At 70.4% G+C, this 57,671-nt stretch carries 50 protein-coding genes and 1 pseudogene (1 of these 51 running past the window's edge); 13 read left to right on the top strand and 38 right to left on the bottom strand.

Annotation, left to right across the window (positions count from 1 at the left end):
• Positions 1 to 222 carry the 3' portion of a PucR family transcriptional regulator gene (locus QH470_RS28620; RefSeq protein WP_425302804.1) on the top strand. Its footprint begins 1,422 nt before the window's first position, so 222 of the gene's 1,644 nt are visible here — the last part of the coding sequence; its start codon lies beyond the left edge, outside the window; its stop codon occupies positions 220 to 222.
• Between the two features lie 163 nt (positions 223 to 385).
• On the opposite strand, the gene ileS is transcribed toward QH470_RS28620, so the two are convergent.
• From ileS to QH470_RS28510, 22 genes are all read right to left on the bottom strand, one after another.
• A complete protein-coding gene (ileS, locus tag QH470_RS28615) occupies positions 386 to 3,559 on the bottom strand; it encodes an isoleucine--tRNA ligase (RefSeq protein WP_280275460.1) in 3,174 nt (1,057 codons plus the stop codon).
• 339 nt (positions 3,560 to 3,898) lie between these two features.
• Positions 3,899 to 4,102, bottom strand: a complete 204-nt coding sequence (locus QH470_RS28610) for a hypothetical protein (protein WP_280275459.1) — start codon at positions 4,100 to 4,102, stop codon at positions 3,899 to 3,901.
• Positions 4,103 to 4,215: 113 nt separating this feature from the next.
• The gene (gene wag31, locus QH470_RS28605; protein ID WP_280275458.1) at positions 4,216 to 5,046 is read right to left on the bottom strand and encodes a DivIVA-like cell division protein Wag31; all 831 of its coding nucleotides are present in this window, start codon (positions 5,044 to 5,046) and stop codon (positions 4,216 to 4,218) included.
• 79 nt (positions 5,047 to 5,125) lie between these two features.
• On the bottom strand, positions 5,126 to 5,422 hold the full coding sequence (locus tag QH470_RS28600) for a YggT family protein (RefSeq protein WP_280275457.1): 297 nt from the start codon (positions 5,420 to 5,422) through the stop codon (positions 5,126 to 5,128).
• Between the two features lie 125 nt (positions 5,423 to 5,547).
• Complete coding sequence (locus QH470_RS28595) at positions 5,548 to 6,339, bottom strand: cell division protein SepF (RefSeq protein WP_280275456.1); 792 nt, start codon at positions 6,337 to 6,339, stop codon at positions 5,548 to 5,550.
• Positions 6,340 to 6,528: 189 nt separating this feature from the next.
• Positions 6,529 to 7,278 carry a YggS family pyridoxal phosphate-dependent enzyme gene (locus QH470_RS28590; RefSeq protein ID WP_280275455.1) on the bottom strand — a complete coding sequence of 250 codons (750 nt, stop codon included), beginning with the start codon at positions 7,276 to 7,278 and terminating at the stop codon, positions 6,529 to 6,531.
• Between the two features lie 184 nt (positions 7,279 to 7,462).
• Positions 7,463 to 8,197 (bottom strand): peptidoglycan editing factor PgeF, encoded by a 735-nt coding sequence (gene pgeF / locus QH470_RS28585; protein WP_280275454.1) that lies wholly within the window; start codon positions 8,195 to 8,197, stop codon positions 7,463 to 7,465.
• A 181-nt stretch (positions 8,198 to 8,378) separates the two neighbouring features.
• Complete coding sequence (gene ftsZ, locus QH470_RS28580) at positions 8,379 to 9,605, bottom strand: cell division protein FtsZ (protein ID WP_280275453.1); 1,227 nt, start codon at positions 9,603 to 9,605, stop codon at positions 8,379 to 8,381.
• A gap of 358 nt (positions 9,606 to 9,963) precedes the next feature.
• Positions 9,964 to 10,668, bottom strand: coding sequence for a cell division protein FtsQ/DivIB (locus QH470_RS28575; protein ID WP_280275452.1), 705 nt, complete (start codon positions 10,666 to 10,668; stop codon positions 9,964 to 9,966).
• Positions 10,665 to 12,110, bottom strand: a complete 1,446-nt coding sequence (murC, locus tag QH470_RS28570; protein WP_280275480.1) for a UDP-N-acetylmuramate--L-alanine ligase — start codon at positions 12,108 to 12,110, stop codon at positions 10,665 to 10,667. Before murC ends, QH470_RS28575 begins: the two co-directional genes overlap by 4 nt.
• A 38-nt stretch (positions 12,111 to 12,148) precedes the next feature.
• Positions 12,149 to 13,330, bottom strand: coding sequence for an undecaprenyldiphospho-muramoylpentapeptide beta-N-acetylglucosaminyltransferase (gene murG, locus QH470_RS28565; protein WP_280275451.1), 1,182 nt, complete (start codon positions 13,328 to 13,330; stop codon positions 12,149 to 12,151).
• On the bottom strand, positions 13,327 to 14,817 hold the full coding sequence (gene ftsW / locus QH470_RS28560) for a putative lipid II flippase FtsW (RefSeq protein ID WP_280275450.1): 1,491 nt from the start codon (positions 14,815 to 14,817) through the stop codon (positions 13,327 to 13,329). Before ftsW ends, murG begins: the two co-directional genes overlap by 4 nt.
• Positions 14,814 to 16,262 carry a UDP-N-acetylmuramoyl-L-alanine--D-glutamate ligase gene (gene murD, locus QH470_RS28555; protein WP_280275479.1) on the bottom strand — a complete coding sequence of 483 codons (1,449 nt, stop codon included), beginning with the start codon at positions 16,260 to 16,262 and terminating at the stop codon, positions 14,814 to 14,816. The genes ftsW and murD overlap by 4 nt, the downstream gene beginning before the upstream one ends.
• A 49-nt stretch (positions 16,263 to 16,311) precedes the next feature.
• Positions 16,312 to 17,388, bottom strand: a complete 1,077-nt coding sequence (gene mraY, locus QH470_RS28550; RefSeq protein WP_187684008.1) for a phospho-N-acetylmuramoyl-pentapeptide-transferase — start codon at positions 17,386 to 17,388, stop codon at positions 16,312 to 16,314.
• Positions 17,385 to 18,872: a UDP-N-acetylmuramoyl-tripeptide--D-alanyl-D-alanine ligase gene (locus QH470_RS28545; RefSeq protein WP_280275449.1), complete on the bottom strand. Its 1,488-nt coding sequence runs from the start codon at positions 18,870 to 18,872 to the stop codon at positions 17,385 to 17,387. Before QH470_RS28545 ends, mraY begins: the two co-directional genes overlap by 4 nt.
• Positions 18,869 to 20,452 carry a UDP-N-acetylmuramoyl-L-alanyl-D-glutamate--2,6-diaminopimelate ligase gene (locus tag QH470_RS28540; protein WP_425302803.1) on the bottom strand — a complete coding sequence of 528 codons (1,584 nt, stop codon included), beginning with the start codon at positions 20,450 to 20,452 and terminating at the stop codon, positions 18,869 to 18,871. Before QH470_RS28540 ends, QH470_RS28545 begins: the two co-directional genes overlap by 4 nt.
• Positions 20,453 to 20,784: 332 nt before the next feature.
• A complete protein-coding gene (locus tag QH470_RS28535) occupies positions 20,785 to 22,674 on the bottom strand; it encodes a peptidoglycan D,D-transpeptidase FtsI family protein (protein ID WP_280275448.1) in 1,890 nt (629 codons plus the stop codon).
• Positions 22,671 to 23,900 carry a cell division protein FtsL gene (ftsL, locus tag QH470_RS28530; RefSeq protein ID WP_280275447.1) on the bottom strand — a complete coding sequence of 410 codons (1,230 nt, stop codon included), beginning with the start codon at positions 23,898 to 23,900 and terminating at the stop codon, positions 22,671 to 22,673. Before ftsL ends, QH470_RS28535 begins: the two co-directional genes overlap by 4 nt.
• 115 nt (positions 23,901 to 24,015) lie before the next feature.
• Entirely contained in the window at positions 24,016 to 24,987 is a 972-nt protein-coding gene (gene rsmH, locus QH470_RS28525; RefSeq protein WP_280275446.1) for a 16S rRNA (cytosine(1402)-N(4))-methyltransferase RsmH, read from the bottom strand.
• 201 nt (positions 24,988 to 25,188) lie between these two features.
• Positions 25,189 to 25,620, bottom strand: a complete 432-nt coding sequence (gene mraZ / locus QH470_RS28520) for a division/cell wall cluster transcriptional repressor MraZ (protein ID WP_187684014.1) — start codon at positions 25,618 to 25,620, stop codon at positions 25,189 to 25,191.
• Between the two features lie 391 nt (positions 25,621 to 26,011).
• A complete protein-coding gene (locus tag QH470_RS28515; protein ID WP_280275445.1) occupies positions 26,012 to 26,446 on the bottom strand; it encodes a DUF3040 domain-containing protein in 435 nt (144 codons plus the stop codon).
• 124 nt (positions 26,447 to 26,570) lie between these two features.
• Complete coding sequence (locus QH470_RS28510; RefSeq protein ID WP_280275444.1) at positions 26,571 to 27,011, bottom strand: SAV_6107 family HEPN domain-containing protein; 441 nt, start codon at positions 27,009 to 27,011, stop codon at positions 26,571 to 26,573.
• A 154-nt stretch (positions 27,012 to 27,165) separates the two neighbouring features.
• Here QH470_RS28510 and QH470_RS28505 point away from each other — a divergent pair, with 154 nt between their 5' ends.
• The 5 genes from QH470_RS28505 (at position 27,166) to QH470_RS28485 (ending at position 32,324) form a co-directional block, all read left to right on the top strand.
• Positions 27,166 to 27,786, top strand: coding sequence for a GNAT family N-acetyltransferase (locus tag QH470_RS28505; RefSeq protein ID WP_280275443.1), 621 nt, complete (start codon positions 27,166 to 27,168; stop codon positions 27,784 to 27,786).
• Positions 27,787 to 27,791: 5 nt separating this feature from the next.
• Positions 27,792 to 29,357: a phytoene desaturase family protein gene (locus QH470_RS28500; protein ID WP_280275477.1), complete on the top strand. Its 1,566-nt coding sequence runs from the start codon at positions 27,792 to 27,794 to the stop codon at positions 29,355 to 29,357.
• A complete protein-coding gene (locus QH470_RS28495) occupies positions 29,354 to 30,124 on the top strand; it encodes a carotenoid biosynthesis protein (RefSeq protein ID WP_280275442.1) in 771 nt (256 codons plus the stop codon). Before QH470_RS28500 ends, QH470_RS28495 begins: the two co-directional genes overlap by 4 nt.
• A gap of 116 nt (positions 30,125 to 30,240) precedes the next feature.
• Positions 30,241 to 30,966: an LppM family (lipo)protein gene (locus QH470_RS28490; protein WP_425302802.1), complete on the top strand. Its 726-nt coding sequence runs from the start codon at positions 30,241 to 30,243 to the stop codon at positions 30,964 to 30,966.
• Positions 30,967 to 31,091: 125 nt separating this feature from the next.
• Positions 31,092 to 32,324, top strand: a complete 1,233-nt coding sequence (locus QH470_RS28485) for a glycosyltransferase family 2 protein (RefSeq protein ID WP_280275440.1) — start codon at positions 31,092 to 31,094, stop codon at positions 32,322 to 32,324.
• A 2-nt stretch (positions 32,325 to 32,326) separates the two neighbouring features.
• On the opposite strand, the gene QH470_RS28480 is transcribed toward QH470_RS28485, so the two are convergent.
• Complete coding sequence (locus QH470_RS28480; protein WP_280275439.1) at positions 32,327 to 33,037, bottom strand: hypothetical protein; 711 nt, start codon at positions 33,035 to 33,037, stop codon at positions 32,327 to 32,329.
• A gap of 84 nt (positions 33,038 to 33,121) precedes the next feature.
• Positions 33,122 to 34,120, bottom strand: a complete 999-nt coding sequence (locus QH470_RS28475) for a methylenetetrahydrofolate reductase (protein ID WP_280275438.1) — start codon at positions 34,118 to 34,120, stop codon at positions 33,122 to 33,124.
• A 161-nt stretch (positions 34,121 to 34,281) separates the two neighbouring features.
• Between QH470_RS28475 and QH470_RS28470 the strand changes: the two genes are divergently transcribed.
• The 4 genes from QH470_RS28470 (at position 34,282) to QH470_RS28455 (ending at position 39,753) form a co-directional block, all read left to right on the top strand.
• On the top strand, positions 34,282 to 35,394 hold the full coding sequence (locus QH470_RS28470) for a polyprenyl synthetase family protein (protein ID WP_280275437.1): 1,113 nt from the start codon (positions 34,282 to 34,284) through the stop codon (positions 35,392 to 35,394).
• Positions 35,395 to 35,422: 28 nt separating this feature from the next.
• Positions 35,423 to 36,994 (top strand): phytoene desaturase family protein, encoded by a 1,572-nt coding sequence (crtI, locus tag QH470_RS28465; protein WP_280275436.1) that lies wholly within the window; start codon positions 35,423 to 35,425, stop codon positions 36,992 to 36,994.
• Positions 36,995 to 37,228: 234 nt separating this feature from the next.
• Positions 37,229 to 38,803 carry an alpha-(1->6)-mannopyranosyltransferase A gene (locus QH470_RS28460; RefSeq protein WP_280275435.1) on the top strand — a complete coding sequence of 525 codons (1,575 nt, stop codon included), beginning with the start codon at positions 37,229 to 37,231 and terminating at the stop codon, positions 38,801 to 38,803.
• A complete protein-coding gene (locus tag QH470_RS28455; protein WP_280275434.1) occupies positions 38,800 to 39,753 on the top strand; it encodes a phytoene/squalene synthase family protein in 954 nt (317 codons plus the stop codon). Before QH470_RS28460 ends, QH470_RS28455 begins: the two co-directional genes overlap by 4 nt.
• Before the next feature lie 81 nt (positions 39,754 to 39,834).
• On the opposite strand, the gene QH470_RS28450 is transcribed toward QH470_RS28455, so the two are convergent.
• Entirely contained in the window at positions 39,835 to 40,203 is a 369-nt protein-coding gene (locus QH470_RS28450; protein WP_280275433.1) for an Rv2175c family DNA-binding protein, read from the bottom strand.
• Positions 40,204 to 40,333: 130 nt separating this feature from the next.
• Between QH470_RS28450 and pknB the strand changes: the two genes are divergently transcribed.
• Complete coding sequence (pknB, locus tag QH470_RS28445; RefSeq protein WP_425302801.1) at positions 40,334 to 42,322, top strand: Stk1 family PASTA domain-containing Ser/Thr kinase; 1,989 nt, start codon at positions 40,334 to 40,336, stop codon at positions 42,320 to 42,322.
• Here pknB and QH470_RS28440 read toward each other — a convergent pair.
• The 3 genes from QH470_RS28440 to QH470_RS28430 all read right to left on the bottom strand — a co-directional run bounded on the left by QH470_RS28440 (position 42,297) and on the right by QH470_RS28430 (position 44,522).
• A complete protein-coding gene (locus QH470_RS28440; RefSeq protein WP_280275432.1) occupies positions 42,297 to 42,698 on the bottom strand; it encodes a hypothetical protein in 402 nt (133 codons plus the stop codon). The genes pknB and QH470_RS28440 overlap by 26 nt on opposite strands.
• Before the next feature lie 119 nt (positions 42,699 to 42,817).
• A complete protein-coding gene (locus tag QH470_RS28435; RefSeq protein ID WP_280275431.1) occupies positions 42,818 to 43,117 on the bottom strand; it encodes a hypothetical protein in 300 nt (99 codons plus the stop codon).
• Positions 43,118 to 43,136: 19 nt separating this feature from the next.
• The gene (locus QH470_RS28430; protein ID WP_280275430.1) at positions 43,137 to 44,522 is read right to left on the bottom strand and encodes a class II 3-deoxy-7-phosphoheptulonate synthase; all 1,386 of its coding nucleotides are present in this window, start codon (positions 44,520 to 44,522) and stop codon (positions 43,137 to 43,139) included.
• A 165-nt stretch (positions 44,523 to 44,687) separates the two neighbouring features.
• Between QH470_RS28430 and QH470_RS28425 the strand changes: the two genes are divergently transcribed.
• The gene (locus QH470_RS28425; protein WP_280275475.1) at positions 44,688 to 45,185 is read left to right on the top strand and encodes a polyadenylate-specific 3'-exoribonuclease AS; all 498 of its coding nucleotides are present in this window, start codon (positions 44,688 to 44,690) and stop codon (positions 45,183 to 45,185) included.
• On the opposite strand, the gene QH470_RS28420 is transcribed toward QH470_RS28425, so the two are convergent.
• The 10 genes and pseudogenes from QH470_RS28420 to QH470_RS28375 form a co-directional block, all read right to left on the bottom strand.
• On the bottom strand, positions 45,182 to 45,907 hold the full coding sequence (locus tag QH470_RS28420) for a lysophospholipid acyltransferase family protein (RefSeq protein ID WP_280275429.1): 726 nt from the start codon (positions 45,905 to 45,907) through the stop codon (positions 45,182 to 45,184). The genes QH470_RS28425 and QH470_RS28420 overlap by 4 nt on opposite strands.
• 630 nt (positions 45,908 to 46,537) lie before the next feature.
• Positions 46,538 to 47,503: pseudogene (locus tag QH470_RS28415) on the bottom strand (ROK family protein); the annotation flags it as partial.
• Positions 47,500 to 47,865 (bottom strand): hypothetical protein, encoded by a 366-nt coding sequence (locus QH470_RS28410; protein WP_280275428.1) that lies wholly within the window; start codon positions 47,863 to 47,865, stop codon positions 47,500 to 47,502. The gene QH470_RS28410 and the pseudogene QH470_RS28415, both read right to left, overlap by 4 nt.
• A 547-nt stretch (positions 47,866 to 48,412) precedes the next feature.
• A complete protein-coding gene (locus QH470_RS28405) occupies positions 48,413 to 49,723 on the bottom strand; it encodes an ArsA family ATPase (RefSeq protein ID WP_280275427.1) in 1,311 nt (436 codons plus the stop codon).
• Between the two features lie 8 nt (positions 49,724 to 49,731).
• Positions 49,732 to 50,169, bottom strand: a complete 438-nt coding sequence (locus QH470_RS28400) for an SRPBCC family protein (RefSeq protein ID WP_280275426.1) — start codon at positions 50,167 to 50,169, stop codon at positions 49,732 to 49,734.
• A gap of 58 nt (positions 50,170 to 50,227) precedes the next feature.
• Complete coding sequence (locus QH470_RS28395; RefSeq protein WP_280275425.1) at positions 50,228 to 50,620, bottom strand: polyketide cyclase / dehydrase and lipid transport; 393 nt, start codon at positions 50,618 to 50,620, stop codon at positions 50,228 to 50,230.
• Between the two features lie 22 nt (positions 50,621 to 50,642).
• Positions 50,643 to 51,794 carry a glycosyltransferase family 4 protein gene (locus QH470_RS28390; protein WP_280275424.1) on the bottom strand — a complete coding sequence of 384 codons (1,152 nt, stop codon included), beginning with the start codon at positions 51,792 to 51,794 and terminating at the stop codon, positions 50,643 to 50,645.
• A gap of 156 nt (positions 51,795 to 51,950) precedes the next feature.
• A complete protein-coding gene (locus tag QH470_RS28385; RefSeq protein ID WP_280275423.1) occupies positions 51,951 to 52,958 on the bottom strand; it encodes a hypothetical protein in 1,008 nt (335 codons plus the stop codon).
• Between the two features lie 129 nt (positions 52,959 to 53,087).
• Positions 53,088 to 54,098 (bottom strand): NlpC/P60 family protein, encoded by a 1,011-nt coding sequence (locus tag QH470_RS28380; RefSeq protein WP_280364340.1) that lies wholly within the window; start codon positions 54,096 to 54,098, stop codon positions 53,088 to 53,090.
• 219 nt (positions 54,099 to 54,317) lie between these two features.
• Positions 54,318 to 54,902 carry a C40 family peptidase gene (locus tag QH470_RS28375; protein ID WP_280275421.1) on the bottom strand — a complete coding sequence of 195 codons (585 nt, stop codon included), beginning with the start codon at positions 54,900 to 54,902 and terminating at the stop codon, positions 54,318 to 54,320.
• A gap of 551 nt (positions 54,903 to 55,453) precedes the next feature.
• Here QH470_RS28375 and QH470_RS28370 point away from each other — a divergent pair.
• The gene (locus tag QH470_RS28370) at positions 55,454 to 57,469 is read left to right on the top strand and encodes a DEDD exonuclease domain-containing protein (RefSeq protein ID WP_280275474.1); all 2,016 of its coding nucleotides are present in this window, start codon (positions 55,454 to 55,456) and stop codon (positions 57,467 to 57,469) included.
• Positions 57,470 to 57,671 lie beyond the last annotated feature (202 nt).

Here is a 57,671-nt window from a genome sequence, read left to right as displayed (position 1 = left end):
GACACCACCTACTCCGCCGAACTGCGCGCCAGCCTCGACACCTACCTCACCCACCGCGGCGACGTCCGCGCCGCCGCCGCCGAACTACGCATCCACCCCAACACCCTCCGCTACCGCATCCGCCGCGCCACCCAGCTCATGGGCATCGACCTCGGCTCCGCCCCCGACCGTCTCCTGCTGGAAATCCAGCTGGCCGCGCACCGGAATGCGAAGTCAGGCTGATGACATCAGCACGACCGCACTCAGCCCACCCTCGTCATCCCGGCATGGCGGGAGCGCGCTGCCAGTACCAGGGCCACACCGAACCGGCCTGAGCGGACGCAAATCGTTGCCGCGCGACATTTTCCGCCGCGGCGAACTCGGCTGCGTCCGCTCAGGCCGGGTCTCACGCCTTGGTGATCGAAACCCGCACGCCCCCCGCCACTTCGGCGGCGTCCGGACCCGGGTCGCCGAAGGTGAGAGTGGTGGCGAGGACCTCCCCGGCGATCAGGTCGCGGTGGGTTTCGGCCCACTGCTTGTGCGCGGCGGGGACGTCGAGGACCAGGGTGATGCGGTCGGAGACGTCCAGGCCCAGGGACTTGCGGGTCTCCTGGAGGTCGCGGATGAGGTCGCGGGCCCAGCCCTCGGCCTCCAGCTCCTCGGTGACCTCCGAGTTCAGCACCACCAGACCGGCATTGCCGGGCAGCGCGGCGGTGGACTCCGGCTCGGCGGCCACCAGCCGCTGGGTGTACTCCTCGGGCAGCAGTTCCACACCGGCCGCGCTGACCACACCCGCCGGACTCTCCGACCACTCCCCGGCCTTGACCGCCTTGATCACCGTCTGCACGGTCTTACCCAGCCGCGGCCCGGCCGCCCGCGCGTTGACGACCAGCTCGAACCGGCCGTGCGCGGCGACATCGGTGGTCAGATCGACCCGCTTGACGTTCACCTCGTCGGCGACCAGGTCCGTGAACGGCGCGAGCCGGTCCGCGTCCGGCGCGGCGATGGTCAGCTCCGACAACGGCAGCCGCACGCGCAGGTGCTGGGCCTTGCGCAGGCTCAGCGCGGTCGAGCACACCGCACGCACCTCGTCCATCGCCGACACCAGCTCCGGATCCTTCGGCAGCTCGGTGGCGGCGGGCCAGTCGGTCAGGTGCACCGAGCGGCCCCCGGTGAGTCCGCGCCAGACCACCTCGGTGATCAGCGGCAGCAGCGGCGCGGCCAGCCGGGTGGTCACCTCCAGCACCGTGTGCAGGGTGTCGATGGCGTCGCGGTCCTCGTCCCAGAACCGCGAACGCGACCGGCGCACATACCAATTGGTGAGCGCGTCGGCGAAGGTGCGCAGTTCGTCGCAGGCGGCGGCGATGTCGTAGACCTCGAGCGCCTCGGTCATCGCGTCCCGCGCCGCGGCCAGCTTGGCCAGGATGTAGCGATCCAGCACATGCGGTGAATCCGTGCGCCACACACCGGGTTTCGACGCATACAGCTGCAGGAACGTCCACGCGTTCCACAGCGGCCGCAGCGCGTGGCTCACGCCCTCGCGGATGCCGCGCTCGGTGACGATGAGGTTGCCGCCGCGCAGCACCGGGGACGCCATGAGGAACCAGCGCATGGCGTCGGAGCCGTCGCGGTCGAACACCTCGTTGACGTCAGGATAGTTGCCCTTGGACTTGGACATCTTCAGCCCGTCGTCGCCGAGCACGATCCCGTGCGCCACCACGGATTTGAACGCCGGGCGGTCGAACAGGGCCGTGGACAGCACGTGCAGGTTGTAGAACCAGCCGCGAGTCTGCCCGTTGTACTCGACGATGAAATCGCCGGGGCTGTGCGCCTTCTCGTCGTGGGTGCCCTCGAACCACTCCTTGTTCTCGAACGGGTAGTGCACCTGCGCGTAGGGCATCGACCCGGACTCGAACCAGCAGTCCAGCACCTCCGGCACCCGCCGCATCATCGACTTGCCGGTAGGGTCATCGGGATTCGGCCGCACCAGTTCGTCGATCGCGGGGCGGTGCAGATCCTTCGGCCGCACGCCGAAGTCGTGCTCGAGCTGATCCAGCGAGCCGTACACGTCCACGCGCGGATACTCCGGATCGTCGGACACCCACACCGGGATCGGCGCGCCCCAGTAGCGATTACGACTGATGTTCCAGTCCCGCGCGTTCTCCAGCCACTTGCCGAACTGGCCGTCGCGGATGTGCTCGGGCACCCAGGTGATCTCCTGGTTCAACTCCACCATCCGGTCGCGGAACTTGGTCACCGCGACGAACCAGGACGGCACCGCCATGTAGATCAGCGGCCGGCCGGAGCGCCAGCTGTGGGGGTAGGAGTGCTCGATCGTCTCGTGCCGCAACAGTTTTCCGGCGGTCTTGAGGTCCTTGATGATGACCGGGTTGGCGTCGAAGATCATCAGGCCCTCGTACGGCGGCACCATCGAGGTGAACTTGCCGCCCTGGTCCAGCGGCTGCACGAGCTCGATGTCGTTGGCCGCGCAGACCTCCATGTCCTCCTCGCCGAACGCCGGCGCGAGATGCACGACACCGGTACCGGAGTCGGTGGTCACGTAGTCGGCCTCGAGGACGCGGTGCGCGTTCGGGTGTCCTAGGAAGAAGTCGAACGGCGGACGGTAGCGCAGGCCGACCAGCGCGGCGCCCGAATACTCCGCGCGCACCCGCGGCTCGTCGCCCAGTTCGCGGGCGTAGTGCGAAACCCGTTCCGACGCCAGCAGATACCGCTTGCCGTCGCCGCCCTCGACGTGGACATAGGTGATGTCGGGATGGACGGCGACCGCCAGGTTGGACGGCAGCGTCCACGGCGTGGTGGTCCAGATCAGCGCGTGCGCGCCGTCCAGCTCGTGCAGGGGGTGGTCCGCGGGCACGGTCAGCGTCATCTCGACCGTGACGGCCGGATCCTGCCGCATGCGATAGGCGTCGTCCAGGCGCGCCTCCTGGTTCGACAGCGGGGTCTGCTCGTACCAGCTGTAGGGCAGCACCCGGAAGCCCTGATACACCAGCCCCTTGTCGTACAACGACTTGAACGCCCACATCACCGACTCCATGAAGTCGGGATCGAGTGTCTTGTAGTCGTTGTCGAAGTCGACCCAGCGGGCCTGACGGGTCACATACGCGCGCCACTCGTTGGTGTAACGCAACACAGACGATTTGCACGCGGCATTGAATTCCGCGAGTCCCATCTCATCGATCTGTGATTTGTCCGTGATACCGAGCTGCTTCTCCGCTTCGATTTCCGCGGGCAGTCCGTGCGTGTCCCAGCCGAAGCGCCGCTCGACCTTCTTGCCGCGCATGGTCTGAAAGCGCGGGATCAAATCCTTCACGTATCCGGTGAGCAGATGGCCGTAATGCGGCAACCCGTTGGCGAACGGTGGTCCGTCGTAGAAGACGAACTCCGGTGCGCTGGAACGATTCTCGACGCTGGCTCGGAAGGTGTCGTCGGCGGCCCAGTAGTCGAGCACGCGCTGCTCCAGGTCGGGGAACGACACCTGGCCACCGGAACCGAGAGCGGCGCGCGGATAGGCGGGGACGGGCTCGGGGACGGCGTTGCTGGGGGATGTCTGATCCGCCATGTCGGGCAGTGGTCTCCTCGTGCCGACGCGCCGGTGGGGCGCGTAACCGGTGGGCACGGGGACGATTCCGGCGCCGGTGCGCCGAGACCGCGGTACCACCCCGCTTGTCCGGGCGTCGCGCCGTCGTGCGGCCCGCGCCGAGACCTCTCGTCGTGAGCTGTGACGGGCTCACCCGTTCGGTTCTACTGAGCTCCGGGACCGGGCCGTAGGCCGCGGCCGATGCCGTTCTTCCGAAGGCTCCCCGGTGATCGCCGGATCAGTGCCGATGTTCAGGTTTGATTGTAGCCAGCGTGGGCAATGTTATTTCCGGGCCCCATCGGCGTGGCCCGTCCCCCATGCTCATCGCCGGGCGTGGCGACCGGGACGCGAGGACTGATCGTCGTCGTCGGAGTCGCGCATCGACAGCGCGCTCACCAGCAGCAGCACGGCGCCGACGACACACACCACGATGCACCCCCAGGCCCAGATCACCGAGCCGGTGGTCAGCGCCGTCACCAGCAGGGCGAATCCGATGGCGGCCAGGACGAGCGTCAGGACGAGCATGGTCACCCCCTACGCGGGCCAGGTGGCTCGACGAGCTTGCGTACCACACGACAGCACGGCACCCCCGAATCCGGCACAGCCGCGGAGCCGGCGGAAATCCGAACGGAACGAAACTACTTGCCGCCCTGGGCGAACGACGCGGGCGCGTGGTTGTTGGCGCCGTCGAAGGTGTCGCCGCCGTCCACCGGAACCGCCGAACCACGGTTCTCCAGCTCCTCGAGCTGCGACTCCAGGTAAGACTTCAGCCGCACCCGGTATTCCCGCTCGAAGGTCTTCAGCTGCTCGATCCGGCTCTCCAGCACGCTGCGCTGCTGGGTGATCGTCGCCATGATCTCGGTGTGCTTGCGCTCGGCGTCGGCCTGCAGGGCGTCGGCCTTCTCCTTGGCCTGACGCAGCTGGTTGTCCGAGCGGGTCTGCGCGTCGGAGAGCATGGACTCGGCCTTCTGGCGCGCCTCGGCGATCATGCCCTCGGACCGGGTGCGGGCATCGCTGACCAGTCGCTCCGAATTTGCCCGCGCGTTCGACAGCAGGTTCTCGGCCTCGGTCTTGGCGTCGCTGGTGAGCCGGTCGGCCATCTCCTGCGCCAGGCTCAACACCTTCGCGGCCTGTAGGTTCGCGTCCGCGGCGTCCTTCGGCGAGGAGGGCGGGGCGGCCTGCACGACCGGCGCCGGCGGCGGCACGGGGACCGGTTTGGGCGGTTCGGGCTGCGGCGGAGCCGGTTTCACGGCCTGCGGCGCCGGGCGCGGCGCCTTCTTGGCCTCGGCCAGCTCGGAATCCAGCTCGGCAACCCGCTGGCGCAGGTCGGCGTTCTCCTCGATGAGGCGTGAGAGCTCCTGCTCGACCAGGTCGAGGAAGGCGTCGACTTCATCCTCGTTGTAGCCGCGCTTCCCGATCGGCGGTTTGCTGAACGCGACGTTGTGCACATCGGCTGGGGTCAGCGGCATGGAAGGATCCCTTCACGCTTCGTACGGAGATCTAGCGGTAGATCTGGCAAGCTATTGTTCTCGGCCCATTCTGTCACACCTAGGTGACCGGCTGCCCGAGCCTACTGGTCACCGACATCAAGATGAACACGATGAAAAGCAGCACCATAATCGACAGATCGAGGCGAATTCCACCCAGGTTCACCGGCGGTATCAAGCGCCTCAGGAGTTTCACCGGTGGGTCGGTGATCGTGAAGATCACCTCCAGGACGACGGCAACTACGCCACGCGGATGCCAGTCACGCGCGAAGTTGCGGATGAACTCGACGATCACTCGGCTGATCAACAACAGCCAGAAGAGGAACAGGAGTACATACAGCACCTGGAACAAGGCCACGTGACCACTTTGCCTCAGAATCGGTGTCCTGCAAACTCCCCGCGCCGTCGGACCGCGGCGTCACTCCCCCGATCGCGGCGTGTCGACCGGGGGCGCGGCCGCGACGCGACTCCCCGGCGGCAACGCTATTTCTGGTTGTAGAAGCCGGTTTCGGCGATCCGGCGGCGCTCCTCGGCCGATACGTCGACGTCGGCCGGTGAGAGCAGGAACACCTTGGTCGCGACCTTGTCGAAGGAGCCGCGCAGCGCGAACGCCAAGCCGGCGGCGAAGTCGACCAGGCGGCGGGCGTCGGCGTTGCTCATCTCGACCAGGTCCATGATCACCGGCGTGCCGTCGCGGAAACGCTCACCGATGATGGCGGCCTCGGCGTAGGTCCGCGGGCGCAGCGTCGTGATCTTGGACAAGGGGCCTCCGTCCTCGAACACCGGCGCGCGGCGCGGTGCCGGCTCGAAACGGGCCTGTTCCTCCAGTCGCCGCTCCTCCATCCGGCGCTCGACCTCCGGGTCGACCGCCAGCGCGCCGTGCGTGGTGCCGCGCACCATCGGCGTGCCGCCGCCGAGCCGGTCCATCCCCCGCCCACGGCCGGACGGACCGGCGTCGATGCGTGTGGGACGGCGCGGCGGTTCGTACCGGTCGTCGGCGTAGGAGTCCTCGACGTAGTCGTCGCGGCGGGCGACGGTGTAGCCGGGCCGGTAGGGCGCCTTGTACGACGGCTCCGCGTAGCCGGGCTCGTCGTCGTAGCGGTCGTCACCGAACCGGGAACGACCACTGTCGTAACGGGATTCGCCGAAGTCGCGCGGCCGGCGCGCGCTTCGGTCCTCGATCCCCCGAGGGCCGCGGTCGTCGACGTAATCGTCTTCGTATTCCTCGAGCGGAACCATGCCGAAGTACGCCTTGAACCTGTGCAGCGTGCTCATGCCTTCACCTCGCTTGCACTCGACCCCAGCACGAGCACGCTCGTGGCTGCGCTGACATCTCGCTCGCTGCGCTCGCTCATCCTGGTCGACCTTCCTACGGCACCCGGTTGGCGTGGGGTGTTGAAGTCCTGCTCAGTTCTCGTCAGTCCCCAGCATAATGTTTCGAATGTGACTGATGAGGTTTGTTTGCTATCCCGAGGTTATCGGTCGAGCGCCCATCAAGGCGGTACCGACACGCACGCACGTGGAACCGTGTCGGATTGCGATCTCCAGGTCACCGGACATGCCGGCGGACAGTTCGGTGGCCTCCGGATGGTCCGCACGCAGCCGGGCGTGCAGCTCGGCGAGGCGGGCGAACGCGGGCTCGGGATCGGCGTCCAGCGGCGGAATCGCCATCAATCCGGCCAATCCGAGGTGCTCCGTCTGGGCCACCTGTTCGGCCAGGCGCGGCAGGTCATCCGGGGCGACACCGCCGCGGGTCGGATCGCTGTCCAGGCTGACCTGGAGTAGGACCCGCAGCGGCGTGTCGCGCTGTCCGGCCTCGCGCGCCGCGGCGGTCCCGCTGTCCAGCGCCGCGGCGAGCCGTTCGCTGTCCACCGAGTGCACGGCATGGGCCCAGCGGGCGACGGATTTCGCCTTGTTGCGCTGCAGGCGGCCGATCATGTGCCAGCGCAAGCCCGAAAGCCGTTGCAGGTCGGCCGCCTTCGCCGACGCCTCCTGCTCGCGTGACTCCCCGAATTCCCGTCTATCCAGGGCATATAGGTGCTCGATATCCGACGCCGGGAAGAATTTCGTTACCGGAAGCAACGTGGTCTCGCCCGGATCCCGCCCCGCCGCTCGGCTCGCGGATTCGATCCGCTCCGTCAACTCGGCCAGGGCCCTCGACAGTTCGGTGGCCCGGACGGATTCCGCGGCGGCGGTGCCGGATTCGGCCGTCATAGAACAACTCCCTCGAATGCGAAACGGATCACGAATGTGCCGGGCGTGTCGATTGTCCATTTTCCGCCTATTTCACGGAATCACCTTCGATGATGCCCCTAAAAGAAGGGGCAGCCAGTGATATCGCGTTGCGGTGGGGCAGCCAGTGATATCGCGTTGCCGCGGGCAACCGGTGGTACCGCCCTTATTCCGATGAACCCGCGGACTCCATCCAGATGACGCCCGCGATGCGGCCGGTGGGCGCGCCGCGACGGTGGCTGAACAGTGTCCGGTCCTCGATGGTGCAGCGCGGGTCGACGGCGACGGCGCCGACACCGGCCTCCTCGAGTTGACGGCGGATGCCCGCGCGCAGATCGAGGCCGGGGGTGCCCTTCGCGGTGGTCGTGGCGCTGCCCGGCAGGTGGGCCGCCACATCGTCGCGCATGGCCGCCGGGACCTCGTACTGCCGTCCGCTCGCGGCGGGGCCCAGGAACGCCCCCACCCGTTCGAGTCTCGCGCCCGCGCCGACCATGACCTCCAGTACCCGTGGCACGATGCCGATGCGCGCGCCCATCCGGCCGGCGTGCACGGCCGCGATCACCCCGGCCTCGTCGTCGGACAGCAGGATGGGCACGCAGTCGGCCGTCAGCACCACCAGCGCCAAGCCGGGCACGGTCGTGACCAGCGCGTCGGTCACCGGCACCGGCTCCGGGCGGGGACCGTCCACCAGCTCGACGTTGCGCCCGTGCACCTGCTCCATCCAGACCAGCCGCTCCGGCGGCAGCCCGATGCCCTCGGCCAGTCGTAACCTGTTGCGCCGCACCGCCTCCGGATCGTCGCCGACGTGGTCGCCGAGATTGAACGAGTCGTAGGGCGCCCGCGAGAAGCCACCGGCGCGCGTGGTGGTCACCCGCCGGGTCCGGACCGAAACAGTCGTCATACCCCTGAGGTTAGTAGCCACGCCGCGGCAACCATCCCACGTGCGCCGACCCGCTCCCGCGAGCCGGATGCGACTCGCCACGAACCGGTGTCCGGTCCGGACAGGTCGCCGACACGAACACACCCGCTCCGGGGTCCGGAGCGGGTGTGTGGATCGGCGGAGCGGTGCCGGGATCGAAGGGCTAGCGCCGCATGAACGAGGGCACGTCCACGTCGTCGTCGGTGTCCTCGTCCGGGGGCTGGATGTGCGTGCGGGAGTTGTGCGCGACCGTCGGATCGCTCGCCGGGCGGGGCTCGTAGGAGGGCGCGGGGCCGCGCTGCACGGGCGCGGCGGCCGGGGCCGGTTCCGTCGACCGGGTGGATCCGAAGTCGGTGCTGCTGCGCGTCGCGGTCTGGCCGATCTCGCCCGCACGGGCCGAGCCGATGGTGGAACGGCCGGAGGAGTCGATGCGCCGAGACGGGGTGCCGCCGTCGAAACCGGCGGCGATGACCGTCACGCGCACCTCGTCACCGAGCGAATCGTCGATCACCGTGCCGAAGATGATGTTGGCCTCGATATGCGCGGCCTCCTGCACCAGCGAGGCGGCCTCGTTGATCTCGAACAGACCGAGATCCGAACCGCCCGCGATCGACAGCAGCACCCCGTGGGCGCCGTCCATCGACGCCTCCAGCAGCGGCGAATTGATCGCCGATTCGGCGGCCTTCACCGAACGGCCCTCGCCGCGTGCGGATCCGATGCCCATCAGCGCCGACCCGGCACCCGACATGACGCTCTTGACGTCGGCGAAGTCGACGTTGATCAGGCCCGGGGTGGTGATCAGGTCGGTGATGCCCTGCACACCGTTGAGGAGCACCTCGTCCGCGGAACGGAAGGCGTCCATCAGGCTGACCGCGGCATCGCCCAGCTGTAGCAGTCGGTCGTTGGGGATCACGATCAGCGTGTCGCAGGATTCCCGCAGCCCCTGGATGCCGTTCTCGGCCTGGTTGCTGCGGCGCTTGCCCTCGAACGAGAACGGGCGCGTCACCACGCCGATGGTCAGCGCGCCCAGCTTGCGGGCGATGCTGGCGACCACGGGGGCGCCGCCGGTACCGGTGCCACCGCCCTCGCCGGCGGTGACGAAGACCATGTCGGCGCCCTTGAGCACCTCTTCGATCTCGTCCTTGTGGTCCTCGGCGGCCCTGCGGCCCACCTCCGGATCCGCACCGGCGCCCAGACCGCGGGTGAGCTCGCGGCCGACGTCCAGCTTGACGTCCGCGTCACTCATCAGCAGCGCCTGCGCGTCCGTATTGACCGCGATGAACTCGACTCCCTTGAGTCCCTGTTCGATCATCCGGTTGACGGCATTCACGCCGCCGCCGCCGATACCGACGACCTTGATCACTGCAAGGTAGTTGTGCGGGGGCGTCATGGGCTCTCGCCTTCCTTCGATCTAAAGCCTGTCGTTTTCGGATTCTCGGCAGAACACCGACCGTTCGGTTCGAGCTAACCCGGGCTTTTCGATCGGGCAAACCCTAAACCTCAACAATAGGGTTAGCGTTATGTCAAGTATCCGACTGCTGCGGAACGCTATTCGCACCCGCCGCAATCCGCGCGCAGGCGCGCCGAAACGAGCGTGAGAATCTTGTGTGATCCGTCTCGTCCGAGCCCGCCCCGCATCGTATCGCGAACGGCCGCTCCGTGCGCCGCGAATCGTTCCCGGTGCCCGCGGAATTTCGGCGGCTGCCGGTGACAGTCACCGAAAACACCGAAGGCACAACGGGTATCACTCACTTTACCGTTACCAGATCGGGGCTGGACACGTCGAACACCGTGCCCGGCCGCGTCAGCACCGGCAACACCACCGCGGCCTTGCGCGCCGAATCGTCCGCACCACCCCACAGTACGGTGCGCCCGTCGGTGAGATTCAGTTCGATGTTCGAAACCGACCGTGCCACAACCTCTCCCACCTGCGCGCGCAGCGCCGGCGGAGCGGCGTCGAGCACCGCCACCGCCGCCCGAGTGACCGGGTCGCTACCACTCGGATGATCGGTCGAGAGCTTCGGCACGCCCGGGGGCGGCGGTTCGACCGCGTATTCGACGCTGTCGACGTCGAGCAGATGCGAGCCCTGCGGGCTGTCGTAGAACAGCACCGGAGTGCGCTCCTCGACGGTGATCCGCACGGTTCCCGGAAACTCTCGTTGCACGCGAGCGGAATGAATCTTCGGAATGCCCGCCACCCGCCGCGCCACCGCGTCGGTATCGATGCGCAACATCGATCGTCCCTCGGGAATTCGCACCACCTCCCGCACCTGCTCCTCCGGAACAGTCACGAGGCCCTCGATGCGCACGGTGCGCGCCGAGAAAACCGGCGTGAAATAGGCGACGGCTATCGCGACGATCAGCAGCGCCACTACGGGCAAGCCCCACAGCACAATTCGCCGGACCGGCAACTCGCGCAGCCGGTCCGCGCCGCCGATCCGCCCGCCGCTCACCGTCCCGCCGGCGGCCGCACCCGCAGCCCGTCGAGGATCTGTCCCCCGAGCATGGTCACGTCGCCCGCGCCCATGGTGATCACGACGTCGCCGGGGCGGGCCAGGCTCGCGGCCTGACGCCCGACCCGCGACATGTCCGGCTGATAGTGCACCGGCTTGCCGACGGCCTGGGCGACCAGCGCGCCGTTGACGCCGGGCAGCGGCTCCTCGCGGGCGCCGTAGACATCGAGCACCACCACCTCGTCCGCCAGGTCGAGCGCGGCGCCGAATTCGGTGGCGAAGGTGGCGGTACGGCTGTACAGGTGCGGCTGGAACACCACGATCACCCGGCCCTGGCGCGAGCGGGCGCCGTCGGCGGCCTCCTGCCGCACCAGTTCGGCGGCGGCGCCGAGCACGGCACGCACCTCGGTGGGATGGTGGGCGTAGTCGTCGAACACCCGCACCCCGTTCTCGCGGCCGACGAACTGGAACCGCCGGTGCACTCCCCCGAAACCCTCCAGGCCCTGCAGCAATTCGTCGACCGCGGCCCCGGTCTCGCGGGCGGCCAGCAGCGCGGCCAGCGCGTTCAACGCCATGTGGCGGCCGGGCACCGCCAGCCGCAGCGTGCGCGGCGCGGGCTCGTCGGAGAACTGGAAGGTGACCACGCCGCCGACATCGCGCGGCTCCCACGACAGCATCCGCGCACCGGCCGAAACGGGCGCGCCGGGCAGCTCGCCGGAACCGTAGCCGAGCACGCGGATATCCAGGTCCCCGGCGGCCTGCCGCGCGGCGACCCGCTCGGCCAGCGCGTACGAGCCCGGATCGTCCAGACACACCACCAGCAGCCCGCCGGGCCGCAATCGCGCCACGAAATCGTCGAAGACCTGGACGTAGGCCTCGTCGGAACCGAAGAAGTCCAGGTGGTCGGATTCGATATTGGTGACGACAGCGACGTCCGGGTCGTACTGCAGGAGCGAGCCGTCGGATTCGTCGGCCTCGGCCACGAAGAAACCGCCGCTGCCGTGATGGGCGTTGGTCCCGGCCTCGTTCAGCTCGCCGCCGACCGCGAAGGACGGGTCGAGACCGCAGTGCTGCAGGGAGACCACCAGCATCGAGGTGGTCGAGGTCTTGCCGTGGGTGCCCGACACCAGCAGCGTGCGATGGCCGCGCATCAGCTCGGCGAGCACGGTGGGGCGCAGCAGCACGGGCACCCCGCGCCGCTTCGCCTCCACCAGTTCGGGATTGGTCTTGGGGATGGCCGCGTAGGTCGTCACGACCGCCGTCGGGCCGCCGGGGAGCAGATCGAGGGCGGAGGCGTCGTGTCCGATGCGCACCTGGGCGCCGCGGGCCCGCAGTGCGAGCACGCCGCGACTCTCCTTGGCGTCGGATCCGGAGACCGCGCCGCCGCGCGAGAGCAGGATGCGGGCGATGCCGGACATCCCGGCGCCGCCGATGCCGACCATGTGCACGCGCCGCAGCAGCGGCGGTAGTTCCTGTTCCGTCACCGGCCGGCCACCTCCACCACAATCCGCGCCACCGTGTCGGCGGCCTCGCGATGGCCCGCCCCGGCGGCCGCGGCCGCCATGCCCGACAGCCGCCCCGGATCGGTGAGCAGCGGAATCACCTCGTCGATCACGTATTTCGCGGTCAGTTCCGAATCCGGCACAATTCTGCCACCACCCTGGGCCACGATCGGGCGGGCGTTGAGTTCCTGTTCGCCGTTGCCGTGTGGCAGCGGGACGTAGAACGCGGGCAGGCCGACCGCCGACACCTCGGCCACGGTCATGGCGCCGGATCGGCACACCGCCGCGTCGGCGGCGGCGTAGGCCAGGTCCATTCGAGACAGATAGGGCAGCGCCACATACTTCGCCGCGCCCTGCGGATCGACACCCGTGATCTCCAGGGTGTTCTTGGGTCCGTGCGCGTGCAGCACCGACACCCCCGCCGCCGTCAGCTGCGTCGCGGCGGCCGACACCGCCTCGTTGAGCCGTCGCGCTCCCTGCGAACCGCCGAACACCAGCAGCACCGGCCCCTCGGCGGGCAACCCGAAATGGGCGCGGGCCTCCGCGCGCAGCGCCGCCCGGTCCAGGGTCGCGATGGTCTCGCGCACCGGGATTCCCACGATCTCCGCGTCGCCGCGTCCCCGCGCCCGCACCCCGGAATTCGCCACCGCGGCCAACACCCGGGCGGCGCGACGCGCGCCCACCTTGTTCGCGATGCCCGCCTTGACGTTCGCCTCGTGCACCACCACCGGCACGGACCGCCGCCGGGCACTCCCGAGCGAAACACCGCGCCCGGCCGCGAGATACGCGGGCAGCGCGACATAGCCGCCGAAACCGACGATCACGTCCGCCTCGACCTCCTCGATCACCGCGCGGGTGCGCGCCACCGCCGACCGCACCCGCGCGGGCAGCCGCAGCAGATCGCCGGACGGCTTGCGCGGCAACGGCACCGGCGGAATCAGTTCGAGGGGATATCCGCGTTCGGGGACCAGCGCGGTCTCCAATCCGCGTGCGGTGCCCAGCGCGGTGATCCGGATCGAGGGGTCCACTCGGCGCAGCGCGTCGGCGACCGCCATCGCGGGTTCGATATGGCCGGCGGTGCCCCCGCCCGCGACTATCACCGAGAGTGCCCGTCCCCCAGGTCTTTCCGTCTCGGACCTGACGCTCCCGCCGGTTGTCACCTCGAATTACCCCGTTCTCTCGCATGTGTCATCGGATAGCTCGGTTCCCAGGCGCGCGTCGAGCGCCACGAACTCGTCGTGCGGCTCTCGCGCCGGCCCGTATCCGCCGCCCGGCGCCGGGCGGAATCCGAATCTATCGAGCGGCGCTGCGGCGGTTCCGAACCACCCCGCCGACCGCTGCCGCGCCGGTCGCCCGGGGCCAGTTCGCGCCGTGGCGGCGCGGCGCGCAGACCCGAGCGGCCGCGCGCGGCCTGGGCCCGCGCCGCGGAGTACATCTCCGGCCTGGGCAGCCGCAGCAAGCGGCTCATCCGGCCGTCCTGTCCGGCGTGCAGCGCCGCCACCGCCTCGGGTTCGTGCCGGGCGGCGCTGGCGATGATGCCGAACATCAGCAGCGTGATGGCCAAGGACGACCCGCCCGCCGACACCAGCGGCAACTGCAGACCGGTCACCGGGAGCAGCCCCACCACATAGCCGATGTTGATCAGGGCCTGCCCGGTGATCCAGAAGGTCGCGGTCGCGGTGAGCAGCCGCAGGAACGGATCCACCGAGCGGCTCGCGATCCGCAGCCCGGTGTGCGCGAACAGCGCCAGCAGGCCCAGAACCAATGCGCAGCCGAGGAATCCGAGTTCCTCGCCGATGATCGCGAAGATGAAGTCGTTGTGCGCGTTGGGCAGATAGCTCCACTTGGCGCGGCTCTGCCCGAGCCCGCGGCCCCAGATGCCGCCGTCGGCGAGCGAGAACAGCGCCTGGCGCGCCTGATAGCCGATACCCTGCGGATCGTCGCCGGGATTGAAGAACGCGCGCATCCGGTCGGAGCGATACCCGGCGGAAAGCGCCAGCACGCCCGCGGCGATCACGCCGGACACCGCGATGGTCACGAACAGCCGCACCGGCAGCCCGCCGAACCACAGCAGCGCAGCCAGGATCAGGCCCAGCGCGATGGTCGTCGACAGGTTCGGCTCCAGCACCACCAGCAGGCACGCCAGCAGACCGGCCGGCACCAGCGGCACCATGATCTCTTTGTAGTTCGCCTGCTCCGAGCGCCGCGCCGCGAGCAGATGTGCGCCCCAGATGATCAGCGTGACCTTCACGACCTCCGACGGCTGCACCGAGGCGAACCCGAGATCGAACCAGCGCCGCGACCCCTGCACCTGCGAGCCGATGCCGGGAATCAGCACCAGCACCAGCAGCAGCACCGACCCGGCGAACAGCGGGAACGACAGCTGCCGCAGCCGCCGCAGCGGTAATCGCAGCGCCAGATAGAACAGCACCGCGCCGATCGCCGCGAACAGCGCCTGCTGGATGAACAGCTTGTAGGCCGACCCGCCGTCGGCGTAGGACTCGACGCTGGACGCCGACAGCACCATCACCAGCCCGAGCGTGGTCAGCAGGGCGGCGATGGTGACGATCAGATGGAAGTCGGCCAGCGGGCGCGCCAGCCAGGCACCGAACCAGGTTGCGGTGGGCTTGCGCGCCTTTTCGGTCACTGCGGGCTCCCGATATCTTCCTCGTCGAGCGCCTGCACCGCCGCGACGAAACTGCGTCCCCGCTGGGTGTAGTCGGCGAACATGTCGAGCGAGGCCGCGGCGGGCGCCAGCAGCACCGTGTCCCCGCGGCGGGCGTAACCGGCGGCGAGCCGCACCGCCCGCGCCATCACCGCGTCCGCTCCATCGATCTCGGACGTGAGTTCCACACCCATCACAGCATCGTCACCCGAACCCAGCTCGACCACGGGGACATCGGGCGCGTGTCGCGCCAACGCCGCGGCGACGACCGGGGCGTCCTGCCCGAACAGCACGGCCGCCACGAGCCGATCCGCGACCTCTTCGACCAGATCGTCGATGTGCGCGCCCTTGAGCTGACCACCGGCCAGCCAGACCACCTGCGGATGCGCCAGGATCGAGGAGCGCGCGGCGTGCGGGTTGGTGGCCTTGGAGTCGTCGACGAAGGTCACCCCGACCAGCTCGCGCACCAGCGCGGCGCGGTGCGGGCCCACCTTGTGCTCCTGCAGGCCCTCCTTGACGAATTGCGGTGCCACGTCGATGGACCGGGTCAGCGCCGCCGCGGCCAGGGCGTCGGCCACGCCGGCCGGGCCGGCCGGGCTGATGTCGCCGGTCTCGGCGAGGATCGCCGCCTTGGTGAACGCGCGGTCGAGCAGCTTGCCGTCGACCACGCCGAGTTCGCCGTCGGCGGGCACGCCGATCCGGAAGCCGACGGTGCGGCGCGCCTTGGATTTTCGGGCCAGCGCGGCGGCCACCGGATCGTCCAGGCCGACCACGCCGACGCGGCCGGTCAGCGCCCGCGCCTTGGCGGCGGCGTAGGCGTCCAGGCCGCCGTGCCAATCCAGGTGGTCCTCGGCGACATTGAGCACCACGCCGGCCTCCGGGCGCACCGACGGCGCCCAGTGCAGCTGGAACGACGACAGCTCCACGGCCAGCACCTGCGGACCGGGGTTGCGCCGCAACGCATCCAGGATCGGCAGGCCGATGTTGCCGCAGGCGACGCTCGGGATACCGGCCGCGCGCAGGATCGCGTGGGTCATCTGGGTGGTGGTGGTCTTGCCGTTGGTGCCGGTGATCACCAGCCACTTGCGCGCCGGGCCGTACAGCCGGGCCTGATCCACCCACCAGGCGAATTCGACATCGCCCCAGACCGGGATGCCCTCGGTGACCGCCGAGACCAGCACCGGCGAGTCCGGCCGCCAGCCCGGGCTGGTGATGACCAGCGCGAACCGGTCCAGCGCCGCGGGCTCGAGCAGTTCGTCGCCGGTGGCGGTGGTGAGTCCCAGTTCGGCGGCCTCGGCCATCGCCTTCTCACCGGCGTCGGTGACCACGGGCCGGGCCCCGATATCGCGCAGCGGCTCGATCAGCGACCTGCCCGACACCCCCCATCCCGCGACGAGAACGTCACGGCCACGCAGGAATTCGAGCATGGGGCCCGGTGAACGCAGGGCCCGCGGAGTGTGTTCGACCATCGCTGCTTTACCCGACCTGAGAGAGATATTCGCTGTAGAACAATCCCAGTCCGACTGCCGACGCTATGGCCGCGAGCAACCAGAACCGAATGATCACCGTAGTCTCTGCCCATTTGCTGAGTTCGAAGTGGTGGTGGAACGGCGCCATTTTGAACAACCGGTTCCGGGTGGTGCGGTACACCGCGACCTGCAGCACCACCGACGCGGTCTCGGCCACGAACAGCGCGCCGATCACGATCATCAGCAGTTCGGTGCGCGTGGTGATGGACAGCCCGGCGAGCAGGCCGCCCAGCGCCAGCGAGCCGGTGTCGCCCATGAAGATCTTGGCGGGAGCCGCGTTCCACCACAGGAATCCGATGCATGCGGCCGCTCCGGCGGCACAGACCAGGGCCAGGTCCAGCGGGTCGCGCACGTTGTAGCACCCCGCCTCGGCGTGCGTCGAGCAGGCGTTGCGGTACTGCCAGAAGGTGATGATCACGTAGGAGCCCAGCACCAGGCTCATCGACCCCGCCGCCAGTCCGTCGAGTCCGTCGGTCAGGTTCACCGCGTTCGACCAGGCGACCACCACCAGGCAGACGAAGGCCAGGAAGATGATGACACCCATCGACACCGTGGTGATGTCGCGGACGTAGGACAGGTGGCGGCTGGCCGGGGTCTGCTTGTTCGCGCCCGGGAACTGCAACGCCAGCACGCCGAAGATGACCGCGGCGGACAGCTGCCCGAGATACTTCCCCGCCGCGGTGAGCCCGAGATTGCGCTGCTTGCGCAGCTTGATGAAGTCATCGATGAAGCCGACCGCGCCCAGCGCCGTGGTCAGCGACAGCACCAGCAGGCCCGAGACGGTCGGCCCCTCGGCCTCGTACCCGATGCCGATCAGGTGCGAACCCCAGTACCCGGCCCACAACCCGACCAGGATCGCCACGCCGCCCATGGTGGGGGTGCCGCGCTTGGCCTGATGGCTCTCCGGCCCGTCGATGCGGATCTCCTGGCCGAAACCGCGCCGGGCGAACATCCGGATCAGCAACGGCGTCAACAGGATCGACACCGCCAGGGCGATCGCCGCCGCGAACAGGATCTGTCTCATACCGCCGCCTCCGTGCCTGCCCCGGGAGCCGCGATGAGGTGTTGCGCGACCGCCCACAGCCCGGCCGAGTTCGACGCCTTCACCAGCACCACATCACCCGCCGCGATCTCGTCGTCCAGCACCGCGATCGCGGCCTCGATATCGGGGACGAGGACCGATTCCTCACCCCACGAACCTTCCATCACCGCACCCTGGTGCAGCGCGTGCGCCGGGCGCCCGGTGCCGACGACAATGAGCCGATCGACGTCCAGGCGCACCGCCAGCCGGCCGATGCGGTCGTGTTCGATGACCGATTCCTCGCCCAGCTCGGCCATCTCGCCGAGCACCGCCCAGGTCCGGCGATCGGTCTCCTTGGCCATGCTCACCAGCGCCTTGAGCGCCGCGCGCACCGAATCCGGGTTGGCGTTGTAGGAATCGTTGACGACGGTGACGCCGTCGGCGCGGGTGCGCACGTCCATCCGGTGCGCCGAGGCGATCCGCGCGCCCGACAGCGCTCGCGCCACCGTCTCGGGGTCGGCGCCGCACTCCAGCGCGACGGCCGCGGCCGACAGCGCGTTGCCGACCTGGTGCTCGCCGTGCACGGCCAGCCGGACCGGCACCTGGAAGCCCTTGGCGTGCAAGGTGAATCGGGCCCGCGCGTCGCCCTCGAGGGCGACGTCGGTGGCCCGGACGTCGGCGCCGGTCGACTGGCCGACGGTCACCACCCGGGCGTCGGTGCGGCTCGCCATGGCCGCCACGTTCGGGTCGTCGGCGTTGAGCACCGCGACGCCGGACGGCGGAAGCGCCTCCACCAGTTCGCCTTTGGCCTGCGCGATGGCCTCGCGGCTGCCGAACTCGCCCAGATGCGCGGTGCCGACATTGAGCACCACGCCGATGGTCGGCGGGGCGGTCTCGGTGAGCGCCTTGATGTGCCCGGGTCCGCGCGCGGACAGCTCCAGCACCAGGAACCGGGTCGCGGCGTCGGCACGCAATGCCGTCCACGGGTGGCCCAGTTCGTTGTTGAACGAACCGGGCGGGGCGACGACCGGGCCCAGCGGGGCCAGCACGCTCGCCAGCAGATCCTTGGTGGAGGTCTTGCCCGACGATCCCGTCACGCCGACGACGGTCAGCCCGCCCGCCACCAGCCGGTCGATGTTCGCCCGGGCCAGCTTCGCCAGCGCCGCCAGCACGGCCGCGCCGGAACCGTCGCGGTCGTGTGCCAGCGCCATCGCGCGGCTCGGCGCGGCGCCCGCGGGCGTCACCACGATCGCAGGCACACCGATCGGGCGCGCCGCCAGCACCGCCACCGCGCCCGCGGCCACCGCGGCGGCCGCGAAGTCGTGGCCGTCGCTGTGCTCGCCCGGCATCGCCAGGAACAGGTCGCCGGAATTGATTCGGCGCGAATCGAATTCGACCGCACCGGTCACCGTCACCGCGGGGTCGGGTACATCGTGCAGCGTGCCGCCGACGACGTCCGCGATCTCCCGCAGAGTCATCTCGATCATGAAACCGTCAGGTCCTTCGCTTTCCGTGAAAGGGCCTCCGCCAGCACCTCGCGGTCATCGAACGGATACTTCACACCCGCAATCTCCTGCCCAGTCTCGTGTCCCTTGCCCGCCACCAGCACGACGTCACCCGGTCGGGCCCAGTCCACGGCGGCGGTGATCGCCGCGGCGCGGTCGCCGAGCTCGACGACCTCGCCGCGTTCGGCCTCCGCGATGCCCAGCGCGCCACCGCGAATCGCCTCGCGGATGACCGCCGGATCCTCGCTGCGCGGATTGTCGTCGGTGATGATCAGCAGATCGGCGCCGCGGGCCGCGGTGGCGCCCATCAGCGGGCGCTTCCCGGCGTCGCGGTCGCCGCCCGCACCCACCACCACGGCCAGCCGCCCGCCGGAACCCTTGATGTATTCGCGCAGCGTCGCGATCACCGACTCCACCGCGGCGGGCTTGTGCGCGTAGTCCACGACGGCGAGGAAGTCCTGGCCCCGGTCGACGCGCTGCATCCGGCCCGGCACGTCCACGTGCGCCAGCGCCGCCGCCGCGGTCGCCGCGTCGACGCCCGCCGCCTCGCACACCGCGACCGCCAGCAGGCCGTTGGCGATGTTGTAGCTGCCCGGAAGCCGCAGTCGCACCGGGATTTTCACGTCCTGCCGGGCGGCGGTGAAGGTCTGCTCGCCGCCGTCGGCCGACGCACCGAGCGCGAGCCAGTCGGGGGCGGCCTCACCGGTCGGGCTCGCCGCCGTCGCCACGGTGACCACGGGCGTGCGGCCGCCCACCTCGCGCGCCAGGCGGCGGCCCCACGCGTCGTCGACGCAGATCACGCACTGCTGGGCGGCCACCGGCGACTCGGGCTCGAACAGTCGCCGCTTGGCGGCGAAATAGTCCTCGAAGTCGGCGTGGAAGTCCAGGTGGTCCTGCGACAGATTGGTGAACGCGCCCACCGCGAACCGCACCCCGTCGACCCGGCCCAGAACCAGCGCGTGGCTGGACACCTCCATCACCACGACCTGCACGCCCTGCTCGACCATCAGCGCGAACATCGCGTGCAGCTGCGGCGCCTCGGGCGTGGTCAGCGCGCTCGGCACCCGGCGGCCGCCGATGCGGGTCTCGATGGTGCCGATCAGCGCCGTCTGCCGGCCGGCCGCGGCCAGGCCCGCCTCCACCAGATACGCCGTGGTGGTCTTGCCGGAAGTGCCGGTGATGCCGAGGACCTGCAACCGTTGCGACGGATTGCCGTAGATCGCCGCCGACAGCTCGCCCAGGACCGCGCGCGGATCGTCGTGGACCAGCACGGGCACATCCAGCGCGCCGATCTGTTCGGCCCCTGCGGGATCGGTGAGCACCGCGACCGCACCCTGTTCGACAGCGGCGGCGGCGAATCGGGCGCCGTGCGCCCGCGCCCCGGCGAGACCGGCGAACAGATCGCCCGGCCGCACGGCGTTCGACCGCTGTTCGATGCCGGTGACCGCGATGTCGGCGAGATCGCGACTCGGGCGCGCGCCCGTGAGCTCGACGACCGTTCGCAGCGCGGTGGACGGCGGCGCCGCGGGACGCAGGACCTGCGGGCTGGGCTGCACGGGCACGAAGCTCCTCTCGATGTATGCGGTTCTGCGGTGCCGTCTCCCCCGGAACGGATCGGATCGACGTGTCAGGTTACCGCCAGGCCGACGCTGCGGGTTCCCGGCCATACCGGTTCGGTCCGCCCGGCTCGGTCACCGGTCCTGTTCCCGGTGCCGGAACGGGTTCCGAGCCTGCTCCACGGGTTGCCACCGCCGTCCGGGCAGGCTGCGGAGCACACCTGGCGCATCCCGTCCGACCCGTTCGGGAGGCATGCGGCGACCGCGTGGCACGCGGGGCGCGCCGAGGGGGTCCGCCGATCCGGCCGACGGGTACCGTTGCATCAGGCGAACCATTCTCACATCGCTTGCAGGACAAGGGGCTTGGCGGGCGGGGAGGGCGGGATCCGGTCGCGCTGCAGCGCCCAGGAGGCGATGTTGTGGAACAGCGGCGCGGCCGACTGCCCGCCGCTGCCGTCCGAGCTGCGGATCGGCGCGTTCAGCATGATGCCGACGACGTAGCGCGGGTTGTCGGCGGGGGCGATGCCGGCGAAGGTGATCCAGTAGCGGTCCGCGGAGTAGCAGCGGCAATTCGCGTCGATCTGCTGTGCGGTGCCGGTCTTGCCCGCCACCTGGTAGCCCTCGACGCCGCCGGCGGGCCCGGTGCCCTGCTGCACGCCCATCGGATCGCGCTGCACCACCGACTGGAACATGCCGCGCAGGGTCCGTGCGGTCTGCGGGCTGACGACGCGCACACCGTCGGGCTGCGGCTCCTCCTCGCGGTTGCCGCCCGGGCCGATCTCGGCCTTCACGATGCGCGGCGGCACCCGCACGCCGTCGTTGGCGATCGCCTGGTACATGCCCGTCATCTGCAGCAGGGTCATCGAAAGGCCCTGGCCGATAGGCAGGTTCGCGAAGGTCGAGCCCGACCACTGGTCGCGGGCCGGGACGCTGCCGCCGCTCTCGCCCGGCAGGCCGACGCCGGTGCGCTGCCCGAGCCCGAAGCGCTTCAGCATGTCGGCGTAGCGGTCTTCTCCGACGCGCTGCGCCAGCATCAGGGTGCCGACGTTGGACGACTTGCCGAAGACGCCGGTGGTGGTGAACGGGGTGACGCCGTGGTCCCACGCGTCGTGCACGGTGACACCGCCCATGCTGATCTCGCCGGGAACCTGGTGCACCTCTTCCGGATTCGTGAGGCCGTACTCGATGGCCGAGGCCGCCGTGACGATCTTGTTCACCGAACCCGGCTCGAAAACGTTGGTGACCGAGGGGTTGCCCATCTGGGCGGAACCCCAATCCTTCGCGCCCAGTTCGGGATTGAACGTGTTGTCGTTGGCCATCGCGAGCACCTGGCCGGTGTGCGCGTCGAGCACGACGGCGGAGGCGTCCTGCGCGCCAGACATCTGCTTGGCCTGCTGGACCTGCTGCTGCACGTAGTACTGCAGATCCGAATCCAGGGTCAGCTCCACGGTCGCGCCGTCGACGGCGGGCTGGCGGTCGCGCTCGCTGCCGGGGATCACCGCGCCGTCGGAGCCCTGGTCGTAGGTGTGCGAGCCGTCGGTGCCGGCCAGCTGTGAGTCCATCGAGGACTCCAGGCCGATGGCGCCGTGCCCGTCCCAGCCGGTCGCACCGATGACGTTGGCGGCCAGCGAGCCGCCGGGGTAGTCGCGGCTGTCCTGGCGGTCCACCGTGATCTCGGGGTATTTCTCCTTGATCTCGGCGGCCACGCGCGCGTCGACATTGCGCGCCAGGCGGACATAGGTCTCGTCGCTGCGCAGCATGGCCAGCAGCTCCGATTCCTTCGGGGCGGCCGGGCCGAGCTTTTCGTGGATCGTCTTGGCGATCGCCTGCAGCCGCTGATCCGGATCGGGGGCCTTGGCGGATTTCGCCCGCGCCTCGGCCAGCTCCTTACGCACCTGCACCGGCAGGAAGGTGAGTTCCTTGGTCGCGATGGTGAAGGCGAGCGACTTGCCGTTGCGGTCGGTGATCGGCCCGCGCAACGCCGCGTCGGCGACGTGCACAGTACGCTGCCCGGCCGCCTCCGCCGACAACGACGGCGCGGAAACGGTTTGCACCCAGAGCAATTGGACCGCGACGACCAGCAGCGCCGCCATCATCAGAATCCGCCCCACCCCGAACCGAATCCGAGCCGAGGCATCCGCCGCCGTCTCGGCCACCCTCCTCGAGCGTTTGCGCGGCCCCCGCGCCGGAGCCCGCCGAGCCGCCGTGCGCCCACGAGCCGGACTCATCGCACCGCCCCACCCGCCGCGGGCGACTCGACGGACTCGGCCTCCGGCGCTCCGGCTATCGCCGGACCCTGCTGCCCCGCAACAGCTTCGGCTCCCGGCGAGGTACCGCTCGCGGCCGGTGCGGAATTCGCGGAATCGGTCGACGTACCCGGGACCGGCACGGCCCGATCAAGCGGCCCGGAAGCCGGAACCGTCTGTCCCGGAACCGAACCCGCAGACTGCCCGGCCGATTGGTCCGAAGCCACAGGGTCCCCTGCCGCCGGTGCCTGGTCTGCCCCTACCGGGCTTCCAGCTGCCGGTGCGGCCGGCAGTTGCGCCGGGGCGGGCTCGGCCGGGGCCTGCTGTTCCTGGTTCCCGCCCGCCTGGGTCGGCGTTGCGGCCGCGTCTTCTGGTGCGGTGCCCTGTCCTGCGACCGGGGCCTGATTCGCCCCGGGCGCTTGGTTGGCGCCCGCACCTGGATTGGCGCCCGCATCAGGGTTGGTGCCCGCATCAGAGTTGGTGCCTGCAGCTGGGCTCGCGCCCGCGGGCTGGTTGGTGCCTGCAGCTGGGCTCGCGCCCGCGGGCTGGTTAGCGCCCGGGGTGGGGGTGGTTACCGGGACGAGGCGTTCTCCTTGGGCCTGGACGAGTTTGGGGACGGCCGGGGAGGCGGAGGGGGTGGTGTTCAGGGGTGGGGCGGGGGCGCCCTGTTCGGGGGTTTCCTTGCCGATCACCGTGATTGTGCCGTCGGGGGCGATGAGCAGGCGGGACGGGTCCTTCGCGGGGATCATGCCGAGTTCGCGGGCTCGGTTCGCCAGTTCGGGGGCCGAGTCGGCGGCGGCCACCTCGCGCTGCAGGGCCGCTCGCTCGTCGCTGAGCTGGCGGTTGATGCGGCGGGCGTCGCCGAGCTGGTAGCTGTCCTCGGCGGCGTGGGTCGTCAGCAGCAAAGTGACCATCAGGCCGCCGGCCAGCAGGGCGATGATGCCGGTCACGAACGGCAACCGGCCCGCCATCGCGGACGCGGCCCGGCCCGGCAGTGGCGGCAGGCCGCCGCCCTGGACGCGGTTGCGGCGCCGGGCGTAAGCGCGCTGCGCCGCACCGGATTTCACCCGCTCGGCCTGCTCCACCCGCTGCGGCGCGGCCTTCTCGCCGCGCCGCGGCATGACCTGCGCGGCTCGCTGCTCCGCGGTCTTGGCCGCCCGCCGGGACGACTCCCGCCGCGGTGCGTCCACCCGTGTGCGCACGCTCATATCTCCGCCTCCCCTACTGCGTTCAACCCCGTCGGCCGGCTCGACGCGACGGCAAGTCCGGTACGCCGCGTGGTTTCCCACGTGAGCTGTCCCGGCCGTACCGATCGCGCCATGTTCATTCGGCCTCCGCTATCCGTTCCGCGGCCCGCATCCGTACCGGTGCGGCCCGCGGGTTGTCCTCGATCTCGCCTGCGGAAGCCTTCTCCGCCCCCCGAGTGAGGATCCTGAATTCCGGTCCCATGCCCGGCAGTTCGACCGGTAACCCCGCGGGCGTGCGCGACGTGGAGCGCCGCGTCAGCACCTGCTTGACCACCTTGTCCTCGAGCGATTGATACGACATGACGACGATGCGCCCGCCCACCTCGAGCGCGGCGAGCGCCGCGGGCAGCGCGGCCTCCAGCGACTCCAGCTCCCGATTCACCTCCACGCGCAGCGCCTGGAAGGTGCGCTTGGCGGGATGACCGCCGGTGCGCCGGGTCGCGGCGGGAATGGCGTCGTAGAGCACCTCCACCAATTGGGCGCTGGTGGTGAACGGCCGCTGCTGCCGCCGCCTGAGGACCTCGCTCGCGATGCGCCCCGCGAACCGTTCCTCGCCATAGGTTTTCAGCACCCGGGCCAGCTCGCCATGGCTGTAGGTATTGAGCACGTCGGCGGCGGTGAGTTCGGCCGTCGGGTCCATGCGCATGTCCAGCGGGGCGTCGATCGAGTAGGCGAAGCCGCGTTCGGACTCGTCCAGTTGCATCGACGACACACCCAGGTCCATCAGGATCGCCCGGACCGAACTCGTCGCGGACAGCCCGGCGGACTGCAACGCCTCGGCCAGACCGTCGTACCGGGTGTGCACGAGCGTGATCCGGTCTTCGAACGGCCGCAGCCGCTCACCGGCGAGCCGCAGCGCCTCGGTGTCGCGGTCCAGACCGATCAGCCGGATCGCCGGATACGTGCGCAGGAAGTGCTCGGCATGACCGCCGAGACCTAGGGTCGCATCGACCAGGACGCCACCGGAATCCAGTGCGGGACCGAGGATTTCGTCTGCGCGGCGCAGGAGGACCGGAACATGGCGGGGAGTCTGGTTCGCATGATTCACCTCGACCTCCCGGATCCTGCCTCAGGGTGTCGCCGGCGGTGCCAGGCGTGGCGCACACGCCGCAGGGGCCGCCCGCGAATGGACTCACACGTCGTGTGGTGGATGCCCCGTGGTCTCTGACCGACCATCGGCACCTGGCGTTGGGGAAGTACGTCAGGGTCCTGGTCGGGCAGAGGCCGCGGGGCACTCGCCTCGTCGGGGCTAGAAGATTCCGCCCAGCGACTCGTCTCTGGCCTGCGAGTAATCCTCCTCGTGTTCGGCGAGGTAGGACTCCCACGCCTGTTTGTCCCAAATCTCGAGGAAGTCGACCGAGCCGATCACCACGCAGTCCTTGGTGAGGTTCGCGTAGCGGCGGTGCTCGCCCGACAACGTGATCCGGCCCTGTCCGTCCGGACGCTGCTCGTCCGTGGAAGCCGCCAGGGCTCGGACGAAAGCCCGTGCCTGCGGATTGTTCCGGGATGCCGCGGCGGCTCGTCGCGCCAGCGCGGCGAACTCCTCCTTCGGATACACGGCAAGGCTGTGGTCCTGACCTTTCGTGACCATCAACCCTCCCGCCAGTTCGTCCCGAAACTTCGCAGGCAACGTCAGTCGCCCCTTGTCGTCCAGTCGAGGCGTATAGGTACCGAGAAACACCGTCTCGACACCTCCTGCTGGATCACCTCGTCTGGTCGGCCTCCATCAGTGCGCGTCCCACATTACCCCACTTTCCCCCACTTTCAATCGAAAGCGGGGGCGATCTCGGTCGGCCCGCAGCGGATTGCCCAGCTCATGTCAGCTATCACCGAGGTGGGGAGTTTCCGCCGAGTTCCCCCGACGCATGTCGCCGATGCGTCCGGCGACCCGACAACCACCAGCAAACCCGCAGATCGGGAAGGCCCTTTCGGCGCGGTGGGCGGAAGTGGGGAGCCGCGGTGGGTGGATGTGGGGAGTAGGGGTGCGGCGATACCCGGCGCCCCCGGATGAGATGCACACAACAAAAACGACACGCCGTGCATCGCACGGCGTGTCGTGAAGCTTCGGGGCGCTAGTTGTCCTGTTCGAACCGGCGCCTGAACCGGTCCTCCATGCGGGCGGCGAACCCGCCGGACTTGCGCGACTTGCCCTTGGGAGCGGCGGAGCCACCGCCGCCGCCCGGCCCCGGCTGCGCGTCGCCGTCCCCCTTGCGGCCGGTGCCCGGCAGACCCGAGCCCCCCAGCAGGAGCAGGACGCCCGCGCCGAACATGACGATGAAGCCGAGCAGACTGATGATGGGGAACCCACCCGGCTTCACGGGCAGCGCGATACCCGCGACGAGAAGAACCAGGCCGAGGACGAACAAAGTCGCCGATTGAAGTCTGCGTCTGCCCGTGGCAGAACGTAGGCGTCCGCCACGGACGGTCGAGGCGAACTTGGGATCCTCAGCATAGAGAGCGCTCTCGATCTGTTCGAGCATGCGCTGCTCGTGCTCGGAGAGTGGCACGGTACCTCCCCCGGCACTTGTCGTGGTAGTCGTCTCCGGGTAGACGACAAGTAGCCGACCTTGGCGGCTACCTGCCCTCAATGATACGAGTTCGATCAGTGCACTACCACCTACTCGCCGATGTTCAGGCCGTGCCGTCGCCCAGGCGGGCCTCGGCGGGGCGCAATCGGGCCGCCGTACTGACCAGGTCCTCCACGTCGTGCAGGAATGCGCCTACCCGAGAAGCGAACTCGTCGGCGCGCGGCGCGTCGACCGGACGATCCAGCCCCGCCTCGATGGCCGCGCGGGTTTCGGAGAAGGAACTGAAGTAGTCCGCCCACATCACGAACTCGGGTGCGGCCTGCTGCATGAGCACCCAGGCGTTGCGCGAACGGGCCCGCGGCGCGCGGTCGGCGCCGGTGATCGCCAGCACCGCCCCCGCGCCTCGCAGGGCCGCCAGATAAGCGGTGCGGAACCGTTCGCGCGGGTCCCCCTCGGCGGCCGACTGCATCAGCAGACCGTCGGCGCGGTCCAGCAGACCGCCCGCTCGTCCGGGACGTCCGGGATACCCGATCCGACCAGCCATTGCGGTACCTCCAACCCTTCGCACACCCTTGGTCCTCCGAGTGCATCGCCGACCGGACGGACCGAACAGGTATTCGAACGTTTCAATTGAGTGTGAATATAGAGACGACCACCGACAACTTTCCGCGTTCGAACGAGAGCCGCGCCGCCCTGACATGACCGCCCTCAGACCGCACCACACCCCCGCCCCCGTCGTCGTCGACCTGTCGGTGGCCGCGCTACGCGCCCGGCTGCACGATGCGCTGGCGGTGTATGTGGCGGCCATGGACTATCCGCGCGGCACCGAACACCACCGCGCGCCGATGTGGACCGAGCACACCACCCGGCCGGGCTGGCAGGCGGTGGGCGCGGTGATTCCCGACGACAACGGCCGGTTCGACCTGCGCACCGCGCCCCTGGTGGCCGTCGCCTACGGCTACAGCGGGGCGGCGCACCAGTGGTGGCATCAGCAGGTGCACAACGGCATGCGGCGGTCGGGCTGGCCCGAGCACGCGGCGCGCGAATTGCTCTCGGACTACTTCGAACTCACCGAACTGCACGTCCATCCCAGCGCCCAGGGGCGCGGCATCGGCGAGACGCTGCTGGTCCGGCTGCTGAAGGACCGGCCCGAGCGAGCGGTGCTGCTGTCCACGCCCGAGGTCGACCACGAGGCCAACCGGGCCTGGCGGCTGTACCGGCGGCAGGGATTCACCGACGTGGTCAGGAATTTCGTCTTCTCCGGTGACACCCGGCGGTTCGCGGTCCTGGGCCGCCGGCTGCCGCTGGAAACTTCGTGACCGATGTGAACGTGGTGGTCGTGGGATCCGGCCACAACGCGCTGGTCGCCGCCTGCTACCTGGCCCGGTCCGGGCATCGGGTGGAGGTGCTCGAGCGGGACGAGGTGCTGGGCGGGGCGGTCTCGACGGTGCCGCGGTTTCCCGGCCACCAGGTGGATCGAGGTTCCTCGGCGCACATCATGATCCGGCACACCGGCATCATCGAGGAACTGGCGCTCGACCGCTTCGGACTGCGCTATCTCGAGTGCGACCCCTGGGGTTTCGCGCCCGCGCCCGGCGGCGACGGGACGCCGCTGGTGTTCCACCGCGACCTGGACCGCACCTGCGCGTCCGTCGAGGCGGCCTGCGGCGCGCGCGACGCCGCCGCGTACCGCCGCTTCGTGGAGGTCTGGGGTCCGCGCTCGCGCCGGGTGATGCGGGCGTTCGCGGGCCCGCCGGGACCCGCTCGTTTAATACGTTCGTTCTGGGGGCTTGACGCGCGCGCGGGTGGCAGCGCCCTGTCGCGGGATTTCCTGCAGTCCGGAGACGCGCTGCTGGACAGCTGGTTCGACGACGAGCGGCTGAAGGCGGCGCTGGCATGGTTCGGCGCCCAGTCCGGACCGCCGATGTCGGAGCCGGGCACCGCGCCGATGGTGGGCTTCGCGGCGCTGATGCACACGCTGCCGCCCGGTCGCGCGGTCGGGGGCAGCGGCGCGCTGACCACGGCCCTCGTGAGTCGGCTGCGGGCCGACGGCGGCGCCGTCTCGGCCGGCGACGCGGTCACCGAACTGCGCCGCGAGGGCGCCGGATGGCGGGTGCGCACCGAATCCGGCCGAAACCTGCCCGCGCACACCGTGATAGCGGGCACCCACATCCTGACCACGCTGGAGTTGTTGCGCCGGGGCGACTTCGACCCCGCCGTGCTCGACGACTGGCGGCGGCGCATCCGGGTCGGCCCCGGCATCGGCATGGTGGTCCGCGCCGCGACCGACGCGCTGCCCCGCTACCCCGGCGCGTCGATCGAGGAGTCCACCCGCGGCCTGCAACTGCTGGTCACCGACCGGCGGCAGCTGCGCCTCGCGCACGGCGCGGCCCTGGCCGGGGAACTGCCGCCGCGCCCGGCAGTGCTGGGGATGAGCTTCAGCGCGCTCGACCCGTCCATCGCGCCACCCGGACAGCATCAGGTGTCGCTGTGGGCGCAGTGGCACCCCTACCGGCTCGCCGACGGCAGCGCGTGGAGCGCGCACGCCGAGCGCGAAGCGGATCGCATTATCGCCGAGGTCGACTCCGCCGCACCGGGTTTCGCCGCCTCGGTGCGGGAGCGGTTCGTGCAGACGCCCGCCGATCTGGAACGCGAGCTGGGGCTGATCGGCGGCAATGTGATGCACGTGGAGATGTCGCTGGACCAGATGTTCTTCTGGCGGCCGCTGCCGGAGCTGTCCGGCCAGCGGGTGCCGGGCGCGCCGGGGCTCTATCTGACCGGCGCGTCCACCCATCCCGGTGGCGGCGTGTCGGGGGCCTCCGGGCGCAGCGCCGCCCGCCTGATCCTGCGCGATCTGCGGCGGTCCCGGCTGCGGCGCGGCCGGGGATGACGGTCCGGCGATTACCGGCGGTCACGGCGATCGCGTTGATCCTCGCCCAGATCGCCTATCCGCTGACCAGCGGCATAGGCCGGGACCGGGTGACCGTGGTGGTGGTCGTGCTCGCGGTGGTCACCGCTCTCGCGCACGCCGGGTCGACTCGCGGCCCCCGCTTCGCCGCCGGGTTCCTGCTGATCGTCTCGGGCATCGGACTGGTCGCCGAAATGGTCGGCACCGCATACGGATTCCCGTTCGGCTGCTACGAGTACGCGCAGGACCGGCTGGGCCCGGCGGTGGCGGACGTGCCGCTGCTGATACCGCTGGCCTGGACCGGTGGACTGTACCCGGTATGGGTGGTGGCGAATCGGCTCGGTTCCGTTGCCGCCGTGCGCATTCCGCTCACGGCCGCCGGTGCGGTCGGCTGGGACCTGTTCCTGGATCCGCAGATGGTCGCCGACGGCCAGTGGACCTGGTGCTCCCCGCAGCCGGGACTGCCGGGCCTGGCGGAGATTCCGTACACCAACTATCTCGGCTGGTTCGCGGTCGCGACCGTGATGACCGCGCTGCTCGAGTTGCTCGGCCGCCGCTACCCCGCGACGACCGGCACCCTCGCCGTCCCCGTCGTGGTCTTCGTGTGGACGTGGCTGGGCTCCGCGCTGGCGCACGCGGCGTTCCTCGGCCTTCCCGCCTCGGCGGCCTACGGCCTGCTCGGGCTGGGACTGCTCGGAATACCTCTGTCGGCGAGCGCATTCCGCACTGCCGCCCGCTCGCCGGGCTGATTCGCCGGCCGGGCCGCCGCGTACCGCCGCCCGAACAGCGCGTCATCTCACCCGCCGCGCGGCTCCCGGCCCGTCGCATGCCGGGGCAACCGGCGTGCCATGGCACGATGTGAGCCGTGCAGCCGAGTCCGACAACCCCGCAGCCCGACGGCACGAGCCTTCGCTCGCCACGCCGGCGCCGCCATCGTGCCTGGTCCCTGGTGATGCTGACGGTATTGCTGATGCCGTTGCTGGCGGGCTGCCTGCGCCTGCAGGTGTCGATGGGGGTGTCGTCGAACGATCGGGTGTCGGGACGCATCGTGGTGGCCGCCGTGCCCGCCAACGACAAGGACAAGGGCCCGGAACTGAAGGTTCCCGAGACGCTGGCGAGCAAGGTGCGGGTGGAGTCGTACACGCAAGACGGCTATAGCGGCAGCCAGGTCTATTTCGACGACCTCACCTTCGGCGAGGTGCAGCAACTCGGCCAGCTGTCCGAAGAGACGCAGGGCATGTTCAACCTGCAGTTCATCCGCACCGGCGACCTGGTCACCCTCAGCGGGCGCGTCGATCTGCGCACCGTGCCGCCGCAGGGCTCGGACGTGCAGTTCACCGTGGCGTTCCCGTCCCGGGTCGGCACCACCAACGGCACCAGGGAGGGCGACTCGATCGTCTCCTGGAAGCTGCCGCCCGGTGATGTCAGCACGGTGCGCGCCGAGGTGAAGTACGCCGACCCGAACACCCGCTCGTTCGCGGGGTGGGCCGGTATCGTCGGCGGCATCACGCTGGCCGTCGCGGCCGTCGTCGCGGTGCTGGCGTATCTGGGCCGCAACCCCACACCGCCGTGGGCGCGCACCGACACGTAACACCCCGCCGCCGAATCCCCTTGTTCCGGTCCGTGTTTCGGGCCGGTCACGGTCCTCCCCGGTGGCGGTGCGAGGACGGAAACGGGCGAGACAGCCGTCGCCGCGTGTGAAAGGCTGGATGTCACATGAACAGGACACGTGAGAAGGCGGCGCGGGCGGGCGTCGCGAGTGCGGCGAGCCGATCCGGCGGCGCGCTCCACGGTCCGGTGCTGGCGGGTGCCGCGCTCGCCGGCGTCGGCGCCGGGCTGGCGGCGCTCAACCGGTTGACGGTGCGGCAACTCGACGCCGTGCCCACCACCGTGATCGAACCGGTGACGGTGTGCGTCCCCGCTCGCGACGAGGTACGCCGGTTGCCGTCGCTGATCGCGGATCTGCGTGCGCAGCAAGGCGTTCCGCGGCTGCGGGTGCTGATTCTCGACGACCGTTCGGCCGATGCCACCTACGAGGCGGCCGCCGCCGCGGCGGGTGGCGACGAACGGTTCACGGTGATCTGCGCGGAGACCGAACCCGAGCCCGGCTGGACCGGCAAGGCCGCCGCCTGCGCGCGCCTGGCCGACATCGCGGGCATGACGGTCGGTTCCGACGCACCGGCCGGGGCGCTGGTGTTCCTGGACGCCGACGTGCGGCTGCGGCCGGGTGCGATCGCCGCCGCGGTCGGCGAATTGCGCAGGGCCCGCGCGGCATCGGTGTCACCGTGGCCGCGGCAGCGGGCGGGGACGCTCGCCGAGGCGCTGGTGCAGCCGCTGCTGTGCTGGTCCTGGGCGGCGTCGCTGCCCATCGGGATCGCCAACCGGAGCCTGCGACCGTCCACGGCGGTCTCGTGCGGGCAGTTCCTCGTCTTCGACGCGGCCACCTATCGCGCCGTGGGCGGGCATGCCGCCGTCGCCGCGGACGTCACCGAGGATCTGGCGCTGTCGCGGGCGCTGCGCCGGGCCGGGCACCACACCGCGCTGGTGGGCGGCGGCCGGGTCGCGAGTACCCGGATGTACCGGGGCGCGGCCGATCTCGACGCGGGATACACGCGGTGGCTGTGGTCGGCCTACGGTTCGGCGGGCGGCAGCGCCGCCGTCGGCGCGGTGGCCGCGCTCGCGTTCCTCGCGCCGCCGGTGGCCGCGCTGTGCGGGCGCGGACGCACCCGCACCGCCGGGCGTGTCGGCTACGCCTGCGCCGTCGCCGCTCGGCTGCTGGCCCGCTCGCTGGAGTCGGGCGGCGGTCTGCGGTCCGCGGATGTTGTTGCGGCCCTGGCCCATCCGCTGTCGATCGCGGCCTATCTGCGGCTGTCGGCGCGCTCGCACCGCCTGCACCGCGCGGGCGCGCTGAGCTGGAAGGGCCGTCCGCTGCCCGCCCGCGCCGTCTGAACTCAGGACACCGGGACGATCCCGACCGTCGGCAGGAAATAGCACGTGCGCTCGCCGTTGCGGACCGAGCCGAACACCGCCGCCAGCACGGTGCCGGAACCGGTGTTCACCGGCACCGCGCGCACGCCTCCCGCGGGCATGGCGGCGGCGAAGAAGTTCTGCACGGCCTGCTCGGCGAGCGGGCGGACCTCGGCGGGCACATTCGGCGGCACCATCGCCTTGACCACCTGCGCCAGCGGGTTCATCGCGGCGAAACCGCCGCGGCCGGTGGCGGTGTTCAGCCATGCCACCTGCATGCCGGAGGTATCCGCGCCGTCTGCTTCCAGGCCGTACGGCACGAAGGCGAACATAGTCTGGCCGGACTTCACCGCCGCCAGGTCCAAGCCGGGCGTCGACACCGTCGTCTTCGGCCACGGGCCGGGCAGCGCGCCGGCCAGCGCGGGCACCAGCCCCGCGGTGGTGCCGTCGTGGCACAGCGCCGAGGCCGAGGGGTACAGGAACGGCTGCACCCCCAGCCGCTGCAGGCTCTCCACGGCAGACTGGTAGGCACTCAGCAAATCATTGGTACCGGCTGCCTCCACGCGCCCGGCGCCGACGACCGCGGCACCGGGGTCCAGCGGAGCGGCTGCCGCCGACCAGGATCCGGCGCAGGCCAGGGCGACCGAAACGCCCATCGCACCGGCGATACGAACCAGACTGCGCAACACGGCCATCGGAGTTCTCCTCGTCGTCACGGTCGGACGTGAGGGTACTCGCGCACGGAGCACACACCCGGCAATCGAGCCGCGAAACGCCGATCAGGCGCTCACGGGGGCGGCCGTCACGGTGTAACCGAGGTTGGTGAGCACCTCGGTGGTGGCCTTGGCGAAGTTGAGGGTGATGAAGTGCAGGCAGGGCGCACCCTCGTCGATCAGACGCTGACCGATCTCGGTGGCGATCTCGATGCCGACCGCGCGCACGTCGTTGCGGTTGGCCTCCGGATCGCTGCCCCCGGCGCGTTCGAGCCGCCGCATCAGCGCCGGCGGCACCGGCCGGCCCGACAACTCCTCGGCGCGCTGCACGGTGCGCAGCGAGGTGATCGGCATCAGTTCCGGGATGATCGGCTTGGCGCCCTCGACCGCGTCGCAGGCCGCCACCCGGTCCCGCAGGCGCAGGTAGTGCTCCACGTCGAAGAACATCTGGGTGATCGAATACTCCGCTCCCGCACGCAGTTTCGCGCACAGGTAGGCGGTGTCGTGGTCGAGGTCCGGGGAGCGGTGGTGCCCCTGCGGGAACGATGCCACACCCACGTGGAAGTCGCCGAGGCCGCGGACCATGCGCACCAGGTCCTCGGCGTATTCCAGGCCGTCGGGGTGCTTGCGCCACTCGCCCAGCGGGTCGCCGGGCGGGTCACCGCGCAGCACCAGCAGATTGCGGATACCGGCGTCGGCGTAGGTGCCGACGATCGAACGCAGTTCCGCGACGCTGTGCTCGACCGCGGTCAGATGCGCCACCGTGAGCAGGGTCGTCTCCCGGGCGAGCTGGCCCGTCACCCGGGCGGTGCGGTCGCGGGTCGACCCCCCGGCCCCGTAGGTCATCGACACGAACGCCGGATGCATGCGCTCGAACTCGCGGGCGGCACGCCACAGCCGCGCCTCGGCGGCGGCGTCGCGCGGCGGATTGAACTCCACCGAGAACGGGATGGTCCCGTCGGGACGCCTGACCAGCTGCCCTACGACGGACGGAGTTCCGGAAACCTGCGGCGTCCGGGTCGTTCGGCCTGGGGTCGAGCGTCCCCGTACGTTGTCGAAACTCACCGAACCAGTGTAAGTGGGGTGGCGCCGCTCACTGCGGCCCCTGGGCGCATCGGCCGCAAATCGGTAGGTCGGTAAGGTTCCATCCGGGGTGCGGTCGTGCCCCGAATTACCTATAGCCGCATAAACAGCTCGCCGACGCGTCGAACCACTGGGAGGTTCCTATGTCCGCCGGACCGACCACCCCGACCAGATCGGCCCCGATCGCTCCCGCGGCGCTGGTGGCGGCCGTCGATACCGCGCTCACCGAGTTCTTCACCGACCGCCGGGACCTCGTCGGCGAGCTGGGCCCGGTATTCGTCGACGCGGTCGCCGAACTCGAGGATTTCGTGTTGCGCGGCGGCAAGCGCACCCGCCCCTCGTTCGCCTGGACGGGCTGGCTGGGCGCGGGCGGCGATCCGGCCGGACCGCAGGCGGGCCCGGTGCTGACCGCCTGCGCCGCTTTGGAACTCGTGCAGGCGTGCGCGCTGATCCACGACGACATCATCGACTCCTCGCGCACCCGCCGCGGCTTCCCGACCGTGCATGTGGACTTCGAGAAGCGCCATCGCGAGCGCGAATGGCGCGGCGACTCGGGGCATTTCGGGATCAGCGTGGCGGTGCTGATCGGCGACCTGGCACTGGCCTGGGCCGACGACATGGTGTCGGCGGCCGGGCTGGACCCGGCAGCGCGGGTCCGGTTCGCCCCCGTGTGGGCGGCGATGCGCACGGAGGTGATGGGCGGGCAGTTGCTCGACATCCACGGCGAGGCGGGCGCCGACGACTCGGTGGAGGCGGCGCTGCGCATCAACCGCTACAAGACCGCCGCCTACACCGTCGAGCGGCCGCTGCATCTGGGTGCGGCGCTGGCCGACGCCGACCCGGCGCTGATCGCCGCCTACCGCGAGTTCGGCACCGATATCGGCATCGCCTTCCAGTTGCGCGACGACCTGCTGGGCGTCTTCGGGGATCCGGCGGTCACCGGCAAACCCTCGGGCGACGACCTGCGCGAGGGCAAACGCACGGTCCTGGTCGCCGAGGCGCTGCGCCGCGCCGATGCCACCATCCCGGCGGCGGCCGAGCTGCTGCGCTCGTCGCTGGGCACCGACCTGTCCCCCGACACGGTGACCCGGCTGCGCGCGCTGATCACCGAACTCGGCGCGGTCGACGAGGTGGAGCGCCGCATCGCCGACCTCACCGACCGCGGGCTGGCGGCGCTCGAGCACAGTTCGGCCACGCCGAAGGCGAAGGAGCGGCTGCGGGCGATGGCGCTGGCCGCCACCAAGCGCGTCGCATGACGCGCCCGACGACCACAGGAGCCTTCGCGTGAGAACCGTTGCCGGACCGACCGATCGGATCGTCGTGATCGGCGCCGGGCTGTCGGGACTGTCGGCCGCGCTGTACCTGGTGGGTTCCGGGCGCACCGTGACCCTGCTCGAACGGGCCGACCATCCCGGCGGCCGGGTCGGCGTGTACCGCGGTCCCGATTACGAGATAGATTCCGGCGCAACCGTTCTCACCCTCCCCGGCCTGATCGACGAGGCACTGGCCGCGGCCGGGGGCACGGTGCGGGGACCGCGCATCCACCACCTCGCCCCGGCCTACCGAGCCCGCTTCGCCGACGACTCCGTGATCGACGTCTTCGACGACCCCGACGCGATGGCCGCGGAGGTCACCGGCGCCTGCGGGCCCGAGGAGGCCGGGCGCTATCTGCGCCTGCGCGATTGGCTGGGGCGCGTCTACACCGGCGCGTACGCCGAATTCATGGACACCAACTTCGATTCGCCGCTGGACCTGATCCGGCTGCCCGCGAAGCGGCGGGCGCTGGCCGAGCTGGTCCGGCTGGGCGCGTTCGGGCGGCTCGGTGCACGGGTGCACCGGACCCTGGACGACCCCAGATTGGCGCGACTGTTCACCTTCCAGGCCCTGTACGCGGGCATGGCGCCGGCGCAGGCGCTGGGCGTGTACGGCGCGATCCCGCACATGGACACCTGCCTGGGCGTGTACTACCCGGAGGGCGGCATGCGCGCGATCCCCGCGGCCATGGCCGCGGCCCTCACCGCCGCGGGCGGACGTCTCGAGCTGAACACCGAGGTGACGGGCATCGACTACGCCGACGGCCGGGCGCGCCGCGTGCGGACCGCCGACGGCCGGACCTTCGACTGCGACGCGGTGGTACTCACCGCCGACCTGGGCGCGCTGGAGCGCTTCGGCATTCGCCGCCGGCGGCCGCTGCGGGCCTCGCCCTCGGCGGTCGTCGCGCACGGCACCGTCCCCGCCGAGATCGCCGCCGCCTGGCCGGTGCGGGCGCACCACACCATCGACTTCGGCGCCGCGTGGGACGCCACGTTCGCCGAGATCGCCGCCCGCCGTGGCCGCGGCCGCCCGATGCGCGACCCGTCGCTGCTGCTGACCCGTCCCGCGCTCACCGATCCCGGCCTGTTCATCGACCGCCCCACCGGCCGCCACGAGCCGCTGTCGCTGCTGGCGCCGTGCCCGAATCTGCGTGCGGCGCCGTTGAATTGGACCGAGATCGGTCCCGCCTATCTGCGCGAGCTGCTCGCTGTCCTGGAACGCCGCGGCTACCACGGCATCGCCGAACACTTCACCGTCGACCACCTCGACACCCCGCACACCTGGCAGGCCCAGGGCATGCTCGCGGGCAGCCCGTTCTCCGCGGCGCACCTGTTCCGCCAGACCGGCCCGTTCCGCACCCGCAATCTCCCCGGGACACCCGCCAATGTGGTGCTCGCGGGCTGCGGCACCACGCCCGGAGTCGGCGTGCCGACCACCGTCCTGTCCGGAAAATTGGCCGCTCAGCGCATCATCGGCACGGGTCCGCCACGGCTCGGGGCGACCGCGGGAGGTGACCGGCACCGCCGCGTCGCCTCCGCATGACCGAGTCCGGCGGACGGCGACAACGCGGTCGCCGACGGAGAAGTGCCGGGCTCCGAAAAAGGACACGGAGTCGTCGCGGGGCGGCTCCGACGTGATACCGGCCGACCGACGCGCTAGTGTTCCCCGCAACCAATTAAACTAGCGGCCGACCTTGTAGACAGCGGTCCCGACCGCACCGACTTCCCCGGGGGGACCCGACGACCTATGCCGACCCCCGACACGAACACCGCCACCATGGCGGACACAGCAATCACCGAGGCACCGGCTCTCGCCGCCCCGGCGGTACCGCGCACCCTGCGCTGGTGGCTGCACTTCTCCGCCGATTTTCTGCGTAGCCCCGAGGGGCACGCGGCGCTGCTGGGCTTCTGGGGCGCGCTGATGATCACCTGCGGCGGCCTGGGCGCCGGCGCGGTGCGGCGCAGCGATCCGCTGCTGGAGGCGGCCCACCTGTCCTGGTTGCGGTTCGGGCACGGCTACGCCCTGGCGACCATCGGGGTGTGGATCGGTGTGCTGGCGATGATCGTCGCGTGGGTTCGGCTGGGGCGGATCACGATCGGCACCTCCGAGCGCGGTAGCGCGGTGACGCTCAACGAGTTGCGCGCGGTCGTCGGCATCTGGATCTTCCCGCTGTTGTTCGCCGTGCCCATGTTCAGCGCGGACGTCTACTCCTACCTGGCGCAGGGCGCGCTGCTGCGCGACGGCTTCGACCCGTACACGGTCGGCCCGGTGGTGAATCCCGGTGTGCTGCTGGACAATGTGAGCCCGGTGTGGACCACCACCACCGCGCCGTACGGCCCGATCTTCCTGCTGCTGGGCAAGTGGATCACCACGGTCACCGGCGACAACGTGGTGGCCGGGACCTGGGCGATGCGCCTGGTGATGCTGCCCGGCCTGGCCCTGATGATGTGGGCGGTCCCGCATCTGACCAAGCACCTGGGCGGCAAGCCGACGGTCGCGCTGTGGCTCGCGGTGCTCAACCCGCTGGTGCTGATCCACCTGATCGGCGGCGTGCACAACGAGATGCTGATGGTCGGGCTGATGGCCGCGGGCATCGCGCTGGTGCTGGAGCGCCATCACGCGGCGGGCATCGTGGTGGTCGCGATCGGCGTGGCGATCAAGGCGACCGCGGGCGTGGCACTGCCGTTCCTGGTGTGGATCTGGATGATTCACGAACGGGAGCGGCGGTCCGCCGAGGACAAAGGGCCGCTGCCGCATCCGCTGTGGACCTTCGCCAAGATCGGTGGTCTCGGGCTGTCGGTGTTCGCGGTGGTGTTCGCCGCGGCGTCGGCGGTCGCCGGGGTCGGGATCGGCTGGCTCACCGCGCTGTCGGGTTCGAAGAAGATCATCAACTGGCTGTCGCTGCCGACCATCATGGCGCACATGGTGACCTGGGTGACGCCGCTGCGGGTGGAGTCGGTGCTGACCTGGACTCGCGGCCTGTGCGCGGTGGCGCTGGTCGCGATCCTGATCTGGACCTGGTGGCGGTTCAAGCACAGCGAGCGAGAGGCCGTGCTGGGCATCCTGATCGCCTTCGTCGCGATCGTCATCCTCTCCCCCGCCGCGCTGCCCTGGTACTACTCGTGGCCTCTCGCACTGGCCGCCGGATTCGCGATGTCGACCACGACGCTGATGGTGCTGGTGGGCCTGTGCACCTGGCTGATGCTGGTGTTCCAGCCCGGCGGCGCGATCGGGCTGTACAACCCGGTGCACGTCGCCGCGGCCACATTCGTCGCGGTGGTGGCGGCGCTGTCGCTGCGCACGGTGGATCCGCTGCGGCTGCGCGCCGACACCGGCAGAACCCGGCAGTGACGCCCGGCGGCATCGATGCGTCGACCGCCTACCGGTACTGCCGCACGGTGGCGGCCGCCCACGGCCGCACCTATTTCCTCGCCACCCGCCTGCTCTCCGCCGAGCAACGCCCGGCCGTGCACGCCCTCTACGGCTTCGCCCGCACGGTCGACGACATCGTCGACCACGGCGCGAGAGACGCTGCGGCACAACTGGATCTGATCGAGCAGCTGCTGCGCGAGCGGCTGGCGTTTCCGGCCCGCGACACGACAAGGCTCGGGCGCGTGACCGTCCGGCCGGAATGGGAGCCGGTGCTGTGGGCGGTCGGCGACACCATCGACCGGTTCGCCATTGCGCCCGAACACTTCTGGACGTTCCTGGACGCCATGCGCATGGACGTGCCGGGTTCACCGCTGTTCCGCAACCGCTACGCCACCATGGCCGAGTTACGCGGCTACATGCGCGGGTCGGCGGCGGCGATCGGGTTGCAGTTACTGCCCGTCCTGGGCACGGTCGGCCCGCGCGCCGAGGCCGAGCCCGCCGCCGCGGCGCTGGGCGAGGCCTTCCAGCTCACCAACTTCCTGCGCGACGTGGGCGAGGACCTCGACCGCGACCGGATCTACCTGCCCGCCGACGAACTGGATGCCTTCGGCGTGGACGCCGACCTGCTCGTGCACTGCCACCGCACCGGCCGCACCGACCCGCGCGTGCGCCGCGCCCTGGCGCACTTGATCGCCACGAATCGCGCGCTGTATCGCCGCGCCGAACCCGGCATAAACCTGCTGCACCCCCGCGTGCGACCGGCCATCCGGACCGCCGCCACGCTGTACGCCGGGATCCTCGACGAGATCGAGCGCTCGGAGTACGCGATATTCGCCACCCGCGCCGTGGTCCCTCGACACCGGCGCCTGCGGGTCGCCGCCAGCGAATTCGGGCCCGTGCTCGTGCCCTTCATTCGAACCGGTCGGTAGCCCACCCCGGCTATTCGTGCCTGGCCTAACAGGCGCACGGCCGCCCACCGCCGTGTCGATGGCGAGCGGCGTCGATCCGCGTCAGAAGGGCTCGGCCGCCGCGCGGCGGACCACCTCTCGGGCGAGTGGGCCGTGGATGGCGTCGACGGGACGGCCGGGAAGGCTGTCGTCGTCGGTGTAGAGCCACTCGAGAATTTCCTCGTCGGTGTATTTCGCGTCGCGCATCACCGTGATCAGGCCGGGCAGGGGCTTCACGATGGCGCCGGTGGGGTCGAAGAAATCCTTCGGGACTCCGGCGACGCCTTTCCGGCGAATCGCCAGCAGATGATGATCGCGCAACATCTGATGCACACGAGTCACGGCCAGGCCGAGTTGCTCGGCCACCTCGGGCAGCGGGAGCAGGGTCACCGACTCCGGGACGACATCGTCGCTGCAAGGGAATGCACTCACCCGGATAACGGTAGACGGTTCGTCTCCGCACGTCGTGAGACACCCGGACGGTAACCGCCTATACCATCGACACCAGCCGCCACGGGGGCGGCGTTCGCTTGTCGCAGCCGAGGCGAGAGGTGAGAGCTTTGTGAAAGTCGGAGGACATCTGTTGATCGGCCAGATGCTGGACGGGCGCTACCGGATCGACGCGCCCATCGCGCGCGGCGGCATGTCGATGGTGTTTCGGGGGGTGGATACGCGGCTGGACCGGCCGGTGGCGATCAAGGTGATGGACCCGAAATTCGCCGGCGATCCGCAATTCCTGAGCCGGTTCGAATTCGAGGCCCGTTCGGTGGCCAAGCTGAAGCATCCGTCCCTCGTCGCCGTGTACGACCAGGGCATCGACGGCGAGCACCCGTTCCTGATCATGGAACTGGTCGAGGGCGGCACCCTGCGCGAACTGCTGCGCGAGCGCGGCCCGATGCCGCCGCACGCCGTCTACGCGGTGGCCGAACCGGTGCTGCAGGCGATCGGGGTGGCGCACGCGGCGGGCCTGGTGCACCGCGACGTCAAACCGGAGAACGTGCTGATCTCCGATGCCGGCGAGGTCAAGATCGCCGACTTCGGGCTGGTGCGCGCGGCCGCCGGATCGAATATGACCTCGGCGAGCGTCATCCTGGGCACGGCCCACTACCTCTCGCCCGAGCAGGTCACCGACGGCAACGCCGACGCCCGCAGCGACGTGTACTCCTTCGGCGTCCTGATCTTCGAGATGCTGACCGGGCGGACCCCGTTCACGGGCGACACCTCGCTGTCGATCGCGTACCAGCGGGTCGAGAAGGACGTGCCCAGCCCGAGCCGGTTCATCGCCGGGGTGCCGCCGGAGATCGACGAACTGGTCGCCCACGCCACCGCGCGCGAGCCCGCGCACCGTTTCGCCGACGCCACCGAGATGGCCGGCGAACTGCGGCGCATCGCCGGCGAGCTACACCTGCCCGCGTACCGGGTGCCCGCGCCGAAGGAATCGGCCGAGCACCTGTCGTCGCGGTACCGGATCGGCCCCACCCCGGCGCCCGCGGCGAGCGCACCCGACGCGACGACTCGCTTCGCCGCCGAGCAACCGGCCCCGCAACCGCAGCACACGCGGGTGATGACCGCGACGCAACCGCGGCCCGAGGACCACTACCCCGACTACGCGAGCCCGCCGCCGCCCCCGCAGCGCTCCTACGTCGACGATTTCGAGGCCGACCGCGACAGATCCCGGCGCCGGATGTACATCTGGGCCGCCATCGTGGTCGTGCTGGCGCTGCTGCTCGGTCTGGGCGGCTGGTGGCTCGGCGTCGGCCGCTACGCCGCCGTGCCGCCGATCGCGGGGATGGACACCGACCGTGCGACGGTGGTGCTGCAGAACGCCGGATTCGATACCACGGTGCGCGACAAGGCCTCCGACACCATCCCGGTCGGCGGCGTGGTCGGCACCGATCCGGCGGCCGGTGCCCGAGTGGTGAAGGGCTCCACGGTCGCGGTGCTGGTCTCGAGCGGCAAACCCCAGGTGCCGCAGGTCCAGCCCGGCGACGATATCGACAAGGTGCGCCAGGCCATCCGAGACGCCGGACTGAAACCGGTCGACAGCGGCGAGAAACCCAGCACCGCACCGAAAGGCACACTGGCGCAATTGGATCCGGGTCCGGGCACCGTCCTGCCGATGGACGCGACGGTGAAGGTGTACCGCAGCAAGGGATCCACGCCGGTGAAGCTGCCGGACGTGCGCGGCAAGACCGTCGACGAGGCCCGCGCGACGCTGGACAAGGCCGGAATCACGGTGCAGGACACCAGAACCGAGTTCGACGCGCGTATCCAGTCCGGTCAGGTCGCCGGGACCGATCCCGAGGCCGGTACCAGCCTGCTGTCCGGCGCCTCGGTCACCCTGATCGTCTCGAACGCGGTGAAGCTCCCGGACGTCGGCGGCAAGAGCGTGTCGGCCGCGCGCAGTGAACTCGAGGCGCTCGGGCTACAGGTCGTCCTGAGCAATATCTTCACCGGCAACGACCGCGGCACGATCCGCGGCCAGACGCCGATCGCCGGTGCGAGCGTCGAGCCCGGCAGCACCGTCACACTGGTCGTTCTGCCGTTCTGACCGGACCTTTCCGGTCCGGCCGCGCCAGTGACAGATCCGCTCCCACACTCGCTCCGCCGAGCACCTCGGCGACGCTGAGTCCGACGCGCGCCGCGACCAGATCCAGTGCCTGTTCGAGTACCTCGCTCGCGCTGGTCCCGACCACCTGCGACTGCTCGAGCCGTCCGATGCCGCGGGCGATCCGCACCCGGCAGCGCCACGCGTCGGTGGCGCGCTCGGACTCCGGCCGCTCGATCACCACCGACGCGGGCACCCCGTCGATCACCAGTTCGTGCTGCACCAGGGCGGCCCGATCACGTCCCGCGAATCGACCGCGGCCGGAGCCCGGTCGATCGGCGCCGGTTTGCAATCCTCCGGCTACCGTTACCACATTCATCGGTCCTCCCAGGGCAGATCTCAGAATCACCATTGCCGCTGGCAACGGGTACCTGAGAACCTAACCCAACCGACCGAAGTCAGCAACAGCTCAGCTAACTTTTAACCCGGTGTCCTTCCTCAGGCCACCGCGAGCAGCGGCGTCCCGGTTTCCGGATCGTTGATCGCGACCACGGCCGACGTGCTGAACACATCCACCGGCATACCGCCGACACTCGGGCTGATATTCGTCGTGACCTGCGCGGATTCGGCGGACGGATCGAAGCCCCAGGAGATGTTGAAGATCAGCAACCGGCTGCCGTCGCGCAGCACCACTTCCGACGGGATCCCGTCGCGGTCGCGGTCGCGCAGCAAACGCAGGATATGGCGATCCGCGGGACCGACGCGCAGGGTTCCGAACTCACGAAAGACGACGTTCAACGCTCGATGTCCGTCGTTCTCACCGCAGCATCTCCGCGACCAGGAAGGCCAGCTCCAGCGACTGCTGGGTGTTCAGCCGCGGGTCGCATGCCGTCTCGTACCGGTCCTCGAGGTCCAGGTCGGAGATGTCCTGGGCGCCGCCGAGGCATTCGGTGACGTTCTCGCCGGTCAGCTCGATGTGCAGGCCGCCCGGATGGGTGCCGAGCGCGTGGTGCACCTCGAAGAAGCCCTGCACCTCGTCGACGATCCGATCGAAGTGGCGGGTCTTGTAGCCGGTGGACGACTCGTGGGTGTTGCCGTGCATCGGGTCGCACTGCCAGATCACCTGATGGCCGGTGGCCTGCACCTTCTCGATGATCGGCGGCAGCACGTCGCGCACCTTGGTGTTGCCCATCCGGGCCACCAGGGTCAGCCGGCCCGGCTCGTTGTTCGGGTCGAGCCGCTCCACGTACTCCATCGCCTGCTCCGGCGTAGTGGTAGGGCCGATCTTGAGACCGATCGGGTTGGCCAGCAGCTCGGCGAACGCGATGTGGGCGCCGTCGAGCTGGCGGGTGCGCTCACCGATCCAGAGGAAATGCGCGGACAGGTCGTAGAGCACCGGGTCGCCCGACGCGTTCTCCGCCAGCCGCAGCATGGCGCGCTCGTAGTCGAGGACCAGCGCCTCGTGGCTGCAGTAGATCTTGGCCGATTGCAGGCTCGGGTCCTGCACGCGGCAGGCGTTCATGAACCGCAGGCCGCGGTCGATCTCCTCGGCCAGTTGCTCGTAGCGGGCGCCGGCCGGGGACTTGGCGACGAAGTCGCGGTTCCAGTCGTGCACCTTGTGCAGGTCGGCCATGCCGGCGCCGGTCAGCGCGCGCACCAGGTTCATCGCGGCGCTGGCGTTGGCGTAGGCGCGGACCAGCCGCGACGGGTCGTGCTCGCGCAGCGCGGCGTCGGCGGCGATCGAGTTCACCATGTCGCCGCGGTAGGACCGCAGGCCCAGCGCGTCGGTGTCGGACGAGCGAGGTTTGGCGTACTGCCCCGCGATCCGGGCGACCTTCACCACCGGCAGGCTGGCGCCGTAGGTGAGCACGACGGCCATCTGCAGCAGCGTGCGGATGTTGCCGCGGATATGGGGTTCGGTGTTGTCCGCGAAGGTTTCCGCGCAGTCGCCACCCTGCAGCAGAAACGCCTCGCCGCGAGCCACCTCGGCGAGGTGCTCGCGCAGTTCTTCCACTTCGGCGGGCACGCTCAGCGGCGGCACGCTCTCCAATACGGTGCGCATTTTCGCCGCGAGGTCCGGATCCCACGAGGGCTGCTGCAGGGCGGGGCGCGTGAGCGCGTCGTCGAGTCGCCGACGAAGCTCGGCAGGCAGCGGAGGCAGTTCCGGCAAGCGGTCGATCGGTACGTCGACGGTCCAGTTCACCTGCTCAGGATAATGACCCACCGCGACCCTGTGGTAACCCGGAGGTAGGGGGCGTGCGCGAACACCCTCGCCCGGCCCGTAACCTCGATAAGCCCCGTGGCGAACCGCGCGGGGCTGCCGGTGCCCGGCGGGGACCCGTCCGGCCGACCACGAGGAGCGATCGCGCTGAAATACTTTTATGACTGCGAATTCATCGAGGACGGGACGGTGATCGATCTGGTCTCGATCGGCGTGGTCTGCGAGGACGGGCGCGAATATTACGCGGTATCGAGCGAATTCGATCCGGGGCGGGCCGGGCCGTGGGTGCGGCGCAACGTGCTGCCCAAGCTGCCCTCCCCCGCCTCGCCGCTGTGGCGCAGCCGGGCGCAGATCCGTGACGATCTCTACCGCTTCCTGGTGCCGCGCCCGAGTGTGGAACCGCAGCTGTGGGCGTGGGTGGGGGCGTACGACCACGTGGTGCTGTGCCAGTTGTGGGGGTCGATGGTCGATCTGCCCAGCGCGTTACCCCGCTATACCAATGAGCTTCGCCAGCACTGGGATATGGCCGGGCGCCCGCCGTTGCCGCCCGTGCCGCCGGACGCTCACGACGCGCTCGCCGATGCCCGCCACAATCTGGCGAAGTACGAGGCGATCGAGGCGTATCGGCGGCGGCAGGCGTCCTAGCTCGCCAGCGTCTCGGGGACGCGGTCGGCGTCCGGGCGGCTGCCCGACGGCACGTCCTTCTTGAGGCTCGCGGCGTAGACGTCGACGTACTCCTGACCCGACATCCGCATCAGCTCGTACATGATCTCGTCGGTGACGGCGCGCTCGACGAAGCGGTTGCCGCCCATGCCCTCGTAACGGGAGAAGTCGATCGGCGCACCGAATTTCACCGTCACCTTGCGGGGACGCCACCGGAACGGACCGGGCGGGCACACCTCGTCGGTACCGATCAGCGCCACCGGGATCACCGGGACGCCGGTCTCCAGGGCGAGGCGTGCCACCCCGGTCTTGCCCTTGTACAGCCGGCCGTCGGGCGAACGGGTGCCCTCCGGGTACAGGCCCACGAGCCGGCCCTCACCCAGCAGCTTGCGCGCGGTGTTGAGGGCGGACTCGGCCGCGTCGGCGCCGCTGCGATCGATCGGGTACTGACCGGTGCCGGAGAAGAAGAACTTCTGCAACCGGCCCTTCAGCCCGGGGGTGGTGAAGTATTCGGCCTTGGCCAGGTAGGTGATCCGGCGGGGGCTCAGCAGCGGGGTGAACAGCCAGTCGGTGAACGACAGATGGTTGCCGGCGAGAATGGCTGGGCCGCTTGTCGGGATGTTCTCCACACCTTCGACCTCGGGCCGGTTGATCAGGTGCAAGAGCGGTCCCACCAGAACGAACTTCAGCAGCCAGTAGAACATCGCGTCCTTTCCCAGTGATCTTGTACGGGACCGGCCTCCTTGCAGGCACCTCCGTCGCTGCCGACTCTACCGCCGCCGCCGAGTTGTGACCAAGCCCGCACGCACGAATTCACACGGCCGGAACTCACACCGTCGAGCCTGCTCGTCGGCACCGGATCGCCGAGCGCGGGACCACCGCCCGGCGGCCGCGTTTCGCGGGCTCGGCGGTGGACGGCGAGGCGACCGGTGAGGGCCCTCGTGGCGAGCCCGTCCGATCCGGGAGCCGCATCCGGCCGATTCGGCAAGGTCGCACCCGGCCCCCGGACCGGTGGCCCGCCGCGAGACGCCTCTCCTCCCGCCATACCCGCCTCACGGTCTCCGAAGCGCCTGTCGGGGAATCGATTACCGACGCCGCGTCCCGGTCTTGGCGCCCGGACCGCGGGCCGCGGAGTTCGCGGAACCACGGCCCGAGGATCCATTGGGCTGTGCGCGAGTTGCCTTGGCGCTGTTCGGCTGTGGTTGCGCCGCCTTGACACTGTTGCGCTGCGCGCGGGAGCGAGCAGCGGTACGGGAGCCTCGATCGTCAGGCTCGCCGGAGCCGGATTCGTCATCCACCCCCGAACCGCTGCGCGAGGCGGAGGTGGCGGGTTCCAGGGCCGAGCGGGCCAGTTCCGCGGCGCCGATCATGCCCGCTGCCTCGCCCAGCTGGGTGGTGCGGATGCGGGCGAGCGGGCGGTGGCGGGCACCGGTGACGGCGGCGGCGTAGTGCTCGCGGGCATCGTCGAGAAACAGTGCCGCCGAGGAACTTACGCCGCCCGCGATCACGATCAGGTCCGGGTCGAAGATGTCGCCGACGAACGCCAGGCCCAGTCCGAGCCAGCGGGCGAAATCTGCCATCACCTGCAGTGCCACCGGGTCACCGTCCTGTGCGCCGCCCGCTACCTTGCGACCGGTGAGCGCGCCCGGATCGGCGAACACCTCGCGCGCGAGGATGGTGGAACGCATCGGGTCGGTGGCCAGCATCTCGATCGCGGTGTCCACCAGAGCCGTTCCGCTGCAATACCTTTCCCAGCAGCCGCGTTTGCCGCACGGGCAGGCCCGGCCCTGCGGCACCACCTGCAGGTGGCCGAGTTCCGGTGCGACACCGTAGCTTCCGCGATACAGCCGCCCGTCGACCAGCAGCGCCGCGCCGATCCCGGTGCCGATCGCCACCAGCACGCCGTTGTGCGCGCCCGCCGCGGCGCCGAACCGGTACTCCGCCCACATGGCGGCGTTGGCGTCGTGTTCGAGGATCACGGGCAGGCCCAGCCGCTCGGTCAGCCGGCCCGCCACGGCGCTGTCCTCCCACGGCAGATGCGGGGCGAAGCGCACCGACGATCGAGTCTCGTCGACGAATCCGGCGACCGCCAGCCCGACCGCGCCGATCTCGTGCCGGGACCGCAACTCGCGCACGGCCCGCGCCAGCCCGTCCTCCAGGGCGCGCGCGGCGTGCGGGGTGGGGGCCTGCACGGTGTCGAGCACCTCGCCGGAGCCGTCGACCACCGACGCGCGGATGTTGGTGCCGCCGACATCGATGCCGACGGTCAGCGGGGCCTCCCGCCCGTTCCGTGTCGTCATACCTTGATCTGCACCGGAATCGAGACGTACCCGGGGCGGGCGCCGGAGCCGGGCGGCTGTTCCGCACGCGAATCATCCTGCGGCGCATCGCCTTCCGGCTCCGGGTCCGGCAAGACAGGTTCCACCGGGATCCCCGCCAGCGCCTCCCGCAACACCGTGACGATGGCCGTGCCGTGCTCGGCCAGCGTCGCGACCACATCGTGATGCTCCCCCCGCACCAGCGCGGCCGCCGCGCAGATCGGGCACCAGCTACACCCGTCCCACTCCACCCGCCCATCCACAGCGGCCCGCCGCAACACCGGCTCCACCCGCTCCAACATCGACTCCGCCAGCATCCGCAACTCCTCGACCAGCTCCCCCAACTGATCCTCATGCCGATGCTCCCCCGCAAACCCACGCGCCCCAGCCGCTTTTCGCTCCCCCGCGCCTGCCCCATCACCTGGTGAACGGACACCCGCAAACCCACGCGCCCCGGCCGCTCCCCCGTCCCGCACCCCCGACCCGGCATCTCGCGCACCACCCGAATCGTCGTGCCGCGAGTCCGTCCCCGAATCGCTTGACCGCCTTCGTGATTCGCTGTCCTGCGCGTCCCGCGAACCACCGTGCGCGCCGGACATCTCGCCACTCCACGGGCCGCTCCCGCTACGCCGCCGGTCGCCGCTGCGCGTTACGTCGCCGGGCGGTGTGCTTGCTGCTGCACCGTCCGGAGTGTGCGGGGATTCCGCGGTCGGTGCGGGTTCCGGGTCGCGGGGGCGGGTGAACTCGCGGTCGGGGCCGCCGGGGGTTACGCGGTCGGACCACGGCCTTCTGCGGGCTGTGCGGCGGGGGCGGTTCGTGGGCCTGCCGCGGGGGTTGTCCGGGCTGTGGCCGTCGGGGTAGTCGTTCATTCCGGAACCTCGTTGGGTGCGCTCATCGCGGCCACACTTCGGGATCGGGGCGGAAGCGGACGACCAGGTGGTCGCCGTCGAGTTCGGCACCGTCGACCGTGCATCGGCGCAATACCGGGGCCAGGCGCATGCGCCGCCGCACTCCGTCCGCTCCCACGATCAAATCGTCCTCCACTCGTCCCAGTCGCAATGTCGCCGGGTCGACCACGGGTAACCGCATCCGCAGCGTGAACACCGACCGCGGTCCCGCGCCCGACTCCAGCCGCACCACCGGCTCGCCGGGACGGGAGTCCGCGATATTCGCATCGCCGAGCTCCGTGGTGTTCGTGTCGCCAAGCATAGGGTCTGTCTCCGGTATTGCCCGGTTCGCGCGCGAATCCACCGCGTACGACAAATCGGTCAGTTGATCGATCCCGACCGGCTCGGGTCCGCTGTGATAGGACACCGAGACCGGGACGCCCGCCATCCGGCGCCGCAATTCCTCGATCACTTCCGATTGTTCGGCGCGCCGCGCCTGGTACCACCGCACCGCGGGATGCGCCGACTCGGTCTCGGGCACCGGCGGTAGCACCTTGTTCACGATCACCTCGTCCAGGCGCAGGCCGAGTAGCGCGGCCGCCGAACGCACCCGCGCGGTCTCCGCGAGCGCCACCCGCTGCGCGCCGGTGATCAGCCGTGCCCCGGTGCGGCCGCGATCGGCCAGCAGATCGCGGACCCCGGCGACGGCGGTCGCGATCCGTTCGGCCGTCACCGCCAGCACCGCGCGGCGCAGGTCCCGCCCGGCCGCGCTGAGGGCGCGAGCGTGCGCGGGCCACACCCGATCCAGATAGTTGAGCAGCGTCTCCGGCGCGGTGATCAGGCGCAGCATGTCCGCCGAGGGCGGGCAGTCGACGACGATCACGTCCCAGTCGTCCTCGTCCGCGAATCCCGCGATCTCGGTGAGCATCAGCAGTTCCTGCACGCCGGGCAGCCCGGTCAATTCCGCGGGATCCAACGTCGCGAGGTCGACCCCGTGGTCGTGCGCGGCGCCGTTGCCCAGCAGGCGCAGCACGTCCCGGAAGCGATCCTCCAGCAACTCCAGCGAATCGATCTCGATGACATCGAGCCCGGGCAGCACCGACGCCACTCCGGCGACGGTGCCCGGATCGTGCCGGAAACGGAACCCGAGCGCGTCACCGAGCGAATGCGCCTGATCGAGCGAGGCGACCAGCACCCGAGCCCCGGACCTGGTGTGCGCCATGGCCGTCGCGCACGCGAGCGTCGTCTTACCGACCCCGCCCTTGCCGATGAACAGTTCGAGGCGGGTCGGTCCCGCCGATCGGTCCGCCGTCACCGGGCCCGTCAGCCTTCGACCCGCTTCTTGAGTTCCTTGAGCGCCGTATCGGTGATCACCTTCTCGGCTTTGCGCTTGAACATGCCGATCATGGGGATCGTCAGGTCCACGGTCAGCTCGTACACCACCTGGGTGGTGCCGTCGGGCTGATCGATCAGTTCGTAGGTGCCGTCCTGCGCCTTCTGCAGTTCGCCGCTGATCAGCTGCCAGCTCACCGCCTTGCCGTCGGGGCGCCAGGTGTAGGAGAGCAGGTAGGTGTCCTTCACGACACCGGCGTCGAGTACGAAGCGCGCGGTGCGGGCGCGCCCGTCGGGAAGCTTGTCGACGACCTCCACCGACCGCGCCGCGGACACCCACTCCGGATACGACTCCAGGTCGGCGATGACGCTCATCACCCGATCCGACGGCGCGTCGATGATGATCGACCTCTGGGTCCGGTCGGCCATGACTGGCAGCGTTTCCTTTCCGACTCGCGGTGCGGGAGAACAGGTTTCGAGCGACGGACTAGCGGGAATCGTGTGCGGGGGCGATTCCGGCGGCGCGCCCGGCCTCCAGCCGCGCCTTGATCTCGAACGACATCTTCTTGCCGGCGACCCGACGCGCCCGGTTGAGCGCCGCCATGTCCCGCTGCGACAACCGGGACGCGTCACCGGGTTCCGCGTGCAGGAAATAGTGCAGGATCACGCCGTCCAGGCAGGGCTCGAGCCATACCTCCATGGTGCCGTCCATCGGACCCGCGACCGTCCAGCGAAATCCCTTGTCGCCGCGGTCTTCCCGGACGTCGAGGGTGAGATCCGGCCACCACAGCCGCCACCGGCCGCGGTCGGACAGCACCTCGGCCACCGCGGTACCGGGCGCGGCGACGAAGGTCTGATCGGCCACCTGGACAGTGCTCATGCCGGTGAGCCTAACCCACCGGCTACCGGCGGCTCGATCGCACGCTCCCATCCAGCAGCGCGCGCAACCGGCCGCCGAGCACGTCCCAGCGCCATTGTTCGGACACCCACGCGCGGCCCGCGGCGCCCATGCGAGCGGCGGCGTCGCGGTCGGCGAGCATCCCGACGAGGGCGTCGGCGATCTGGCTCTGCGAACGCCCGTCGACCACATGGCCGGTGCGTCCCTCCCGCACGGTCTCGGGCGCGCCGCCGGAATCACCGGCCACCACGGGCACCCCGGTCGCCGAGGCCTCGAGGTAGACGATGCCGAGGCCCTCGACGTCCAGACCGGCGCCGCGGGTGCGCGACGGCATCGCGAACACGTCGGCGAGGGTGTGGTGCGCGGCCAGTTCCGCGGACGGCACCCGGCCGGTGAACATCACGTCGCCCGAGAGGTCGAGGGCCTGCGCCAGTCCGCGCAGCTTCTCCTCGTAGGGACCGCCGCCCGCGATCACCAGCACCGCGCCGTCGATCCGCTCCTTGATCTCGCGCATGGCGAGGATCAGCATGTCCTGTCCCTTGCGCGGCACCAGCCGGGACAGGCACAGGATGGTCGGCCGGTCGCCCAGTCCGTAGCGCGCCCGAAGTTCTTCGCGCGCTGCCGGATCCGGGCGGAACACCGTGGTGTCGACGCCCGGCGGCAGGTACTCCAGCGCCGCCTGCGGACCGAACGCGGCCGCGAACCGCCGCCGCGTGTACTTGCTGACGTAGGTGATCACGTCCGTGTGGTCGCCGATCGCCCGCAGCGACTGGCGCGCCGCCGGCAGCATCGACCAGCCCACCTCGTGCCCGTGCGTGCTGGCCACGATCCGATGCGCACCCGCCCGCCGCAGCAGCGGGGACATCAGCGCCAGCGGTGCGGCCGCGCCGAACCAGACGGTGTCGCATCGCTCGTCGCGCAGCAGTTTGGCGGCTCGCCGCAGCACCAGCGGCGTCGGCAGCATCAACGTCGTCGGATGCCGGACGACCTGAAACGGCTGCTCGGCGTCGAAACGCAGATGGCTGTCGCCGCGCCAGCGCGGCGCGTACACCACCAGCTCGTCCGGCGGTAATTGCAGCGCCAGCGAATGCACGTACGACTGGATACCCCCCGGCCGCGGCGGGAAGTCGTTGGTAACCAGCAGGGTGCGTGCCATGGGCCCCGAGTCTATTGCCGCACGACCGCCCCCCATCCCCGGGGTAGGCGACCACGAAAACGCCTCCGCTCCAACCACACTCACGCACCCCGAGGGAGGGACACCGAGCCCGAGAACAACGGACACCGCGCACCGAGGACTCGATACCTGCGCTGGTCAGGAGGTGATGCGGGACTCGAGCCAGTCGCGCCAGCGGTCGACGAAATCGCGGTAGCCGAGGCCGAGGCAGGCGCGCAGGGTGCCGTCGAGGGCGTCGGCGTCCTTGGGGCCGGTCGCCATTCGGCGGTACAGCTCCACCAGCTTGGGTTCGCCGAATTCGCCCGCGGCGAAGGCATTCGCCGACCAAGCTTGCTCGTAGGCCAGGGCGGCATCGTTGCCCGCCGCGGGAGCGAAGGTCGCGTCGGCGGGCAACTCGGCGGGCAGTTCGCCGGATCTGGCGCGCGCGGCCAGCAATGGCGCCTGCTGGGTGAACGACGCGCGTTCACCACGGCGGGCCGAGTACTCGGCGAAACCCTCGAGCATCCACTGCGGCGACCCGTCGACGGTCCGGGCCCGCGCGGCGACGTGAGTCAGCTCGTGCCGCAACGTATCCCGCAACCCCTGCGGGCCGAGCCTGCGCGCGGCATCGGGTCCGAACACCACCCGCTGCCCGGTCGGCCGGGCGCCCGGCAGGAACGGGTCCGCCACCGAGGCCGCCGCCACGGCGGGCGACACCAGGCCCGTCGCATGGGTCAGCGCCGCGAATTCGGCCGGGCCGGACGCGATCGCCACCACCGCCGTCTGCGCCCAGTCCGGGCCCCACAACTCGGTGATCTCGCTGACGGCCGGACCGATCTCGCGGGCCAGCGTGTCGATGTCGCCGCGCTGGCGCGGATGCCCGAGTACCGCGGACAGCCGACCGTCGTCACCCGAAACCTGCTGCGTCACAACGGGCCCGTAGGACTCCATCACCCGGCGCAGCTCCGCCAGTTGCGGATCCGGGTCGATCGGCGCGGCGGCCTCCGCGACCGCCGGCGCCGGCCGAATCCGCGACAGGGCCGCCTTCGGTAGCAGAATCAGCGCCCCTACCGCCGCGGTCAGGGCGACCACCATCGCGACGGTGGCGACGAACTCGAATCGCCGCCGCGCCCCGAACCAGCCACGGGCCCGCCCCCAGGCGGTCACCCCGCGGCCCCGACGGCGGCCGAGCGCACTACTCGCTCTCGCCCGCACGCGGCGCTGTTGTTCCGGCCGTGGCCGGTCCCCCGGTTACTCGCTCGCTCGCTACGCTCGCTCACGCTCACCTCGGTGTGATTACTGCATTCCCATCCAGTATCGACGCGCGGAGTGGTACGGGGTCGAGTCCATCGGAGCCACCGCGACCGGAACGCCGAAGGTCGAGGCGTGCAGCATCAGGCCGTTACCCGCGTAGATGCCCACATGCGAAGCGTCGGAATAGAAGAACACCACATCGCCGGGTTGCAGCTCCTGCCGCCCCACCGGTGTGCCCACTCCCGCCTGCGCCTGGCTGGTGCGCGGCAGGTTGATGCCCACCTGATGGAACGCCCACTGCACCAGGCCCGAGCAATCGAACTGATCGGGCCCGGTGGCGCCCCAGACGTACGGATCGCCGACCCGGGTGAGACCCGCGGCCAGCGCACTGGTGCCGCTGCCGGGAACCAGGCCGCTCAGCAGCCGGTCCCGGTCGAAGCCGGGCGGGAACAGCGTGCCCGACAGTGCCGACTTGTCGCCGGCGGACAACTGACCCCACGCCCCGATCACCTGCGCGATGGAACCCTGCAGGTCGGCACGCTTGCGTTCGAGCTCGGCGCGGACCGTGTCGGCCTGCTGCGCGGCGGCGCGGGCGGAGTCGGAAGCGGTGCGGGCCACCGATTGTGCGGCGGTGGCCGCGTCGGTCGCCTTCTTGTACTGCGCCACCTGTTCGGCGGTCTGGGTGGACATGACGTCGAGGGTCGACATCTGGTCCAGCAATTGCTGCGGCGAATCGCTGACCAGCACCGAGAACAGCCGGTTGGTGCGCGCGCCCTGATAGGCCGCGATGGCGGTGCGGTCGATCGCCGGTTGGTACTTGCGGACCTCGGCCAGCGCGGCGTCCACCGCACCGGTCGCGCCCGCCAGCTTCGTGTCGGCGTCGCGGGCGACGCCCTGCTTGACCTCGAGATCGGACTGCGCGGCCAGCGCCTGCTGGTTGAGCTGCTCGGCCTGGTGCGACAGCTCGATCAGCCGCTGCACGGCGTCGCTGGCACTGGCCGGCTGGGCCACCGGGTCGGCGCCTGCCCCGCCGCCGGAGCAGGTGCCGAACATCAGGACCCCTACCGCCAGCGACCCACCCACCAGGCGTCTGGTTCGGTTGTTGCGGTGCGCTGTCACTGCCTGCCGTGCCCCGTTCTCGCTGAAGTCGGATCCGCGGGTGACCTGCTACGCGGAGGTGGAACTCACGAAGGTCTCGGTAAGGTTACGGAACGGCGACCGTCTGTGTCCAGTAGGCCACAAAACGATCACAGGTTCCGTCCACGCGAGAACTCAGTAGCGGCGGGCTCCGGCGTAGGGCATCGACGAGATCGGCGCGACGGACACCGGCTGGCCGTAGGTGGAGGCGTGCACCACGTTGCCGTCGCCGACGTACAGGCCGGAATGGCTGCCGCCGTAGAACGACACCACGTCACCGGGCTCCAGATCGCTCTCCGACACCGGCGATCCGGACTCGAGCTGGGCGTAGCTGGTACGCGGCAGGTCGACACCGGCCTGCTGGTAGGACCACTGCACCAGGCCCGAGCAGTCGAAAGCGTCCGGTCCGGTGGCGCCGTAGGAGTATGGGGTGCCGACCCGGGTCAGCGCGGCATCGGCGGCGCGCTGGCCGGCCGACTGCTGCGGCGCGGGCGCGAAACCGGGCAGTTCGATGCCCGGCGGGAGGACACCCGGCGGAATCTGGGCGAGAACCTCGTCCGGCACGTCGAAGCTTCCGACGCCCGGGACGGTGACCGGCGCGGCCGAGGCGGGCGCCGAGGGCAGCAGCAGTGCGCTGAGGGTTGCTGCGCCAAAGGCTCCGGCCGCAACGGCTCGCTGGGCCGTGCGAGGCAGCCCCTGAACCTGTCGCTTGATCGCCATGATGCGGTACTCCTCATCTGCCCCACGACGCCGCACCCGGTGGTGCGTCGGACTCCGTGAGGTCTCAGGAAGATTACGAGGACATAACGGTGTGTTGTAAAGCGGCGGCCGGGTGAACCGAGTTCGATTCATGAATTCGACGCCCGCGCACTGTGACATATCTCGCACCAATCACGAAAAGATAACGCGATGCGGCTACCAGCGGCTTTGACTCGACAGGCGGGTACGGTCACCGGCCGGTTCGATCTTGTGTTTACGCCGCGTTAATTAGTGGAATCGGCACGTCGACAGTGCCATTCGGCCAGTAAGACAACCGATCGGTTTGCCTAGCGTGATCTGCGCCGCCGACCCGCGGTGACACGCCCGAATCCGCGCCGGAACCTTAACGGCGGCGCGCCGATGATTTATTCGTTTTGTAAATCAATGTGACTCCAGTCACATTTCCGCATATCCCCGCAATCCGAACCTCGCACCTCGAAACCTCAAGGTTGGTCGAGACCATTCTGCGCACCGCGGCGTTCCTGTCGGACCCCCGCCTTACGCTGCACGCCGTGCCCCCGACCGCGTTCGATGCGACGCCCGGCGGTCCACGTCCGGCGCAGCTGGCCTTCGACGATCTGGACACGCCGCTGTTCGACGTCACCTTCGTCGTCGTCGATCTGGAGACCACCGGCACCAGCCCCGAACGTGACTCGATCACCGAGATCGGGGCGGTGAAGGTGCGCGGCGGCGAGGTGCTCGGCGAGTTCGCCACGCTGGTGAATCCGGGATGCGCGATCCCGCCGCAGATCGTCCAGGTCACGGGGATCACGACCGCGATGGTGATGGACGCGCCGCGGATCGAGGCGGTGCTGCCCGGATTCCTCGAATTCGCCGCGGGCGCGGTCCTCGTCGCCCACAACGCCCGCTTCGACACCGGATTCCTGAAGGCGGCGGCCGCTCGCTGCGCGGCCGTGTGGCCCGCGTTCCAGGTGCTGTGCACGGTGCAACTGGCCCGGCGGATCCTGGCCCGCGACGAGGCGCCGACCGTTCGCCTGTCGGCGCTGGCGCAATTGCTCGGCGCGTCCACCCGACCGACCCACCGCGCGCTGGACGACGCTCGCGCGACCGTGGACGTGTTGCACGCGCTGATCGAGCGGGTCGGCAATCTCGGCGTGCACAGCCTCACCGAACTGGTCGACTATCTGCCCCAGGTGAGCCGCCGGCAACGGTCCAAGCGCTTCCTGGCCGCCGACCTGCCGGCGGTTCCCGGGGTGTATCTGTTCCGCGGGCCGTCGGACGAAGTCCTCTATATAGGGACGGCGGTGAATCTGCGGCGGCGCGTGCGCAGCTACTTCACCGGCTCCGAAACGCGCACGCGCATGCGGGAAATGGTGGCCCTGGCGACCCGGGTCGACCACGTGCCCTGTGCGCACGGCCTGGAGGCCGGGGTGCGGGAGCTGCGGCTGCTGGTCGCGCATACGCCGCCGTACAACCGGCGCTCGAAATTTCCCAAGCGGGCCTGGTGGCTGACGCTCACGGCCGAGGCCTTCCCCCGGTTCGCGATCACCCGCACGCCGACGTGGGATGCGCTGGGTCCGTTCAATTCCCGCGCCGACGCCGCGGAGGTAGCGGCCATCGTGGCCGAATACTGCGGCCTGCGCACCTGCACCGCGCGTCTCCCCAGGCACGCCCGGCACGGCGGCGACTGCCCGCCCGCGGTGGTCGGGGGCTGCCCGGCGAGCGCCGACGGTCGACTGCGGGATGCCGAGGAGTACGCCAGTGCACCGCGCGCGGCACGCGACCTCTTCGCCGGACGCAGTGACGCACCGTTGTGGTTGATCCGCGACCGGATCGAAAACTATGCCGCCGCCGAGCATTTCGAGGGTGCGGCCCGGCTACGTGATCACCTGGCCGCCCTCGTGCGCTCCCTGCGCCGGACGCAGCGCCTCGCCGCCCTGGCCCGCATCGCCGAACTGATAGCCGCCCGCCCCGACGGCTCCGGCGGCTGGGAATTCGCGGTCGTCCGCTACGGCCGCCTGGCCGCCGCAGGCACCGCCGCCCGCGGCATCGCCCCCATGCCGGTCGTGGAGTCCTTGGTCGTGTCCGCCGAAACCGTCCTGCCCGCCAGAGCGGACGCGGCCACCCGCGACCCGGCAGGCCCGCGCCGCACACCGGACAGGGCGCAGGAGTCCTCACCTCTCCCTCAGTCGAACACGGCCACCCGCGACCCGGCAGGCCCGCGCCGCACACCGGACAGGGGGCAGGAGCCCTTACCTCTCCCCCCGGCTGAAAACTCCCACCCGCCCCTCCAACAACGTCGCGGGCCCGCCGCCCCCGCCGGACTCGACCTCACTCCGCACGACCAACTCGCCGACCCGCGCTACCCACCCCTGCGCGGCGCCTCACCGGAGGAAACAGCCCTCATCACCCGCTGGCTCGACCAACCCGGCACCCGCATAGTCCGCACCACCGACGGCTACCACGAGCCCCGCCTCGGCGCAGGCGCCTGGCTCTCCTGGCTCGACCGAGCCGAATCCGCCACCCGCACAGAATCCCTCGCCCATGACTACATCTCCCGCACCTGACAGGCCGCGTCACGAATACCTCCAGCTCTTCCATGCCGGGTGGAAACAAGCGCCCACAGATGGTTGAGTCCAGCAGGATGGTGTACGACCGGACGCCAGCAAAGTCTGTGTGTGTCGTAGCCGGGTAGAGGGTGGTCACCGCGTGATCCTTCAAAAGACCGCCAAGTCACTTGAAGGAAAGAAAGTTCACGCGATGACCTCT

This window comes from Nocardia wallacei (genome assembly GCF_029868745.1).
GTDB classification, from domain to species: Bacteria; Actinomycetota; Actinomycetes; order Mycobacteriales; family Mycobacteriaceae; genus Nocardia; species Nocardia wallacei_B.
The sequence above is the reverse complement of the archived record's forward strand: the minus strand, read 5'-3'. Positions and strand labels throughout refer to the sequence as shown.

Coding starts and splice junctions, on each gene's coding strand:
- ileS (WP_280275460.1), bottom strand. CDS start 3,559: ATGGCGGATCAGACATCCCCCAGCAACGCCGTCCCCGAGCCCGTCCCC.
- QH470_RS28610 (WP_280275459.1), bottom strand. CDS start 4,102: ATGCTCGTCCTGACGCTCGTCCTGGCCGCCATCGGATTCGCCCTGCTG.
- wag31 (WP_280275458.1), bottom strand. CDS start 5,046: ATGCCGCTGACCCCAGCCGATGTGCACAACGTCGCGTTCAGCAAACCG.
- QH470_RS28595 (WP_280275456.1), bottom strand. CDS start 6,339: ATGAGCACGCTGCACAGGTTCAAGGCGTACTTCGGCATGGTTCCGCTC.
- QH470_RS28590 (WP_280275455.1), bottom strand. CDS start 7,278: ATGACGGCCGAATCCGGCACCGCCGCCGCGGAATCCGTCCGGGCCACC.
- pgeF (WP_280275454.1), bottom strand. CDS start 8,197: ATGACGACTGTTTCGGTCCGGACCCGGCGGGTGACCACCACGCGCGCC.
- ftsZ (WP_280275453.1), bottom strand. CDS start 9,605: ATGACGCCCCCGCACAACTACCTTGCAGTGATCAAGGTCGTCGGTATC.
- murC (WP_280275480.1), bottom strand. CDS start 12,110: ATGGTCGGCATCGGCGGCGCCGGGATGTCCGGCATCGCCCGCATCCTG.
- murD (WP_280275479.1), bottom strand. CDS start 16,262: ATGCTCGAATTCCTGCGTGGCCGTGACGTTCTCGTCGCGGGATGGGGG.
- mraY (WP_187684008.1), bottom strand. CDS start 17,388: ATGAGACAGATCCTGTTCGCGGCGGCGATCGCCCTGGCGGTGTCGATC.
- QH470_RS28545 (WP_280275449.1), bottom strand. CDS start 18,872: ATGATCGAGATGACTCTGCGGGAGATCGCGGACGTCGTCGGCGGCACG.
- QH470_RS28535 (WP_280275448.1), bottom strand. CDS start 22,674: ATGAGTCCGGCTCGTGGGCGCACGGCGGCTCGGCGGGCTCCGGCGCGG.
- ftsL (WP_280275447.1), bottom strand. CDS start 23,900: ATGAGCGTGCGCACACGGGTGGACGCACCGCGGCGGGAGTCGTCCCGG.
- QH470_RS28510 (WP_280275444.1), bottom strand. CDS start 27,011: ATGGCTGGTCGGATCGGGTATCCCGGACGTCCCGGACGAGCGGGCGGT.
- QH470_RS28505 (WP_280275443.1), top strand. CDS start 27,166: ATGACCGCCCTCAGACCGCACCACACCCCCGCCCCCGTCGTCGTCGAC.
- QH470_RS28495 (WP_280275442.1), top strand. CDS start 29,354: ATGACGGTCCGGCGATTACCGGCGGTCACGGCGATCGCGTTGATCCTC.
- QH470_RS28485 (WP_280275440.1), top strand. CDS start 31,092: ATGAACAGGACACGTGAGAAGGCGGCGCGGGCGGGCGTCGCGAGTGCG.
- QH470_RS28480 (WP_280275439.1), bottom strand. CDS start 33,037: ATGGCCGTGTTGCGCAGTCTGGTTCGTATCGCCGGTGCGATGGGCGTT.
- QH470_RS28470 (WP_280275437.1), top strand. CDS start 34,282: ATGTCCGCCGGACCGACCACCCCGACCAGATCGGCCCCGATCGCTCCC.
- QH470_RS28460 (WP_280275435.1), top strand. CDS start 37,229: ATGGCGGACACAGCAATCACCGAGGCACCGGCTCTCGCCGCCCCGGCG.
- QH470_RS28440 (WP_280275432.1), bottom strand. CDS start 42,698: ATGAATGTGGTAACGGTAGCCGGAGGATTGCAAACCGGCGCCGATCGA.
- QH470_RS28420 (WP_280275429.1), bottom strand. CDS start 45,907: ATGTTCTACTGGCTGCTGAAGTTCGTTCTGGTGGGACCGCTCTTGCAC.
- QH470_RS28400 (WP_280275426.1), bottom strand. CDS start 50,169: ATGGCCGACCGGACCCAGAGGTCGATCATCATCGACGCGCCGTCGGAT.
- QH470_RS28395 (WP_280275425.1), bottom strand. CDS start 50,620: ATGAGCACTGTCCAGGTGGCCGATCAGACCTTCGTCGCCGCGCCCGGT.
- QH470_RS28390 (WP_280275424.1), bottom strand. CDS start 51,794: ATGGCACGCACCCTGCTGGTTACCAACGACTTCCCGCCGCGGCCGGGG.
- QH470_RS28380 (WP_280364340.1), bottom strand. CDS start 54,098: ATGTTCGGCACCTGCTCCGGCGGCGGGGCAGGCGCCGACCCGGTGGCC.
- QH470_RS28375 (WP_280275421.1), bottom strand. CDS start 54,902: ATGGCGATCAAGCGACAGGTTCAGGGGCTGCCTCGCACGGCCCAGCGA.